A 57098-nucleotide genomic window follows, 5' to 3' on the forward strand; every position below is an offset into this window, starting at 1 on the left:
ACATGCGCCGCAGCGGATGCAGTGAAGGGCATCGCGCTGCTCAGGATCGGCGAGGAGGGCGGTGCGGTGGTTATCGAGCAGAACGATGTGCCATTCCTCGGGGCCGTCGATCTCGCCGGGCTGTCGCGGACCGGCGTAGGCGGTGTTGTAGCAGGTGATGGGCTGTCCGGTGCCCGCGGTGGCGAGCATGGGAAGGAAGAGCGCGAGGTCGCTCATCTTCGGCAGCACTTTTTCGATGCCGACGAGCGAGATCATCGTCTTTGGCAAAGCGCCGGTGAGGCGGGCATTGCCTTCGTTTTCGGTGATGGAGATCATGCCGGTCTCCGCGATGAGGAAATTCGCCCCGGTGATGCCGGCATCGGCCGTGAGGTAAGTTTGACGCAGGAAGCGCCGGGCGATCATGGTGAGCTCCTCGGGATCATCGGTGGGAGCCGTTTTAAGCTTCTCCTCAAAGAGATCACTGATCTCCTTCATGCTGAGGTGCATGCACGGGGCCACAAAGTGATACGGCGTCTCGTTGCGGAGCTGCTGGATGTATTCGCCGAGGTCGTTTTCGAGGACGTGGTAGCCGGCTTTCTCCAGATGATCGTTGAGGTGGATCTCCTCGGAGGTCATCACCTTGCTCTTGATGATGCGTTTCACCTCGCGGCGCTCTAGGATGCTGAAAATGATCTTCCGCGCCTCCTCGCTGTCTTTGGCCCAATGCACGACGGTGCCGCGTGCGGTGGCTTTTTGCTCAAACTCGACCAAATGCTCGTGCAGTCGGCTGATGGCCCCTTTTTTCGTCTGCGAGGCGAGGATGCGGGCCTGCTGCCAGTCCTGGAAAAAGCCCTGTGAGCGGGTGCGGGCATCGTAATACTTCCACATGCCAGTGTGGATGCGCTCGCGGTGCACGAGGTCGTTCGTGAGGCGGGTAGCGGCGTCGAGGAAGGTGGATTTGGCGCTCATGAACGGGAAGTCAGGATTTCCGCGAGGTGGATGGTTTTGAGGGGCAGCTTCTGCGCCGTGAGAAGGCCCTGGAGATGCATGAGGCAGCTCGAATCGGCGCTGACCATGTATTCGGCGGTGGTGTCGCGGGCGGAGGCGCATTTGACCTCGCCCATGGCGGTGGAGATCATCGGAAATTTCGTGGAGAAAGTGCCACCGAAGCCGCAGCAGGTCTCCGCTTCCTTCATCTCGACGAGTTCCAGGCCGCGCACCTTTTCGAGGAGCTGCCGGGCGGGCTTTTTGAGGTTCAACTCGCGGAGGCCGTGGCATCCGTCGTGGTAGGTGACCTTGTGCGGGAAGGACGCGCCGAGATCGGTGACGCCGAGTTTGTTCACAAGGAAGTCGGTGAACTCCCAGCACTTCGCGGAAAGCGCCGCGGCTTCGGCTTCCTCGGGCTGGCCATGGAAAAGCTCTTTGTAGAAGACCTTCAACATGGCCCCGCAGGAGCCTGAAGCGATGACGACGGCCTCGCTGTCGCGGAGGCGCTTCAGCACGGGGCGTGCTGCTTCGCGGGCCTCGTCCCAGTAGCCAGCGTTGAAGGGCGGCTGGCCGCAGCAGCCGAGTTCATTTGGGTAATCAATCTGATGGCCGAGCCCCTCCAGAATGGTCACGATGCTGATCCCGGCCTGCGGGCTGATGAGATCGACGAAGCACGGGATGAAGAGGGTGATGAGCATGGAACGGTAGGTACTGGAGTGGTGGAGTGATGCTATCAACAAGCCATTATTCCAGCACTCTAATACTCCACCAAGGCTTGTCCGAACCGCTCAGCAGCTTGTGGGCACACGCTGGGCGAGCTTCACGCTGTGCGGAATGGCTCCGAGCACGAAGCCAAGGCAATCGACGGCTCCTTGCGGCTTGCCGGGCAGGGCGATGACGAGGCTGCGATCGACGACGGCCGCGAGGCTCCGGCTGAGGATGGCGTTGGGCGTGAGTTCGAGCGATTTCATGCGCATGACTTCGCCAAACCCGGGAATTTCGACGCGCATGATGCCACGGATGGCCTCCGGCGTGACATCGCGCTCGGCGATACCGGTGCCGCCGGTGGTCAAAATGAGTCCGCAGCCCTGAGAGCTGAAGGAACGGATCGTTTCCTGAATGCGCGTGAGGTCGTCGGGAACAATGGCCTCGGCGATGATGCTCCAGCCGTAGTCCTCAGCGGCTTTCTTCAAAGCGGGGCCGCCCAGATCTTCGTAAACGCCCTCGGAAGCACGGTCAGAGACGGTAATGATGCCGACTTGCATTCCTTGGACCCGATTTAAGAGATCGAATTTGAAATCAACCTAAGCAGCCGGGTTTTTCTTTATTGAGCTTGGGGCTTGGGAGTGGCCTCGGCCTGAGCCTTGCCATCACCTTTGGATGCGGTGGTGGGCTTATTGTCGAGTTCGATGAGATCGCGGAGGATGTGGATCGTTTCCAGCTTCACGGGTTCGAGGCCGTAGGGGAACTTGGAGCCGTCACTGCCACCATCGTCGTCCTTGGCGGCGGCAGTGCGCATGCCGGAGTTCATTTCCTTCGTGAAGGCGGAGTGGGGGACGAGCTCGGGCTTGTCCACGTTGTCGAGAGTGAGGTGGTAGATTTTAAAGCCGTTGTCCTTGAGGCGGTCGGCGACTTCCTTGGCGCGTTTTTCACGCTCGTCGCTCTGCTTGTCTCGACGTGCTTCGGTTTCGATACGCTCTTTCTCGCGGTCCTGGAGGTTGAGGGTGACGGTGTTGCGGTCGATTTTTTCCTTCAAGCGTTTGGATTCATCAACGACGTATTGGAACTCGGGGTTGGCGGCGATGCGGCTTTTCACGCGAGCGTTGATCTCGTCGGCGGGGAAGGGGTCTTTGCGGAAGAGGGGGTATTTCTTCGCGGGAATGGTGTCGTAGGGCAGGGGATTCTCAGCGGAGGCTTCACCGATGTCGAGCACGTCGCGGATGGAGGGGAGCTTGACGTCGGGCTCGACGCCTTTGAGCTGGGTGGAGCCGCCGGCGATGCGGTAGAACTTCTGAATGGTGACCTTGAGGTCTCCGGCGGCCTTTTTGTCACTGAAGAAGGGCATGTAGCGCTCGACAGGAAGGATGGTCTGCACGGTGCCTTTGCCGAAGGTGGACTGGTCGCCGACAATGAGAGCGCGGCGGTAGTCCTGCAATGCGGCGGCAAGAATTTCGGAGGCGGAGGCGCTGGCCTTGTTGGTGAGGACGATCATGGGGCCGTCATAGACGGGTTTTTCGTTCTCACAGTCGCGCCATGAGATGCTGCCGCGCCAGTCCTTGGCCTGAACGACGGGGCCGGCCGGGACGAAGAGGCCGGTGAGCTTGATGGCTTCATCAAGGGAGCCACCGCCGTTGTCGCGGAGGTCGAGGACGAGGCCGTCGATTTTTTCCTTCATGAGGCGGCGCAGGAGGCGCTCGACGTCGGCGCTGGTGCTGACGGTGCCGTTCTCCATGTCGGCGTAGAAATTGGAGAGGTTGATCCAGCCGACTTTGAGCGGCTTGCCGAGATCGGGCGGGGTGACGAGCATCTCAGCGTTGGCGAGCTTTTCCTTCAGCGGCACCTCATCACGGACGATGGCGATGACCCGGTTGGCGGAGGGGTCGTCGGCGGGGACGATCTTGATGCGGACGGTAGTGCCTTTTTCGCCGCGGATCATTTCGACGATCTTTTGAAGCTTCATGTACTTCACATCGACGAATTCCTCATCCCCTTGGGCTACGGCGACGATGCGGTCGTTGAGCTTGAGCTCGCCCTGCTTGTCGGCGGGGCCGCCGACGACGATGCCCTGGATCTCGGCGCCGTCGTTTTCCTTCTGGCCGAGAAGCGCGCCGATGCCGACGAGTTTGTGCGACATGTGGATTTTGAAATTGTCGCTCTCATCCGTGCTCATGTACTCGGTGTGCGGGTCGTAGGCGGTGGCGAGGCTGGAGAGGAAGAAGTTCACGACGTCCTTGCTGTCGTTCTCCTCGATGCTTTCGAGCAGGCGGTCGTAGTCTTTGATGACGCGTTCCTGAGGCGTCATGTCCTTCTCGTCTTTTTCCTTCTTTACCGCGTCCTTGGCGGCGACTTTAGGCGCGTCAGCAGGGGCGGCTTCGGGTTTCGCGTCCACGCCGGGCTTGGCCTCGGCGGTGCCTTCTTTTTTGGCGGCGTCAGCCTTCTCAGCCTTTTTCTTCTCCTCACGGGCTCGGGCCTCATCGACGAGGCGTTCGGCAAGGAGGTTGTCCTCGATGATGTCGAGCCAAAGCTTGTCCTGCTCGGCCTTGTCCTTGGGCCAGGGGGCCTTGTCGCGCTTGATCTCAATGCTGCGCTTCGAGTCGAATGTGAATTTGTTGGTTTCGAGTGCCTTCTTGAGGAACTCGACGCGGTCCTTCACGCGCTCTTTGTAAATGTCGTAGATTTCGAGTGCTGGGCTGATGTTCCGCATCAGCACATGATCGTCGAGCGTGGTGTCGTACTTGTCCTTGAAGTCGTCCACATCCTTCTGGGTGAAGAAGATGTGCTTGAAGTCGAGCATGTTCAGGTAGTTCTGAAGCATGGTGCTGGACACCTTGTCGTCGAAGTCCTGCTTCGAGTAGTGGTGGTTTTGCAGCATGTAGGCCACATGCATGGCCACCTGGCCGAAGTTGGTTTCCGCGTGCACCGGAGGTGTGGAAAGCGCGAACGCTGCGGCGGCCGCCGCGACGTGGGAGAAGAAGGAACGATTCATGGGGGGTGTCCTGAACTATAACGAGCCTCACAGCCCGTTTTGCCGAAGGATTTTGCCTTTTACGGGTTGAAATGTCCAACGCTTTCCCGTCTTTCGGCATCCCATGTCCGAAATCTCCACCTACACCGGCGGCATTGCCGCCACGAACGCCCATCTCCTCCGCCTGCCTGGTGGCACGGTGCTGGTGGATGCGCCGGAGGGGGCCACCGCATGGTTGCGCAGGCAAAAGGTGCGCGTGGACGTGCTTTTCCTCACGCATCAGCACTTTGACCATGTCATGGATGCCGCGGCGGTGAAGGCGGACCACGGCTGCCATGTCTATGCCTTTGCCCCCTTCTCGCGGGAACTGACGCTGGAGCGGCTGTTCGGCATGGTGACGGGGACTTTTGTTGAAGTGCCCGCCTTCGAGGTGGACGAGCTGCTGGAGGGCAGGGACACGCTGGAAGCCGCTGGTGAAACATGGCGGCTCCACCATGTACCCGGTCACTCGCCGGACAGCGTGTGCTTTCTTCTCGCATGTGAGCATCTGCTGTTCGGCGGCGATGTGCTTTTCCTCGACGGCATCGGCCGCACGGACTTTCCCGGCGGTTCCACGGAATTGCTCCTCAGCGGCATCGAATCGAAACTCCTCCCCCTGCCAGATGCTACCCGCGTTTTTCCCGGACATGGCGATGAGACTACCATCGGGCGCGAGCGACTGGAGAATCCATTCCTGAACTGAATTCGTCCGCCCTCCTCATGCCTCGCTCGCTCCATGACCTGAGCTTCGACCAGCTTCGTGATGTGCTGGTGGCCGAAGGCCTGCGTCCGGCGCATGCAGGCACGCTTTGGAACACGCTGCACTTCCGGGCGATGGCCGATCCTCTCGCCCGTGAAGATCTTGCGCCACCGCTGCGCAAATGGCTCACGAAAGTGCTCGGCGACGGCTCCTGGATGCTCGACGTGCCGCCAGTCACATCCGACACGCCGAGCAGCGATGGTTTGACGCGGAAATTTCTCCTGCGCATGGCCGACGGTCAGGAGATCGAAACCGTCATCATGGGCTACACCGGTCGCCACACCGCCTGTGTCAGCACCCAGGCCGGTTGCGCGATGGGCTGTGTGTTTTGTGCCACTGGCCAGATGGGATTCGTGCGGCATCTCCGGCCCGGTGAGATCGTCGCCCAGGTGCTGCATGCCCAGCGCATCGTGCGTGCCGCCGGTGAGAAGGGACTGCGCAATCTCGTGTTCATGGGAATGGGCGAGCCGCTGCACAACTACGACGCGGTGATGACCGCGCTCGACATCATCTGCGACACGCGCGGTCTGAACATCGGCCCCAGCAAGATCAGCGTCTCCACCGTCGGCGTCGTGCCCGGCATCTTGCGCATGGCGGCGGAAAACCGGCCCTACAACCTCGCCGTCAGCCTCCACGCCGCCACGGAGGAGGAACGCGCAAAATTGATCCCTGCCAATCAGCGCTGGCCGCTGGCCGATCTCATCGCCGCCTGCCGTACCTACAACGCGCAAACCGGCCGCCGCATCTTCTTCGCGTGGACCTTGATTCACGGCGTCAACGACACGCCTGAGCATGCGAAACGCATCGCGGAGCTGCTTCACGGCCTCGACGCCCACGTCAATCTCATCCCGCTCAACCGCACCGAAGGCTACACCGGCACGGAAAGCAGCGAAGCCGCTGCAGACGCCTTTCACCGCATCCTGCAAGACGCCGGTTTCCCCTGCACCATTCGTCAACGTCGCGGTATCGATGTCGCCGCCGGCTGCGGGCAGCTCAAGGCCGCGAAATCCACCAAACGCCGCGCGGCGTAAATCGTTCCCATGAAACAGAAACTCGACCTTCTGCTCATCGCACTGACGCTCCTCACGGTCCCGATCACAGCCCAGGCCCAGCAACTGCCTTCGGGAATCACCCTGCATCGCGACCAAGCTTACATTGAAGATCGCGATCCGAAGCATCGCCTAGATCTTTACGAATTGGCAGGGCAGAAGAATCCGCTCGTCATTTGGATTCACGGCGGCGGCTGGGAGATGGGAAGCAAAGAAAACCCGGCGGTGATCGGGCTGCTTTGGTCCAAAAAGTACTCGCTTGCCAGCCTCAACTACCGGCTTTCGACGCAGGAGGCCTTCCCGGCTCAAATCCAGGATGTCAAAGCCGCCGTGCGCTGGCTGCGGGCCAATGCTGCCAAGTTCCACCTCGATGAAAAGCGCTTTGCCGTCGTTGGGGCCTCCGCTGGAGGGCACTTGGCTGCATTGCTGGGAACCAGCCATGGTGAAAAAACGTTCGAGAAAGGCCCGCACCTTAACCAGTCGAGCGCTGTGCAGGCGGTCGTTGATTTCTACGGCCCTACCGACCTCGGACTCTACGGCACATCACAACCCGGTGATACACTTTCACGCTTCATCGGCGGCCCCATTCAGTCTCGGCGCAAAGAGGTGCAACAGGCGTCCCCGATCACCTACATCGACAAGACCGATCCGCCCTTCTTCATCTGCCATGGAGATCGCGACACCGTTGTCCCGCCGGTACACAGTCAGAAGCTCCATGAAGCCCTGCAAAAAGCCGGTGTCAGCACCGAGCTGTTCATCGTTCCCGGTGCCGGACACAGCTTCATCGGCGGATTCAATCAAAACGACCGTGTCATGGCCTTCCTGGATCGTGTGTTCGGCACACACTGAGTATCTTCGATGAAACTGGCGTGAAGCGCGTGTGAATTCATCTCCACAAAGCCGCCGTTCGCTTGCCGTGGCGCTTCTCATCCCGCACTTTCGACGCATGTCCCGCCGCGTCCTGCTTCTCAATCTCCTCGCCATTCTCTGGTGCTGTCTCGTGCTCAATGTGCGCATGCACCTCGCGGAACGGCACAACTACGCATTCCTGCTTTGGAACCTCGTCCTCGCAGTCATTCCGCTTGGCCTCAGCCTTGGAGTGGCGAAAACGAACCGCACCGTCCTCGCGGCACCATTGCTCGCCGCGTGGCTGCTGTTCTTCCCGAACGCGCCCTACGTCCTCACGGACCTCATTCACCTCACACCCCACAATCACGCCCACGTTCCGCTGTGGCTCGATCTTCTCATGCTGCTCTCGTTTGCACTCGTCTCGCTCTGGTTGGGCTTCCAGTCACTGCAGATCATCCAGCATTGGTTCGCCGCGAGATTTTCACGTCTCACCGCCTGGAGCGTGGTGCTCGGCTCCTTGGGCTTGAGCGGCTTTGGCGTCTATCTCGGCCGTTTTGAGCGCTGGAACAGTTGGGATGTTCTCCGCAGGCCACATCTGCTTTTTAGTGACATCGCATCCCGCGTCCTCGATCCCTTGCAGCACGCAAACACCTGGGGTTTTAGCCTCGGTTTCGGCACACTGCTCATTCTCGCCTACCTATTTTGGATTTCGACCGCGACGGCGGACCATGCCCGGCGTAATGTTGATTAGCCATGTCCGCTTACGATCCCAGCAGCGACCACTTGATGCTCTTTGATGGTGTCTGCCATCTCTGCAATGCCAGCGTGCGCTTCGTCGTCCGGCATGATCAGGCACGGAAGATCAAGTTCGCTCCAATCCAGAGTCCGCTTGGCAGCGAACTCTACCGCCGCCAGGGACTCGATCCCGAAAAGCCTGATTCGATGCTCTTTCTTACCCCAGGCGGTGCGTTCAAGGCCAGCGATGCTGCCCTTGAGATCGCCCGCACGCTGGGAGGTGTTTGGAAACTCGCGGGCCTCGTCAAACCATGGCCGCGTGCGCTGCGGGACGCCGTTTACTTCTTTATCGCCCGCAACCGCTACCGCTGGTTCGGCAAACACGACGCCTGCATGATGCCGACGGCGGAATTGAAGCAGAGGATGCTTGGCTGAGCCGGTGGACGGCGGATAGCCGCTGGTGTGAAACGGTTGCTGTTCTTTCCGCGGCTGCTTTTATCCTGCCACCATGGCAACCATCGCAGTCCTCGGCACACTCGACACCAAAGGTCACGAACACGCCTACGTGGCGGATATCATCCGCTCACGCGGCCACCAGACGCTGCTCATCGACACCGGCAGCGGTGAAGTGCCGCAGGTGAAGCCGGATGTGACACGCGAACAAGTCGCGGCGGCTGGGAATGTCGATCTCGCAGGCATCATGGCGCGAAAAGACCGTGGCGAAGCCGTGACGGCCATGGCGGGCGCTGCGGCGACGTTTTTGTCGGCCTTGGTCGAAAGCGGCAGGGTGCAGGGCGTCATCTCCCTGGGCGGCGGTGGCGGCACGGCCATCGGTACGGCGGCGATGCGGGCGCTGCCGGTCGGATTCCCGAAGGTGATGGTCTCCACGCTCGCCTCAGGCAATGTGGCGCCGTATGTCGGCACGAAGGACATCGTCATGTTTCCGAGCATCGTCGATGTCAGCGGCATGAACCGCATCTCCCGAGTCCTGCTGGCCCGTGCGGCCGGTGCGATCTGCGGCATGGTGGAAACGGCGGTGCCTGTGGCCGATGACAAACCGCTGATTGCCGCGTCGATGTTCGGCAACACGACGGAGTGCGTGAACATGGCGAAGAAAATCCTCGAAGACGCCGGCTACGAAGTACTCGTCTTCCACGCCACCGGCACCGGCGGCAGGATCATGGAGTCGCTGATCGAAAGCGGCATGTTCGCGGGCGTTCTCGATGTCACGACGACCGAATGGGCCGATGAACTCGTCGGCGGCATCCTCGGTGCCGGCCCGACACGACTTGATGCGGCGGGCAAAGCAGGCATCCCCGCCATCGTGACGCCCGGATGCCTCGACATGGTCAATTTTGGCGAGAAGGCCACCGTTCCGGCGAAATTCGACGGTCGCACCTTCTACATTCACAATCCGCAGGTCACGCTCATGCGCACGAACGCCGCCGAATGCGCCGAACTCGGCCGCATACTCGCGGAGAAGGCGAACGCTTATCGTGGTCCGGTCACCGTGCTGCTGCCGCTCAAAGCCATCAGCATCATCAGCGCCGCTGGAAAGCCGTTTTACGATGCTGCGGCTGACGCAGCCTTGTTTGGCGCGATCAAGCAGCATCTGCGCCCCGGCATCCCGCTCATCGAGATGGATTGCGAGATCAACGCGCCGGAGTTTGCGGTGGCGTGTGCGAAAGCGCTGCTTGGCAGCTTGCCAGCGCGTTGATTGAGGCCACTTTGGCGGTCTCATGAACTACCCGGTCACTTTCCGCTTCAAGCTCATCGCCCTCGCTCCGCAGATCTATGTGACGGATGCCAGTGGTAAAACGATCTGTTATGTGAAGCAGAAGCTCTTCCGCTTCCGCGAAAAGGTCGAGGTCTTCACCGACGACACGATGCAGCAGCTTATGGCGACGATTGAAGCGGACCGCATCATCGACTGGTCGGCGCGCTACACCTTCAAGGCGCCGAACGGCCAGGTTATCGGTGCCATCGGCCGGCGCGGCATGAAATCGCTCTGGAAGGCGCACTACGATGTCTTTGCCCCCGGAGCCCAATCTCCCACGTTTTCGGTTCAGGAGGACAGCGCCTGGGTCAAGTTTCTTGATGGCCTGGTGAGTGGGATTCCCGTCGTGGGCATGTTCGCCGGATACATGCTGCATCCGAGCTACACGGCCGCCCGCGTCGCCGGGGATGCCCCGGTGATGCGTCTGACGAAGCAGCCCGCTTTTTGGGAAGGGCTGTTCAAGCTTGAGCCTGCGGGCGCGGCGGACGAGGGCGAGCAACTCGCTCTGCTGCTGGGATTCCTGATGATGAATTTGCTCGAGCGGGCACGCGGATAGGCCGTGGTTGAAAACCGGCGGGTACGTTGTTCACGCTTTAGCGTGTCCTGCGTTTTCCCACGCTAAAGCGTGAACAACAGACTCCAACCATCCCTCAGCGGGCCGCTCGCGTCGGTTTTCAAACACGGCCTGGCTCTGCGGTCACTTCGGCAGCTTTTCCAGCGCGAGCGCTGGCAGTTCGAGTGACTTCTGCCGACTCGACGTGCCGCGCAGCAGCGTGATCTGGCCTTTGGGGCAGCCGAGGGCTTTGGCGAGGAAGTTGATCAACTCCGTGTTCGCTTTGCCATCGACCGGCGGGGCGTTGAGCTTCACCAGCAGCACCGGGCGGCCCTTTTCATCGGCGGTCCAGCCTGCAAACTCGGATTTCTTCGCATTGGGTGTCACGCGGACGGCAAGCTGGGAGCGATCAGGCGAAGCGGACATGATCAGACAAGCTTGAGCCGCTTCCGCATGAGCCATTCGATAGTCAGCAGCAGGATCGCCGCGCCAAACCACCACCAACTGCTCCACAAGATGGTCTCCTTGGTGATGACCTGCTTGCGGTCCATGTTTTGCAGGAGGTTTGGCAGGTCGGTGGCGGCCTGTTCTTCGCGCAGGAAGCGTCCGCCGCTGTTTTGTGCCATCGTTTCGAGCAGCGGGCGGTTCATGGTGAGCGTGGCCCACTCGGGATTGCCAAGGTCGGAGACGTGGAGTGAGAGGCGCGCGTCGCTGCGCGGTGCGCTGGGCCCTTCGGCGACGGCGATTTCATACGTGCCGGCCTTCAGCGGCGGCGTGAGCGCACGGTAGATGCCGGGATGCGTCGGATCGGGCTCAAGCTGAAGCGTGGCGACGTCGTTGCCGTCGTGCAGCAGGTAGGCGCGCGGTTGCGCGTCAGTCACCATGTCGCCTTTGTCATTGCGGACGCGCACGCGGATCTCGGAGGTTTCGCCGGGCGAGTAACGCAGGCGGTCGGTGCCGACGGCGATCTTCTTTTGATCGATTTGGAAAGGCGGAGCGGCGATCCAAGCGCCGAGCTGCATCCACAGGCGCTGGTGATACAAATCGGCCACCTGGAAGCGCCAGCGCCAAAGTTCGTCGGTGCCGAGGTATAGCACGGCACCAGCGCCGACCTGACGGAAGACAATCGTGGGCTGCTGCGCTTTCGCGAGCGTGATGGCGGCGGGCAGCGGCTCGATGGCGGAGTGCCAGTTCACCTTGGGCAGCGTGGGCCACAGCGTGGCGTTCGCGCTGGGGCTGTCGCTGAGACGCAGCGCGTCGAAACGCTGGCCGTCGGTGGTGAGTTCGATGTTGGAGGCTTGATTCTTGATGCGGGTCGTTCCAAACCGCACGGGGATGAGCGAGGCGGTTTTGCCATTCGCCCACTCGTGTAGTTTGCCACGTTGACCGTCGATCATGATGAGGCCGCCGCCGCGTTTTTCGACGAATTCGACGAGCCAGTCGAGGTTCTCGGCCTTGAAGCGATTCACCGCGGCATCGCCCAGGATGACGAGATCGTAGCTGAGCAGGTCGTCGCGTGTTTTCGGGAAATCGCGCTGCAAGCTGCCCTTGCCGGCGTCATCGGCTAGGTCGTCGAAGATCAGCGTGGCCTGCCAGCGCTCATCACGGTCGAAGTGGTTGTGAATGTAGCGCGTTTCCCAGCGCGGGCGGCCATCGACGATGAGCACTTTGCGCTTTTTCTCCAGCAGGTGGATGGCAAGCTCACGGGCGTTGTTGGAGCGCGTTTTTTCGAGCGAGGCACGATCACCGCTCGCAGCGACTTGGATGTTCACGCTGCGCAAGGTCTTGTCACGCTGGCCGGGTGCGGGTGGCGGCAGCTCGGCCACGGGAAAGAGGAAATCGAAGGTTTTCTCGCCTTTGCCGTCGGTGTTGAAGTCTTTTTTCCACAGCACCTTGCCCTGGCTCTCGATGCGCACGGTGGCGGGGATGCCGGCGGGCATGCTGTCGTTGATCGAAAGGCGACCCTGGAAGTTCTCTTTGCTGAAGACGGACTCGGGCGCATTGACCTCCAGCAGTGACAAATCAGCGGGTGGCACCTCGGTGCCGAAGCCGATGGTGAAGATGGACGTGCCGCTGGCCTTCAAGGCCGTGCTGAACTCTTCCGGCGAGCCAGTCGTGTTGTGCTGACCATCGGTGAGCACGACGAGCGCCGTTCCCGCCGTCGCAGGCCCCAGCGCGGTGCGCAGCGTTTGGTCGAGATTAGTGATCGGTGTCTTCGCAGGCAGTTCAAACGCGGTGGGAAGCTCGCCCGAGGTGTCTTTGCCGTTTTGGCGATGCCACCAGAGCCGCTGCGTGTTGTTGCCACGCAACGCAACGAGTTCGACATCCTGCGTTGCGGCGAGTTTCTTGAGCAGCGGCGTGGTGCCTTTGAAAAGCAGGTCCTCGGCACGCTGGAAGCGTGTTTTGGCCGACTTTTCGTCGCTGTCGTCGCTGAGCTGCATGGACGCCGAACTGTCCACGGCGATGACGACACGGCCCAACTGCCGCAACGTCGTCACATGCCGCAGAACCGGCCCGGCGAGCGCCAAAACGAGGATGAACACGGCCAGCGAGCGCAGCAGCGCTGGCAGCTTCGCAAAACGCGAAGACACGAACTTCAACTCCCGGCGATATAGGAACCACATCGCAATCGCGAGAACCAACGCGATCACGATCACCGGCAGCGGCGGGTAGCCGCCGGTGAAGCGCAGGGTGGTTTCGGTGATGGGGTTCATGTGGGCTTAAGTGCGTCTTGCTGGTATCGCTGCGAACTCGATGCATGCATTCAAATCCTCGCGTTCCAAATCTGGAAGCTCAGCGAGTACATCATCGAAGCTGTCGCCCGCAGCAAGGTATTCGAGAATGAACTCGACAGGGTAGCGCAGTCCGCGAATGACAGGCTTGCCGTGACAAACTTCTGGATCAGCAGTGATCCGTGACAAGTTTGTATGAGATGGAGACTCAGAAGACATTTCGTTTCGACCATGCTATTTCGAGTTCACTGGACGGAGCTGGCCGCTATCAGCCAGCCGCGCAAGCGCGGCCAGATAATCGCCTTCACCCATGGGCAAAATGGCTGCTATGCGACCGTCGTCGGCGTTGTATGCTGCCGCAGGCTGTTTTTCTTTTTCAAACCGAAGTCCGAACCTGCTGAGCGATTGAATGACCTCCGATGAGGACATGCCCCGCCGTAAGCCAAGCAGCTTTGCTCCCTCGCGGCTGATGTCCGCAACTTTGACGGATACCATCAACGAGCGGTCATCGAAGCCTATGAACGGGGTCAATTCCAAACGAAGTGCCGCCCCGTCCCATCCCGAGATTTCCCAACTGCTGGCTGAGAGTTCTGATATGAAACGCAGAATCTCAAGCGCAGGCACATCCTTGAGATCAAGCCGGATTTTGGGCTCTGGCTGCGACTTTGATGGTGTCCATTTCGGGTTAAGGACTTGTGGCGGCTTGCCAGTGGCTTGAATCCAGATCTCTTCCAGAGCCTTTGAAGCGGGAACATTCTCCACTCGATAGGTTTTCAACACGCTCGTCAGAACCATCAAATCGGATTGCTGCGCCGTAATGAGTTTATCATCTTGCGCAGGCTGGGCATGCAATAATGTCTGCGCGAGCAGCAGGCATGCGATCCAGCAGTGACAAGCGGTGAACATCGTGGTTTTCATGGCATCAACCTCGTGCGATGCGTTGTTGCAGCAAGACTTCGAAGAACAGCAGCGCTAACAAGGCGATGAGAAGTGGCTGCCAGAGTTCGCTGCCGTGGCGGCGGGTGCGGTCGAGGGCTTGGTAGCCGGGGAGCGAATCGGCGAAGCTGGCCTCATGGCGGTCGGCGATTTTTTTGATTTGATCGGCGGGGAGGGGCTTCAGATCGGATTCGGTGTTGTCCGTGTTGAAGGCGTGAAAGGTGGTCTTGTCGCTTCCGACGCGTTGAAGCTGGAAGATGCCGGGCTGCGCGATGGGCGGGCTTTGGACGAAGACTTTGTCGCCTTCCTGCTGGGTCTTCAAAGTCTGCGCTTGGCCGGTGGGATCGCGAAGGGTGAATTCAGCACCGAGTTCGGCCTTTTCGAGGTTCACACGCAGCGTGGAGCCGACGATCTGCCACGCGGGTGCGCTGCCCTCGGTGGCGAGGTAGGTCGTGAGGCGCTGCATGAGCGGCACAAAGAAGGGCTGCAGCGGCAGATTGGTCCACTCGGCGTTCGCGGTGGTGGCGCAGGCGATGACGCGGCCCTGGCCGAGTTTCTTTTCGAGGAGCAGCGGTGCATTGCGGTCGAGGCTGAGGATGCGCTGCGTGTTTTCGTTCGGCGGCGGGGCGAACTCGATCCAACTGCGAAACTCCGCGTCCTGCAGTCGGCCACCACGGGCGTCGTTGAAATAGAGCACGCTGGGATGCGTCAGCCGCTGCATGAGCACGCGGGCGGGCGAGTCGGCGATCTCGGCGCGGGCCATGCCTTTGATCGCGGCGGGCAGCAGGCCCTCGCCTTTGCGGAAGAGCTCGCGGTTGTAGTAGTCGATGTCGATTTCGGTTCCGGCGAAGATGAGCAAGCCGCCACCGGCTTTGACGAACTTGTCGAGTTCCGCGAGGTCGTTGCCTTGGATGCGCTGGCAATCGGCCAGGATGATGACCTCCGCCGTTTTGTAGTCATCGCGGCGGAGCTTGCGCAGGTCCACTTTGCGCGTGCGGATGAGGTCTTTGAGCGAGTTCGCGGCGGCGGTGTGCGGCGTGAGGGCGAGTTCGAGGAAATCGGCCGCGCCCTCGAGCGGCGTGGAGCCGGGCTTGCCGTCGATGAGCAGCACATCGAGCTGATTGCGCACCTGCACGACGCTGTGGAAGGCGTTGTCATCGCTGAAGCTGTCGCCTTCGAGGCGCACGGACAGTGAGTGATCGCCCACCTTGTCAAAAGCATGCGTGAAGCTCAAAACGGCCTCACCTTCCGGCGCGAGGGAAACGCGTGCGGTGCGGAGTCGGGCACCATCGGCCTCCAGATGCAAGGGAATGTCCTGCCAGGGCCTTTTGCCGTGGTTCTTGATGCGCACGCGCACGCCGATGGGCTGTGTTTCGGCTGCGACGAGCGCGGAGAGGTCCGCGGAGGAGATGCTGAGGTTTTCGGCGAGATCGCTGCCGATGCGGTAAAAGGTGATTTGCGGCTTCGGCTCCTGTTTGGAGAGGTTTTCGAGCGCTGGGAGCGCCGCGCCGTCCGCGATGGCTTTCCAGTCGGCTTCTTGGAAATCGGACACGACGACGATTTCACGCGCGGCGTTCGGTGTATCCTTCAAAGCGCTCGTGGCGGCCTGAAACGCGTCATTGGCCGAAACCGGGCCGGACATTGACGGCACCTCGGCGAGCTTCTTTGGCACGAGATCGAGCGCGGTGGTCGGTTGATCGAGCAACTTGCGTGGCGTGCCGCCGCTGAGCACGATTTGCGCCGCGGAGCCGCCGGGAAGGCTTTCGGTGATTTGTTGAAGATCGTGGCGTGCCGTGTCAGCGACGCTGGCGCCCGGTGTGGCCGTTTTTTCAGCTGGGGCACGCATCGAGAACGAATCATCCAGCATCACGATCAGCGACGAACTGCCCATGCCGAGCGAACGCAGAGCGGTGAGCACCGGACGCGCGAGGCAGAGCGCGAGAATGATGGGAATGCTGATGCGCGTGATGAGCAGCAGGAGCTGCTCGATTTTCATTTTGCGTTTCCGCTGCCGGATGACCTCGTGCAGCAGATGCATCGCGCCCCAGCGCACAGTGACCACATTCCGCTTGTTCAGCAGATGAATAAGCAGCGGAATCAAGAATGCGGCCGCGCCCGCCAGGAGAGCAATGTTAAGAAAGGTCATTGGGGCGGGCGGGAATGACGAATGACGAATTCAGAATGACGAATGAATGACGAAGCACGAATGCCGAAGGTGTCGTCATTCGGCATTGGGATTTGATTCGTCATTCGGAATTCTGGTTTCGTCATTGTTGCGGTTCAGCGCATGCGAAGCGCGAGGTAGTTTCTCAAGGCCATCGAGTGCGATTCGTCGGTCGGGAGGTTCAAGTAGTCGATCTGGTGCTTGCGGAAGCCTTCCTTGAGGTCGGTGGCGAATTTCTGCTGCACTTCGAGGTAGCGCTGACGCACCGTGGCAGGGTCGAGGAGGAGGAAGTCCTCATCGTTCTCCAGATTCTCGAAGCGGGCCCAGTTGCCGAAGGGGAAGTCGATTTCGTCGCGATCCCAGAGTTGGAGGGCGATGACTTCGTGGCCTTTACGTCGGAGGATGCCGACAGCCTTCAAAATGGCTGCCGGATCGTCAAAGAAGTCGCTGATGAGGATCACAAGCCCACGGCGTTTCAGGCGCTGGGCGAGCGATTCGATGACCGGCGCGAGGCTGGTGTCCTTGCCGGGCGCAGTTTTGATCATCGTCTCCAACAGCACGTGCAGATGCGTGATCTTCGTGTGGCAGGGAATGATGTCGCGCACCTTGCTGTCGAAGGTGACGAGCCCGACGGCGTCCTGCTGGCTCATGAGCAGGTAGGCGAGGGATGCGGCGAGCTTGCGCGCGTAGTCGAACTTCAGGATGTCTTTGCCGCCGCGGTAATTCATGCTGCCACTGGCATCGAGCACGATGGTGGCGCGCAGATTGGTCTCCTCGTCGTATTCGCGGATGTAAAAGCGGTCGCTGCGGCCAAAGACCTTCCAGTCAAGGCGGCGGATCTCATCGCCCTGCACGTAAGGCCGGTGCTGGCGGAACTCGACGCTGAACCCCTTGTGCGGCGACGCGTGATGCCCCGTGGTGAATCCCTCCACGACGGTGCGCGCGAAGAGCTGCAAATGCTGCAGGCTCGTGATGTCTTCGGCGTGGAGGATGTCGCTCAGGGTAGCCACTGGGACGGTAATGCGGGGCGGAAAGTGTTGGTGGGGAGGAATGACGAATGACGAATTCCGAATGACGAAGGAATGACGAGGTTCGAATGACGAAAGCGCGGCGGAGCGATGCGAAGTTTTTCGGACTTGGGCATTCGGGCTTATTTCGTCATTCGGATTTACTCATTCGTCATTTGATGGCGGCTCAAAGCACTCGCGCTTCGCTCTTCTTAGTCGTCTTGATCAACTCACCGATGATTTGATCCACCGTGATGCCTTCGGCTTCGGCGTGGAAGGTGGGGACGAGGCGGTGGCGGAGGGCAGGGGCGGCGAGGGCCTCAATGTCGTCGATGGTGACGTGCGTGCGGCCTTGAAGAAGGGCGCGCACTTTGCCGGCGAGGACGAGCATCTGGCTGGCACGCGGGCCGGCACCCCAACTGAGCATGCTTTTCACATACTCCGAGGCGGTGGGTTCATTCGGGCGCGTGGCGCGGACGAGGTCGAGCACGAAATCGATGACGTGATCCGGCACGGGCACTTTACGCGCGAGCTGTTGCGCGGCCTGGAGGTCCTCGGCGGTGATGACGGCATCGATGTCCTGCGAATCGGTGCCGGTGGTGCGGGCAATGATGTTGCGTTCGTCGTCGCGCGTGGGGTAATCCACTTTGATAAGGAAAAGGAAGCGGTCTTTTTGCGCTTCGGGCAGGGGATAGGTGCCTTCCTGCTCGATGGGGTTCTGCGTGGCGAGCACGAAGAAGGGCTTCGGAAGCTCGAAGGTTTCCTGGCCGACCGTGACGTGCTTTTCCTGCATCGCCTCCAGCAGAGCGGCCTGAGTCTTCGGCGGCGTGCGGTTGATTTCGTCGGCGAGGATGATCTGGCTGAAAATAGGGCCGCGCTGGAAAACAAGCTTTCGGCGGCCGGTTTCGGCGTCTTCCTGGATGATTTCCGTGCCGGTGATGTCCGCGGGCATCAAATCGGGCGTGAACTGGATGCGGCGGAAGCTGAGGTGCATCGCGTCGGCAAGCGATTTGACCAGCAACGTCTTCGCGAGGCCGGGAACGCCTTCGAGGAGGCTATGACCGCCCGCAGCGATGGCGATGAAGACCTGCTCGATGACGGCCTCCTGTCCCACGATGCGCCGGGCGAGCGCGGCTTTGAGCTTTTGGAAATTTTCGACGAGGGCGGAGGCGGCGGCAGTGTCGGACATGGGAGAGAGAAATGCAAATGACGAAACCAGAATGGAGAATTCCAGTGTGGCTGGGAACACGAGGCCGCCAAGCAGGTTCTTTCCGCAGAGTTATTTCTTGCTGACGCAGGCGACGGCCATGGCGGCGATGCCTTCCTCACGACCGACGAAGCCGAGGCGTTCGTTGGTGGTCGCCTTGACACCGACTTGATCAGGCTGAATGCCGAGTGCGGTGGAGATGTGCTGCTTCATCGCTGTGGCGTGCGGTTTGACCCGCGGGGCCTCGGCGATGAGTGACGCGTCCACATTTTCGATGCACATACCCTTCTGGTCGGCAATTTGGGCGCATTTTTCGAGAATTTTGAGGCTGCTAATGCCTTCGATGCTCGGATCGGTGGGCGGGAACCAGTGACCGATATCGGGTTCGCCGAGAGCACCGAGCACGGCATCGGCGATGGCGTGGCTCAGCACGTCGGCATCTGAATGGCCCTTCAAGCCGCGGTCATGGGGGATCGTGACACCGCCGAGCACAAGCGGGCGGCCTTCTTGAAAGGGATGAACGTCGTAGCCGATGCCGACTCGCATGTTTTCAGTTCGAGGTTCTCTGTTGCTTACGCGTTGTGGTCGGCGGCTTTTTTCAAGCTGGCAAGCACATCGGAGATCTTGAGATCGATGCGCTGGCGATTGAGGAAGTAGCTGACCTTTTCGTAGCCTGATTCAGTCAGGTTGTTGAGGGCGGTGACAAAATGCTCGCCTACACGGGCAGCACGATGCGAGTCGGAACCGAGGACAACGGGAATTTTGCGCTCGGCCATCATGCGAAGCATCTCGTTGCCGGGATTCATCTCGGAATAGCTCTTGTTGAGACCTGAGGTGTTCAATTCCATGGCGACACCCGTGGCGGCGATGCGATCAAGTGCTGTCGCAACGGAGTTCTTGACGATGGCGAAGCACCAGGAGTCCGGGTGATAGTTTTTGACCAGGTCAGGATGTGCCAGGCAGTCGTAAAGGCCGGATTCTGCGGATTTGGCGAGATGATCAAAGTAGGTGCGGCGGAAATTCTCGATGGTGCCTGTTTCGAACTTGTTCAGGTATTCCTTGGCCTGCCAGTGAACGGCGCCAAGGACATAATGAAACTCGGCGCGTTGATGAAGCTTGGAGATGTAGTCCTCGTAGCCAGGGAAATACTCGCTCTCGATTCCGAGACGAATGTCGAGTTTACCCTTGAAAGCATCAGCGGCCCGCTGGACGAGGGATAGATAGGTGTCAAATTCGCCCTCTGACATACGGACGGTTGGCCAGAAACCATCGGGCATCGGGCAATGACATGTGAAGATGATGCCTTTGAGGCCAGCCTTCAGCGCCTGCTGGGCATATTCCTCGGGTTCGCCCCAGGCATGCTTGCACAGGGGGGTGTGCATGTGGGAGTCGTAGAACAGGGCGCCGGATTTCGTCGGGCCAGCCGCTGGAAGAGGTGTTGAAGTTTTTTTTGTCGAAGAAACTGCGGGCGCCAAAACTGCAACTGTGGAAGTTGCGATGGCAGATGTTGTGTCCTTGGCAGGCAATGCATCTGTTTTGGCAGATGCCTGTGGTTTGAAGGCAGTCTTACTGGCTGGTTTTTGCTTGGATGTCTGAGGTTTGGCCGTTGTAACAGGTTTCTTAGCCGGGGCCTTGCTCGCAGGTTTTTTGGGGGCGGCAGGCTTTGAGGCCACGTTTTCTTTAGCGGGCTTTTTCGACGTGGATCCTCTGGCCGAAGGCGATTTCTTTAGAAGCTGTGTTTTCTTCGTCGTCGCGGACTTTGTTTTTTTCTTCTCCACAGGCTTTGCCACCTTATTTTTGGCGGCTGGCTTGGATTTGACACGTGCCGCAGGCTTGGCCTTTCCCTGGGCCGCCTTTTTCTTTGTGCTCTTGGATTTACTCACAGTCTAGCTCCTGGTTCCTTGCAAGATTAGCCATCCCTTGCCTTCGACATCGGCTATTTTCACGCTTTTGCCACTGCCTGCACGGCCAGGATAGCATAGCCGCAGGGTTAAAGGAACATCCTTCCAATTGCCTGTTTGAAGCTGCTGGACGAGAGGCTGAAATCTGGGGTCTTGGCGATCAAACCAAGCATAAAGAGTGTCTTCACCATCAGGGTGTTTGATTTCAATAACCTCGGTGTTCTGCGGAGCTTCCTCAGCCGACGGCGTATGGCGTGGCTTGGATGCAATCACACGAAACAATTTGGGCGACTCGGGCTTGGTTCTGATGAATTCCGCCCAGTCTAATTCGCCATAACGAACGGAACTTTCCCAATCAACCCGGAAACCACCAGATTCTTGTTCCTCAATGATCAAGCTTACTGGCGCAGTATTTGAAAAGAGAGCCTGCGCATAAGCCAGGCGATAACCCGGTTCATCCACCGGCAGAATCCAACCAATCCCTCTCCATGAATAATTATCCTGAGGATGATGGCGATAGTAATTTTCCATCAGCGGACGGACGCGTTGAGGATCGCGGGCGAATGCAAGCTTTTGCTCAAGCCCGTCCGCCTCGAAAAAACCACGTACAGTGGATTCGATTTGCGACCTTTTGGATTCAATGTCGATGATCGATGAAGATGTTTGCGGAAGATTATCTTTGGTAGCAGTGCTGATAGCAGAAGGCACGGAGTTGGCATGAGGTTGCTGCGTAGAAGGTGTCGTATTCGCCTGCGAGGCAAGCAGGGATGGCTGTTCAACGGGTTTCCCCGACCATTTGCTGTCAAGATCACTGTCGTAAACAGACTGAACGTATTCAGGATTGACCTTGGCAGATTCCCACAATTTGATCATCACCACTCTTACGACTGTGGCGATCATGACCACCAAGGCCATGCATCCCAGAATTGTTGCCGCTGCGTTGATCATAGCCTCGCGTCGCCGGGCGCGGCTGCGGCGAGGCGGATAATTATCGGCGGTGCTCGGTTTGGTCATGGCAAACACATGTTGATGGAGCCGAAGGCGGGATTTGAACCCGCGACCCTCGCATTACGAATGCGATGCTCTACCACTGAGCTACTCCGGCATAAACGTGTGGTTGTGTGGTGGAAACAGTTAGTATATAAGGGGTGCCGAGTTTTTGTCATTTGCTTTCTTTGAGCTGCCTAAAAAAACCGCGGGTTTATCCTGTCCGGCCATTTGTGCTGGAGGTTTACGGCAAAAAAGCTGTTTATTGAAAGACAGAGAATGTTCAGAAAGATGAAAATATGAACAATTCCATGCTGCACGCCCCCTCGGGAACTCCTTATGGTGAATTCCTTGCCGAGCAGGAGGAAATTCAACGTTTAAAGTGGCTGGCTAGCGAGCGGGAGGGGCAAGATATCGGTTTTGAACAAGCCCTCAATGAATGGGCGCTTAATCACCGTGCTGCGTGGCGCCGCATGCGGAACCAACAAAAAAGCTGAACAAAGGGGTTGCCAAAAGCATTCTATTTTTGTTAATCCTTACCCTGCGCATGAAAAATCTTTTTTTAATTCTCGTCGTTGCCGCCTTCGCTGTCACCAACAGCAGCTATGGAGACATTCAGTCTCCGCCCGGACATCACAATACATGGAGCAGAAAGTTAAGCAGGGGGGTTGGTAACATCCTGTTTGGATGGCTGGAATATCCAACGACTTGGAGAAGGAGCAATCAGTCTGAAGGAGCTATTGCTGGCGCATCTGATTTTTTAGTTGAAGGAACTAAACGAACGTTGGTTCGGGCTGTTTATGGTGTCTATGAAACCATCACATTCCCTGTGCCCAGTTGGAAGATGTCTTATCGCGCACCTTATCATCACAAAGAAGTTCTCGACAACTGGTGGGGCTACACGCAGTTCGCCCCAGAGTTAGGTTATCGCTCTGAAGCCTCGTATTCAAGGTCTCAAGGGTGGTGATTTGATTGTGAAGTAGAATTCGTGGCGCAGTCTGTTTGCGGACTGCGCCTTTTTCTTTGCAAAGGATAGACTCTGCTGCCAATGAGGTCAGGTTCCTATGCCCGAATCTCACTCCATAGAAATCCAACACATAGCAAAACTGGCGCGTCTGCGGCTTACGGATGAGGAAATAGGCCGGTATCGCTCCCAAATTGAGGGCATCTTGTCTTATATAGATACCCTTTCGCGTTATGATCTGCAAGGAGTGGAGCCAACTGCGCACGCCATGCCAGTTCATGACATGCTGCGTGTAGATGAGGCGTATCCTTGGTTCGACCAGGAAAGGGCGTTGAGCAACGCGCCCAAGCGACATGCCGACCAGTTTCAAATCCCCAAGGTGATCGAGTAGCGCCACCTGCTGTCTTACCACATCTCATGCTCGCTTCATCTTCGATTGCCGAATTGCGCAAACAACTCTTGTCCCGTGAGATTAAGCCACGTGATATTTTGCTCGATATAACCAAAGCGGTAGAAGAGCGTAATCAAGAAATCGGCGCCTATCTTTCTTGGGATGTCGAGGCAGCGCTTGCCGAGGCGGAAACGGCTGACATCACAAGGCCGCTAGGCGGTATTCCTGTGGCGGTTAAAGACAATATCAGTGTTTGCGGTCAACCCTGCAGTTGTGGATCACGTATTCTGGCGGAGAACTACCGTGCGCCTTATGATGCTGGGGCCATCCAACTCATTCGCAATGGCGGCGGCATTCCGTTTGGTCGATTAAACATGGATGAATTTGCCATGGGATCGACGACCGAGAATTCTGCATTTTGTGTCACCCGTAATCCGCGTGACCTAGGGCGCGTGCCAGGTGGCTCCAGTGGAGGGAGTGCTGCTGCTGTGGCTGGGAATCTTGCAATAGCGGCTCTAGGTTCCGACACAGGCGGCTCCATCCGTCAGCCTGCTGCCTTGTGCGGGTGCGTCGGCATCAAGCCCACCTACGGTCGTGTTTCCCGCTTTGGTCTCGTGGCATTCGCCTCCTCGCTTGATCAAATAGGTCCGCTAACGAAGAATGTCGAAGATGCTGCTCTGCTTCTGAATCATCTTTGCGGCTATGACGCGCATGACTCGACCTCGTTGATTGTCGATGTTCCTGACTTCACCCAAGCAATCGGCAGGGATATCAAAGGACTGCGTGTGGGTCTGCCAAAGGAATACTTCATTGCCGGCACACATCCCGGAGTGGCGGCCAGTGTTCAGTCGGCCATACGCCGCCTGGAATCTTTGGGGGCTATTATTGAAGAAATCAGCCTGCCCCATACTGAGCTTGGCGTTGCTACGTATTATGTCCTCGCGCCTGCGGAAGCGTCTGCCAATCTGGCCCGCTTTGATGGAGTGCGCTACGGTCATTGTAGCGACCTCAGCAGAGACTTGATGGAACACTACATGTGTTCGCGTGCCGAAGGGTTCGGCTCCGAGGTCAAGCGGCGTATCTTGCTCGGCACCTATGTGCTGAGTTCCGGCTATTACGATGCCTATTATGTTCGTGCACAGAAAGCGCGAACATTGATTCGGAATGATTTCATCGAGGCGTTCAAAAAAGTCGATGTCATCGTCTCGCCCACCAGTCCAATGCCAGCTCATAAGCTAGGTGAGTTCAAAGACAATCCCCTTGCTGCTTATCTCGAAGATGTGTTCACGATCCCAGTGAACCTTGCCGGCTTGCCTGGCATCAGTGTTCCTTGCGGTGGTGTCGAAGTGGAGGGCAAATCTCTGCCGGTCGGTTTGCAAATCATTGGCAAAGCTCTTGATGAGGAGTCCATTTTGCGTGTGGCCCATGCAGTCGAACAATCCTGCTGAGAAATCGACCTGCTGACTGAATTAAATCCGTCACACTGATTGACAAAGTTCCTCACTAGCCTAATTTCGTGGCCCGCTGCTTCCGGGCAGTGGAAATGTGAAAGGTAACGCACCCGTAGCTCAACGGATTAGAGCATCTGACTACGGATCAGAAGGTTTCAGGTTCGAATCCTGACGGGTGCGCCACTTGAACGTCGAAAAACATTGAGCAAACAAATGTTTTTCACGAAGTGCGGCTACATCACCACATTATCACCTGATATATCTAATCAAGGTTCTTCGAAGCGCAGGACATATTCGCCTTCTTTTTGCAGGTTCAGGCGGTCGCGGGCAGCGGTTTCAAGATAAGAGTTGTCGTTTTTGAGCCACTCCATGCGACGCAGAAGCTTGTCGCGGTTTTCTTTGAGTGTGTCGCGTTGATCTTTGAGTTGCTCCAGTTTGCTACGCATGGCGGTTTGTGTGTCCATCGGGTTGTCACATAGGACATAGACCACGGGGACCACCAGGAGTAACAAGATGAACCTGGCAAGCTTGAGAAGGGCGCGCATCCAACCTTCCCAGCCGGACTCGGGAAGAGATGCGCGCACTTCTCGATAGTTCATAAGCGTCTCAGACTTTCATGCGACCGCCGTAGATGGCGTTTTCACCGAGCTGCTGCTCGATGCGCAGCAGCTGGTTGTATTTCGCGATACGGTCGCTGCGGCTCATGGATCCGGTTTTGATCTGGCCGCAGTTGGTTGCGACAGCGAGGTCAGCGATGGTGGAATCTTCGGTTTCACCGGAGCGATGGCTCATCACGGCTGTGTAGCTGTGACGATGGGCCAGATCGACGGCGTCGAGCGTTTCTGTGAGGGAGCCAATCTGATTGACCTTCACGAGGATGGAGTTCGCCACTTTCTGATCGATGCCTTTCTGTAGGAATTCGACGTTGGTGACGAAGAGGTCGTCGCCGACGAGCTGGGTGGTGGCACCAAGCTCTTTGGTTATGACGCTCCAGCCGGCCCAATCATTTTCGGCGCAGCCGTCTTCGATGGAGATGATCGGAAACTGCTTCTTCAGCTCGGCGTAGTAGGCGACGAGTTCGGCGGCGGTGCGTTCGGATTTGTCGCTCTTCTTGAAGACATACTTGTTCTTCGCCTTGTCGAAGAATTCGGAGGAGGCGACATCGAGCGCGATGGCGATGTCTTCGCCGATCTTGTAGCCGGCCTTTTCGATGGCCTGGGCGATGACTTCGAGGGCGTGGTCGGCGCTCTTGAGCGTCGGGGCGAAGCCGCCTTCATCACCGACCGCGGTGCTGAGGCCGAGGTCGTGAAGGATTTTCTTCAATGCGTGGAAGACCTCCGCGCCATAACGCAGTGCTTCGGAGAAGGTGGGAGCGCCTTTTGGCATGATCATGAACTCCTGAAAGTCGATCGGAGCATCCGAATGAGCACCGCCGTTGATGATGTTCATCATCGGGACCGGAAGCACCTTGGCGTTCGGGCCGCCGATGTATTTGTAAAGCGGCTGGCCGAGCTGGGTGGCTGCGGCTTTGGCTGCGGCGAGGGAAACACCGAGGATGGCGTTCGCACCACACTTCGACTTGGTCTTTGTGCCATCGACAGCCAGCATGGCCTTGTCGAGGCTGACCTGATCGGAGGCGTCGGTGCCGATAAGGGCGTCGGCAAGTTCGTTGTTCACGGAATCGACGGCTTTGAGGACGCCTTTGCCGAGGAAGCGCTTCTTGTCTCCATCGCGAAGTTCGAGGGCCTCGTGTTCGCCGGTGCTGGCACCGCTCGGCACTGCGGCGCGGCCGATGGCACCGCCTTCAAGTTGCACATCCACTTCCACTGTGGGGTTTCCGCGGGAGTCGATGATTTCGCGTCCGACGACGGCTACGATGGTGAGTTCGTCCATGAGAGGGTAATTATTTAAGTTTTGCTAATTATTTGGGATTTTTCAAGAAAGGTTTCCAGAAAACTCCGGGGAGCGCGCTTCATACACGGATGCGGCAGGCGCTCAAACGGTAGTTTCATGCCGGAGCAGGACCTGAGCCATGTGCTGAACACAACACGAACGGGAGGATGCGTTTCAACACACCTGTGCGCCAATCTTGATAGCGAGCCTGCCGCATTTCTCAGCCGAACAAAGCGGTGAGCGGCTTGCCTTTATCTGCCACGGTGAAGGGACGCTTGCTCGGGCTGTAGAGCACCTGGTCGAGCGGGATACCGAGCGCATAGGCGATGGTGGCGTTGAAATCCGGGATGGTGACTGGATTTTCGACGGCCTTGTTCCCGATTTCGTCGGTTGCGCCGTAAACCTGGCCTCCGCGAATGCCGCCGCCCGCCATCAGGCAGGTGAAGCCGGGCGCGTGATGGTCGCGGCCGTCGTTTTGATTGATCTCGGGCGTGCGGCCGAACTCGGTGGCGAGAACAACGAGCGTTTCTTGCAACATGCCGCGGGAATCGAGGTCCTGCAGCAGCGTGCTGAGCGCTGAGTCGAGCTCGTCGCAAAGTTCGGGCACGCGGGTGAAGTTGGCGTTATGCGTGTCCCAACTGCCGAAGGAAACTTCCACGAAACGCACACCGTGTTCGACGAGGCGGCGCGCAAGAAGGCAGCCCTGGCCGAAGCGGTCGGGTCCGTATTTTCCGCGCAGGGCCTCAGGCTCGGCGCCGAGGTCGAATGCCTTCAATTCCTCGCTCTTCATCATTTTGAGCGCGTCATCATACATGTCGGCGTAGGCGCGGACGTTTTTGACGTTGTAGGTTTCCGCAAACTGACGGTCGAGTTGTTTGGCGACATTGAGCCGGCTGTTGAAACGCTCCTCGGTGAACCACTGGTTGGTCTTGACGTTGTTGATGCCGCTCTCGGGGTCGTTGATCATGAGCGGCGCGAAGCGGCTCTCAAAGAAGCCTGCGCCAGGATGACGACTGTCGTTGCCGATCATGACGCTGCCAGGCAGCGTTGGATTGCCGCGGTCCTGGAACTTCTGCAGCCAGGCCCCCATGCTGGGGTGGCGGATGCTGCTACGCAGGGTGTAGCTGGTGTGCTGGTAATACTGACCCTGCTCATGCGCGCCCTGGGTGGAGATCATGCTGCGAACGACGGCCAGCTTGTCCATTTGTCGGGCAATGAGCGGGATGTTGTTTGAGACGCGGATGCCATCGATATTGGTATTGATGACCTTGGTTAACCCCATGATGTCCTGCTTGTCCGGCTTCGGATCAAAAGTGTCGAGGTGGCTCATGCCGCCGTTCATGTACAAATAGATCACATTGCGGGCGGTGGCGGCCTGTTTCAGAGGTGAGGTTCCCTGCCCGGGGGCGGCGAGAGCACGAGTAAGCAGCTGCGGAGCAGCCGTGACGCCCAGGAAGGTCTTGGCGGCATTAGAAACGAAGGAACGGCGTGTGAGGTCGTTGCGAAGAGCGTTCATGAGGAGGTTTGGGGTATTGCGCGCCTTTAACGCGTCCCACACCCTGACTTATCACAAGATTGACCCTCTGGGAGAAACGCGCTTTCAGCCCGGCGCACGACGGCCAAATTTTCGCTCCAGCTCGGCGGTGGAGATCTGCACCAAGGTGGGGCGGCCATGCGGGCAGCAATAGGGCATTTCACAAGCGAAAAGGTCTTTCAAAAGAGCCTGCAGTTCGGGAATGGAGAGCACGTCGTTGCTTTTGACCGACGCCCTGCAAGCAGTGGTGGCGATGGCGTCCTCGCTGAGGCGGAGAGAGGAGGTTTTGGCGCTCAGGCTGCCGAGCTCCTCGATGACTTGGTCAAGCCAAGCCGCGGGGTCGTCTGTTTTTAGAAAAGAGGGCAGCGTCTCGACTTTGAAGATGTTTGGGCCGAAGGGTTCGATCTCGATGCCGAGTCGTGTCAACGACGCCTGATTCTGCCTTAGAACATCCGCGTCCCGAGGTGTTGTTTGCAAGGTGATGGGCATCAGCAGCCGCTGGCAGGGCACGCCGCCACTTTCGAGCGCACGGCGGAACTTTTCAAAATTGACGCGTTCGTGCGCCGCATGCTGGTCCATGAGCACCAAGCCTTCCTTGCTCTCCATCAGCACATACAGCTTCCGCAGCACGCCTATGATGCGAAAATCCGAGGGAGATGTTGTTTCGGAGGATGCAGATGGAGCGTTTTCGACCGGTTTGGAGGTGGATTTGGCTTCGTTTGCTGCCGGGAGCGGTGCTCTGGCGGCAGGGAGCTTTGGCTCCTCCTCGGGAGGTGAAGTTACAAGTGCTGGCATCTGCCGCAAAGGCGCGCTTGAGGGGCCAGCGGAGATGCGGAGTTCCTCCTGATGATGTTCCGGGATCGAGAGTGCTGGACGTGCTGGGGCTTGCGACAAGGAAAGAACCGTCCGGGCTGCCGGGGCATGCCCCACAGGCAGTTTGGCGGCATTTTCGAGGGTTCGGCCCACACTGCGCGCGATGGCCTCTCGAACGCTGTTCCCATCATGAAAGCGCACTTCCTTTTTTGCAGGATGCACATTCACGTCGAAGGCGTGCGGATCCATCTGAATGAAAAGGAAGGTCACCGGATACTGCCCCTTCATGAGCGCGGTGTGATAGCCCTCGCGCAGGCCATAGGAGATGCTGGCGCTTTCAATTGGGCGGCCGTTCAAATAAGTGGTCTGCATCTGGCGGTTTGATCGGCTCATGCCCGGACCGCCGATGTAGCCGGAAATGGTGATGCCACGGATCGTCTGCTCTTCCACCTTGAGCAGACGCGAGGCCATCTCCTCACCCAAGAGCCCTCGGACACGCTCCAGCATGTCGCGAGTGGCGGGGAGGTGCAGGACGAGCTCATCGTTGTGCGTGAGCGTGAAGGCCACCTGGGGATTGGCGATGGCATGCAGTCGTAATTGCTGCTCCACATGTGAAAACTCAGTGTTTTCCGTGCGCAGGAACTTCCGACGTGCAGGAACATTGAAAAAAAGCGACCTGGCTTCGATGACCGTGCCTGGAGCACCCCCATGGTCACGCACGCAGGTGAGTTTGCCGCCGTTTACCTCGATCTCCGTCCCCACGAGCGCGTCTTTTTCCCTCGTCGCGAGACGGAAGCGCGACACGCTGGCGATGCTGGGCAGGGCCTCGCCGCGAAAGCCGAAGGTGCAGATCGCACCGAGATCTTCCTTGGTCCGTATCTTGCTTGTCGCGTGCCGTTCAAGGCACAGCATGGCATCCTCCCTGTCCATACCGCTCCCATCATCGACGATTCGTATCAACGCGGAGCCTCCGCGCTGCGCATGGACCTCGATGTGGCGCGCTCCGGCATCCAGGCTGTTTTCAACCAACTCGCGCACCACGGCCGCTGGGCGCTCCACCACCTCTCCCGCAGCCACCTGGCTGGCGAGAGCGTCTGGAAGAATGCGAATTTTGGACATGATTCTCGATAAACTGCACGCTATGCAGCGTAGCCCTCTGGCTGCGTGTAAACGCCATATTGGACATCGCGTAACGATTTGCAATCACAGCACATCTTTGCCCGCCCCCTTTCTCACGCATAGGTTCGCTTAGCATGATCTCAATCACCTCCAACGCCGTCGCACATCTCAAATCACTCATCGCATCAAAAAATGCCGGTGCCGGCACTGGATTGCGACTGAGTGTTGAAAAAGGTGGATGTGCCGGGATGCAGTATGTGATGGCTCTGGGCGGATCGCAGGAAGGAGATTTCACGCAGGCGCAGGACGGAGTTTCCCTTTATGTTGACAAGGCAAGCGTGGATTACCTGCGGGGATGCCAGATCGACTATGTTGACTCTCTAGCCGACTCCGGCTTCAAGCTTAGCAACCCAAACGCCGCGAGAAGCTGCGGTTGCGGCACGTCTTTCGAACCTCAATCAGCTGACATTTGAATGACAAATGAAGCAAACTTGTTGCCAACTTATTCACAAAATTTCCTTTTCAAATTCCGTCATTCTTGTAGAATTTGAACAATTCGACTTCATAAAAAACTAAAATTTTCGCAATTCTGCCATGCAAATTCGATTCCTGAGCGACGGCAATGAGTTCCGTTCTTACGGCGGCGGGAGCTTTTCAAAGAAAAAAGACTCTGGCGGCATCTTCTGGTGGACCATTCTCATCACGCTGCTGATGGGCTTCGCCACCTTCTGCTGGTTTTTCAGCATCATGGTCTTCGCTCATCCTGAGAAGCCTTTCAATTACCGTGTGCTCGCGCGTTTCGACAAACTGGACCCGCTGCGCAAGTTCACCAACTACACTGTCCCGCAGGGCAAGTTCCTCCCCGCACGTGACTTGCTCGCTGAGTTCTATGCTTTCTCCCGTGAGCAGCTTGCGGTGAAAAACGATCTCTTGAAGCGCTCTTACATCCGCAATTACAAGCAGGAACAGCCACTCTATGTCAAAGGCACCTTTCAGGTGGTGAATGCGCGTCCCCTGACCGCAGGAGATGTCATCACCGAAGGCTGGGTGGTTCGCGCCCGCTCGACCGACATTGAGGACGTCGATATCGAGATCGTGCTTCCCGGCAACAAGGGCGAATCTGATCCTTATCATGCAGGTGACACTCTGGTGCTCGATCAGAAGAACACATTTGCCGCGGCTCTTCATGTGCAGAAATTTGACCAGGAGCGCGTTTGCGTCACGCTCATGCCGCTCGCTTATCAAGGTTTTGCCGCAAAAGATGGCAAGCAATTTGAAATGAAGCCGCCTCTCAAACTGAATATGGACGCTTACTGGCCGCTCACGCGTGATCCTGGAGCCGCCGTGCTGGAAGACTCCACGGGCAAGGTGGTCAGCAAGGAAGGATGAGTTTTTTTGGTGTTTCTTGAAAAATCACGACGAAGCGGAGGGCTGTGCCTTCCGCTTTTTTTGCGACGCGGCCTGGTTGGAAATTCGGCCGCTCGTTTCTTGCATCCGTGCGGCTTCACGCCATTAGCAAAACATGCCCTTGGAAAACTACTCGCCCGCTTCGATCGCTGATGTGCGACGGCTGCGTGACGCCTTGGAACAGCAGGGCAAAAAATTGGTGTTCACCAACGGCTGTTTCGATCTTCTGCACGCCGGTCATGTACGCTATCTTGAGCAGGCCCGTGCGCTTGGGGATGCCATGGTCGTTGCGTTGAATTCAGATGCCTCTGTTCGCGCCCTCAAGGGGCCTGACCGCCCGTTGAACAATGAGAATGATCGCGCCGAGGTGCTCGCGGCATTGCGCGCCGTGGATGCGGTCGTCGTTTTTGCGGAAGATCGCGCCACCAGGCTCATTGAGACGATACGCCCGCATGTTTATGCCAAAGGTGGCGACTACACCGTTGATTCGTTGAACGCCGAGGAGAGGGCGGCCCTGGAGAATGTCGGCGCGGAGATTCGCATCCTGCCGCTCGTGCCGGGGCGTTCGACCACCGGCACCATCAACAAGATGCTAAGTGAAAAAAGCGGGCAGCGTCTTCGCATCGCCGTGCTGGGCTCCGGCGAAGGCTCCAACCTGCGCGCCATCATCTCCTCGGTGCAAAACGGCCGGCTCGATGCCGACATCGTCGCCGTGATCAGTGATCAGGCGGAATCTCGTTTCCTCGAGCTTTCGCGCGAAGCCGGTTTGCCCTCGCACTTTGTCGATCCCGGCTCCAATCCGCGCAAACTCGGTGATGCGGCCCAAAAAGAAATTTTTGAGCATCTTGAGCGTGCCCGTGTGGATGTTGTCGTGCTTGCCGGTTTCATGCGCATTCTCAAAGAGCCCCTCATCACCGCCTACTCGGGCCGGATTGTGAATGTGCATCCCTCGCTGCTGCCGAAACACAAAGGCGCGAACGCGCCACAGCTTGCGATCGAAGCGGGTGACACCGAATCCGGCTGTACCGTGCATCTCGTCACAGCGGAAATCGACGCAGGGCTCACGCTTGCGCAGGCTAGGGTGCCGGTGCTTCCAGGAGATACCCCGGAGAAACTTCATGCGCGCATCAAGGCCGAGGAGCACAAACTTCTTCCGCAGGTGCTTGCCAAATGGTGTCAACGCGGACTGCCCGTGCGAGGTGCGGTGGCGTCATGAGCGGCTTCACTGGCACCCTCAATCCTCAGCAGCGTGAGGCAGCCACTCACATCCACGGCCCGCTGCTCATTCTCGCTGGCGCGGGCACGGGCAAGACGCGGGTGCTCACAGCGCGCATCAGCCACATGGTCAATGAGGGCATTGATCCCCGGAACATCCTCTCCGTCACCTTCACCAACAAGGCCGCCACTGAAATGCGCGAGCGCGTGAAAGGCATGGTGCGCGATGGGAAAGGCACGAAGGTCGTGCTTGGCACCTTCCACGCCTTCTGCGCACGTCTGCTGCGTGAATTCGCCTCCCACGTCGGCTATAAGAACAACTTCGTCATCTACAGCCAGAGCGAGCAGGAAAGCCTCATCAAACGCGTTCTGCAGAGCCTGCTCGTCAAAGACGAGACCTGCGATCCTTCGGCCATGCTCTCCCGCATCAGCAAAGCCAAGAACGACGGCACAAGCCTGGGTGATCCACAAAAAAGCCTCGACGGCGCCGTCATGGAGAAATACGCGGACGAAATGCGCGGCCTCAACGTCATGGATTTCGATGATCTGCTCGTCCTCGGTGTCAAATTACTCGAACAAAACGCAGCCGTTCGCGCCACGGTGCAAAGCCGGCATCATTATGTGATGGTTGATGAGTTCCAGGACACGAACTCGCTGCAAATGCGTCTGCTGCGCGCGCTCGTGCCAGTGCCATACAATGTGTGTGTCGTGGGCGACGACGACCAGTCGATCTACGGCTGGCGTGGTGCGGAGATCACGAACATCACGCAGTTTGAGGACTTCTTCCCGAACCCGCATGTCGTGAAGCTGGAGGAAAACTATCGCAGCACCACGCCGATCCTCCACACCGCGAACAGCCTGATCAAAAACAACGCCGGCCGCCGCCCCAAGTCGTTGTGGAGCCGCAACCATGGCGCGGAGCCCGTCCGCCTCATAGCCACGCAGGATGAGAAGGAGGAGTCGGACATGATTGCGAAGGAGGTGGAAAGCGCCCGCTTCGCTAGCAACCAGCCATGGGAGGATTTTGCCGTCCTCTTCCGCACCAATGATCAGTCACGCGTGCTGGAGCAGGCGTTCCGGCAGCGCAAGATTCCCTACCGCGTCGTTGGTGCGCGCAGCTTTTTCGACCGCCGCGAGGTGAAGGACATCCTTTCCTACCTCACCGTCCTGCATAATCCGCACGACGACATCGCCCTGCTGCGTGTGTTGAACACACCCACGCGTGGGATTGGCAGCGCCACAGCCGAACTTGCTCGCGAGCGCAGCATGGAGAAGCACCACAGCGTTTGGGTCGCGCTCTGCGATGACGCTTTTCTGCGTCAGATCCCCGAAAAGGCGCGCAATGCCATCCGAAACTTCACCGCGCTCATCAGCAAATACTCCGGTCCGGCGAACACCATGGGCACGCAGCTCACGCAGATGGCCGAGGCATTGATCCTGGAGATCGGCTACATGGAGCACCTCAAAAAAGCCGCGAAAGAGCCGGAGGACTTCGCCGGGTGGGAAAACGGCATCAAGGAGCTCCTCAACAGCCTCGCCAACTTCGAACAGCGCAACCGCGCCGAAGGCCTTGGCGGCTTCCTCGACGAAGTCACCCTCAACGACGAGCGGGAGGACAAGGACGACATCGAAAAGAAGAAGGGGGTGTGCTTGATCACGCTCCATGCCTCCAAAGGTCTCGAATTCCCCGTCGTTTATCTGCCCGGCATCGAGCAGGGTATCCTCCCGCACAAGCGCAGCTTCGACGAGGGCCGCGTGGATGAAGAGCGCCGCTTGTTTTACGTCGGAATCACGCGTGCGAAGCAGAAGCTCACCATCAGTCATACACGAACGCGGATGAAGTGGGGGCAGAAGCAGACGAGCCTGCCATCCCCCTTCCTGAAGGAGCTTGATCGCAAATTCATCACCGAGCTCGACTACACCCGCCACATGAACGAGACCGTCAGCGTGGAGGAAAACACGAATTTCTTCTCCGGCTTGCGCGCGATGCTCTCGCAGGAATAAAGCGCCTCACTTGGTCACGTCGATGTCGTGAACCTTCGGGGCAGGTTTTGCCTCATCGTTTTTCCGACGGAACAGGTGGCCGACATTGACGCCGAAGTAGGCCAGGCAGTTGATCAGCAGCGCCGTCGCGGTGGCTTCGTCGAGTTTACCGAAGATCGGGATGTTATCCGGAATAAACTCGGCCACGCCGAAGCTGATGTTCAGCAGGTAGAGCGCGGAAAGGATGCCAGAGCCGAGCACGAGGAGGTCGCGGATGATTTTCATGAGGATATGAGGTGGAATGCGCGGCCAATCTGACCGGTTCACCACCCTCAAGTCAAAACATCGTTCGACTCAGATTGGAATGACTCACTTCTTCACCCAGCCGTCCTTCAGCGTGACCGTGCGGTTGAAAACGGGCGCGCCGGGCTTCGAATCGACCGGATCGGCGAAAAAGTAGCCCACACGCTCAAACTGCCAGTGCGAGCCGGGTTCCGCGTTTTGCAGCGAGGGCTCGAGTTTGGCCTTCTCGATGACTTCGAGCGATCCGGGGTTCAAAAACTTCGTAAAGTCGCCATCTTCGCCTGCATCGGCATCTGGCGTCTCGACGGTGAAAAGGCGGTCGTAGAGCCGCACCTGCGCATCGATGGCATGACGGGCGCTGACCCAGTGGATGATGCCTTTGGGCTTCGGACGGCCCTCCGGCTTCTGACCGTGGCGCGTGGCTTCATCATACGTGCAGCGCAGTTCGGTGATGTTTCCGGCCGCGTCTTTGATGACCTCTTTGCAGATGATGCAGAAGGCGAATTTCAGCCGCACTTCACCGCCGGGTTTGAGGCGGTGGAAGCCATCGGTGGGGAATTCCATGAAATCATCGGCCTCGATGTAGATCTCGCGGCAGAGCGGCACCTGGCGTGTGCCCGCGCTGGCGTCTTCGGGATGATTGGCGGACTCAAAGTGCTCCACCTGGTCTTCCGGATAGTTTTCGATGACCACTTTGATCGGCCGCAGCACGCCGTAGGCGCGGCGGGCGGTTTTGTTGAGATCTTCGCGGATGGCATGCTCCAGCAGCGCGACTTCGGTGAGCGAGTTAAACTTCGTGAGGCCGACTGTTTTGCAAAACGCGCGCAAAGCAGCCGGCGTGATGCCGCGGCGGCGCATGCCGCTGATCGTTGGCATGCGCGGGTCATCCCAGCCGCTGACGAGGCCGTCTTTGACGAGGCGGAGCAGCTTGCGCTTGCTCATCACGGTGTAGGTGACGTTCAGGCGCGCGAACTCGCGCTGATACGGCTGACCGGGCAGTCCATCGACGTTGTTGATGAGCCACTCGTAAAGGGGGCGGTGAATCTCAAACTCCAGCGTGCAGAGGCTGTGCGTGATGCTTTCCAGCGCGTCGCTCAGTGGATGCGCGTAGTCATACATCGGGTAGATGCACCACTTGTCGCCGGTGCGGTGGTGGTGCGCGTGAAGGATGCGGTAGATGGCCGGATCACGCAGGTGCATGTTCGGGGAAGCCATGTCGATCTTCGCGCGCAGCACGCGCTCGCCCTCTTTGAACTCACCCGCGCGCATGCGGCGGAAGAGATCGAGATTTTCCTGCACGCTGCGGTCCGCGCAGGCGCTCCGGGTGCCCGGCGTGGTGAGCGTGCCGCGATTCTGCCGCATCTCCTCCTGCGTCTGGTCATCGACGTAGGCCAGACCTTTGGTGATGAGCTGCTCGGCGAATCCGTAGAGCTTCTCAAAGTAGTCGCTGGCGTAGAAAAGGTGCGTGCCCCAGTCGAAACCGAGCCACTTCACGTCTTCCATGATGCTTTCGACGTATTCGGTTTCTTCTTTAGTGGGATTCGTGTCGTCAAAGCGCAGGTGGCAGCGCGCATTCGGCGCGTATTCCTGGGCGAGGCCGAAATTCAGGCAGATGCTCTTCGCGTGGCCGATGTGGAGGTAGCCGTTCGGCTCCGGCGGAAAGCGCGTGACCACCTGGCCGCCATTGCGCCCGGCCGCGACATCGGCGGCGATCATTTCGCGGATGAAATCGAGGGGAGGGGACGGATTGGCGGTGGCTTCGGACATGGAGGGGCGGAGTTTGAGCCGGAAGTTTAAAGTTCAAAGTTCAAAGTTTAAAGTTCGCCGTTGCCAGCACGCTGTTCGCGGTTGCGCGTTGGCAGAAACCGTTGTTTTTCCCGTGAACCATGTCCCATCCCGCCCCAGCGCCAACGCACCTCGACTTCTCCAAGCTCGGCGAGCCCGTCTATCGCGGATCCGTGCAGAATCTTTACGCCGTGCCTGATCACCCGGGCTTTGTGGTCTGCGAAACCACGCCCGCGGGCTCGGTCTTTGACGTGGGCTCGATTTTCAACATCGAGGGCAACGATCTGAGCCGTGCCATCTTCCGCCACGCGATGTATTCCCGCCTCGGAAAGCCGGAGACATGGCATCGTGTGAAAAAAGCCATCGAATCAGCGCCGATGGACGATTCCTGGCGCAAGGAGCTGCTTTCCGGCCCGCTGGAAACGATGCTGGAGCGTGGAGCGGCCACGCATCACATCGGCATGGTGGACGCGAAGACGGGCGAGATCGTCCGCGAGGGCATGCCGGCCAATCCGAGCTGCTACAACGTCGTCCGCCGCTTCCCCGTCATGCACCCGCCACAGCGCACGCTGCTGGGCGCGCATGTCTTTGACTACGCCCATTTTCACCAGAGCGCCACGTATGTGGTGCCGCTGGAGTACATCGTGCGCTTCGGCGTGACGAGCGGCTCGTCCATTTTGAAGAAGTATCAAAGCCTCAGCGACGCCGCGAAGCGCGCCTACGAGCAGGAACTCGGCCTCTCGAAGCCCATGGGCATCTGGGAGATGCTGGAGCGTCCGATCTACGACCTCACGAGCAAATACGAGCCGGAAGACCGTGCCGTGAGCAAGCAGGAGGCGCTCATCATGTCCGGCCTCAGCAGCGAAGATTTCCTGACCACGATCAAGATGGCCATCCTCGGCGGCTGGGCCGTGCGTGAACTGCTCGAAAGCGCCGGCCTCCTGCTATGGGACCTGAAGTGGGAATTCGCTGTCGATCGCGAGGAACTGCTCTTTGTGGACACGATCGATGCCGACTCCTTCCGCGGCACTGGCTTCCTCGGTGTCGAGGGCAGCAAGCTCGTCATTCATTACAACAAGCAGGCCATGCGCGACTACTACCGCCTTGTGCATCCTGACTGGTTCGCAGGAATCAATGACGCCAAGCAGCACGCGCAAAAAATCGGTGTGCCGTTCAAGCAGGTGCTGCGCGAAGGCCAGGCCGCGGGCAAATGGCCCGCGACGCCTGTCGTCGATGCCGAATTCCTCGCGCTTCAATCACGCAAAACCGCGCTCATTCGCGAGCATGTGCTATCCCAACGCAGCGCCGACGCCATTCGTGCCGACTTGCAAACCACTGCAGAAGCAGAGGTGACGTTCTACCGCCAGAAGGGCCTGCTGAAGGAACTTTTGAAGATGAATTCAGCCGGCTGAAACCCTCAATGTTTCTGTCTGACAAAGTGCTTGCGCAAAGAACGGAAACGTTTATCAATCCCGCCCCTTCTTCGGGAGGGGAACGTGATTCCTGAGTAGCTCAGCGGTAGAGCGGGTGGCTGTTAACCACTAGGTCGTAGGTTCGATCCCTACCTCAGGAGCCATCACGAAAACAATGACGGCAGAGTAGCTCAGGGGTAGAGCAGAGGACTCATAAGCCTTTGGTCGGGAGTTCAAATCTCCCCTCTGCCACCACTTTGAAAGATCAAAGTTTTCCCCTTGGAACCGCATCGAAAGATGCGTGCTATTGCATATTCGGCGAGGCCCGTCCAGAGTCTCTCTGGCGCTGACTCCCGAACGCAAAAAAACTGGCGCTTGTTCCGAACCTTCACTGAAAAACTCATGAGAATCTGCTGCATCGGCGCCGGTTATGTCGGCGGTCCCACTATGGCGATGATCGCCGCGAAATGTCCGCACATCCGCGTGGATGTCGTTGATTTGAATAGCGATCGTATCGCGGCGTGGAATTCGGACAATCTGCCGGTTTACGAGCCGGGGCTTGATGAGCTTGTTGTCGAGGCACGAGGGAGAAACTTGTTTTTCTCAACGGCGGTGAAGGAATGCATCCGTGACGCGGACATCATTTTCGTCAGCGTGAACACGCCGACGAAGTCCTTTGGCGTTGGTGCGCACAAGGCGGCCGATTTGCGTTTCGTCGAGTCCGTGGCCCGCACCATCGCGGAGGTGGCCGAGTCATCGAAAATCATCGTCGAAAAGAGCACCATCCCGGTGCGCACGGCGGAGGCCATCCAGACCATCCTCGCGTCCAGCGAGAAAGGGGGGCGGCATCAGGTTCTGTCGAACCCGGAATTCCTCGCCGAGGGAACTGCAGTGGCTGATTTGAGCAGGCCTGACCGCATTCTCATCGGTGGCGAGCAGACGGCGGCAGGCCTGGCGGCGGTGGAGACTTTGGTGAGTGTCTATGCGAACTGGGTGCCGCGTGAGCGCATTCTCACCACCAACTTGTGGTCCTCGGAGCTCTCGAAGCTTGTCGCGAACGCGTTCCTCGCCCAGCGCATCTCCTCCATCAACAGCATCTCCGCGCTCTGCGAAAAAACCGGCGCGGACGTGGACGAGGTTGCCCGTGCCATCGGCACCGACTCACGCATCGGGCCGAAGTTCCTCAAGGCCTCCGTCGGCTTTGGCGGCTCGTGCTTCCAGAAGGACGTGCTGAATCTCGTCTATCTCTGCGGCCACTTCGGCCTGCCGGAGGTCGCCGCTTACTGGGATCAGGTCATTCAGATGAACGACTGGCAGAAGCACCGCTTTGCCGAGCGTGTGCTGCGTACGCTCTTCAACACCGTGACGGGCAAGCGAATCGCTGTTCTCGGCTTTGCCTTCAAGAAGGACACCAACGACACTCGCGAGTCCGCCGCCATTTACGTCTGTAAAGACCTGCTGGAAGAGCGCGCCACGCTCTCCATCTACGATCCGAAGGTCACCATTCCGCAGATGTGGAAGGATCTCGGCATCCAGGCAGACGATCCGAATGTGGAGTTCGCCACCAGCGCCGTGCAGGCGGCGAAAGGTGCGCACGCGCTGCTCGTGCTCACGGAGTGGGATCAGTTCAGGAGGCTCGACTTTGAGGCCATCTACGCATCAATGGTGAAACCAGCGTGGATCTTCGACGGCCGCAGCCTGCTCGAACATGACAAGCTGCGCCAGATTGGCTTCAAGGTGTACAGCATCGGCAAGCCGCTGCCGCATGAGCAGACCGTGTGACGACAGGATTTGGATCCTTGAGTTTTCGGGTTTCGAATGAAGGAGGCACTTGACGTAGGGCGAGTCTGCCCCCGAAGGTACCCCTTCAACCTCCGACCGCCCAACCGCGATCATGACCGAGACTCCCGCTCCATCATCAGTGACAGACTCCAATCCCGCACTTCAGGCTGCCCGAGCGGCGGTTGAAGCGCAGCGTGAGGCGGTTCGGGAGTTTCCGGGGAAGGCGCCGGCGCTGGTGCGCGCGCTGCAGGTGTTGGGAGACGCGCTGCGGGACGCGGGTGATGCCGCGGGTGCGGAGACGATTTATCTGGAGGCGCTGGAGGCCGGGGAGAAACTGGAGCTGCCGGCGGACGCGATCGCGAACGTGCGCACGAGTCTTGCGACCTTGTTGGACTTCAACGGGCGGGAGGCGGAGTCACTGCCGTATTACGAAGAGGCCATCGGCAACCATGAGGCGCTGGGCGGGGACAATCTGGAGGTGGCGGCGCAGTTGCGGAACAATCTGGCGATGACCTACAAGAACATGGGCAAGTTCGCGCTGGCTGAGCAGCATTATCTGCGGTCGCTGGAGACGCTGGAGAACAAGCGCGGGCGCGAGTCGGAGTCCGTGGCGTGCGTGTTCAACAATCTCGGCAGCCTTTATTACGCGGCCGGTTTCCCGGACCAAGCGAAGGAGATGTTCGAGGACGGGCTGAAGATCCGCCTGGCGGTGCTTGGTGACAAGCACCGGGATGTGGCGCAGTCGCTGTGCAACCTGGGCACGGCCTGCCATGAGTTGAAGGACAACGAGGCGGCGCAGCAGCACTTTGAGCGGAGCCTGGCGATCCTGGAGGCACAGCTTCCTGTGGAGGCCGCGAGCTACGAGGCGGTGGGGCAGGATTATCTCGCGATGCTGGATGTCCTGGGCGAGAACGCGAAGGCGACGGCGTTTCAAAAGCGGATGGAAAAGGCGCTGGCGGCGGTTTAACCACCGTGGCGTTTGCCAAACGTCCGACTCGGCGTGAAAGGTGGACTGATGACTGATCACGCGCCCATGCTTGAAAAAATCTGGACCGGCACTGCCGTGTCGGAGGGCGTGGCGCATGCGGTGGTGCATGTGCTGAAGGACCAGTTCGACGAGCCGGACGAGGACAAGATCACGCCTGAGATGGCGGATGCGGAAATGACACGGCTGCACGCCGCGCTGGAGGTGACTCGGCGCGAGATCGAGGAACTGCAGCGGGTGATGGACGGCGAGCAGGGGAGCGCGGAGAGCGAGATCTTTGAGACGCACCTACTCATCCTGCAGGACTCCACGATCCTGAAGCAGACGGAGAAAATGGTGAGGGAGAAGCTCGTCTGCGTGGACTGGGCCTACTACAAGTTGATGTGCAAGCACATGGACGCATTGCGCGGCCTGTCCGACGCTTACCTGCGTGAGCGCTTTCTGGACATCAAAGATGTGACGCACCGTGTGATGCGCCATCTGCGTGGAGAATTGCTTCAGCACCCAATGTTTGACCAGCCGGTGATCGTGGTGGCGCATGATCTGACCCCATCGGACACGGTGCAGCTCGACCGCAGCAAGGTGCTCGGCTTTGCCGTGGAGACGGGCAGCGCGGTCTCCCACGCGGCGATCATCGCACGTTCGCTGGCAATCCCGGCGGTGGTGAAACTGCACGGCATCTGCGACGAACTGCACAGCGGTGACTCGGTGCTGCTGGACGGCGAGGGCGGGAGGCTGATCCTAAACCCCTCCGCAGACACGCTGGCTCGCTATCGCACGAGGGAAGAGCAGGCGGAACGCCGCGAAGATGTATTCCAGGAAGACCGCCACGAGCCGGCGGTGACGCTCTGCGGTGGAACGATCTGTGTCGGCGCGAACGCCGAGTTTGTCGATGAAGTGGACATCGTGCAGGACAGCGGTGCTGAGGAGGTTGGCCTCTTCCGCACGGAGTTTCTGCACCTGGAGAATCCGGACGCGACGGAGGACGAACTGGCGCAGGCTTACGGCCGCGTGGTGCGCTCTCTGGCCCCTAAGCGTGTGGTGTTTCGCACGCTGGACCTCGGTGGTGACAAGATCGACGAGCGTCTGGCGGTGGAGCCGGAGCCGAACCCGTTTCTCGGCTGGCGCGGCATCCGTCTCTCGCTGGGGAGGCTGGATTTGTTCAAGCGGCAGATCCGGGCGCTGCTGCGCGCGGCAGCGCATGGTCGCGCAGGCATCATGTTTCCGATGGTTTCAGGGGTGCAGGAGGTTCTCGACGCGAAGGCCGTCCTGAATGAATGCGCGGAAGAACTGGCCGCCGAGGGCTTCGATGTGCCTGAAGAGGTCGAGGTTGGGGCGATGATCGAGATTCCCAGCGCCGCGCTGTCGGCGGATATGATCGCCGCGGAGGTCGATTTCCTCAGCCTGGGCACCAATGACCTGATCCAGTATACCATCGCGGTGGACCGGCTGAACGACCGTGTGGCGGGTCTTTACCAGCCCACACATCCGGCTGTGCTGCGCTTGATCGGCATGTCAGTCTCGGCAGCCCGGGCGGCGGGCATCCGCATCGGCATGTGCGGGGAGATGGCTTCTGATTTGACCCTCACACCGCTCATGATCGGGCTGGGGCTGAATGAACTCAGCGTGGCGACGACGCAGATCGCGCGTGTGAAGCATGCAGTGCGCCGGCTGTCTGTGGCGGAGTGCGAAGAACTGGCCCTCGAGGCCCAGAAATGCACCAGCCCGGCCGAGATTTTGGCTCTCAGCCGGGCTGTGGCAGAACGGTGTTATCCGGAACTGTTCGAATAGTCCGCAGTTGCAGGGGATTAAGCGGCCAGTTTGCCTGCTCTCGGCTTGCGTGCCGGTTTGGCAGGCTTTGGAGCCATTGTGGGGCGGAAGGCGTCACCAAAGAGGTATTGGCGGGCGCTGTCCACCTGGCCCATGACGCGGCGGTGCCACTTTGCGTATTCCTTGCCCAGACGCTCTTCGGCGTCTCCTTGCTGGAGGGCGCTGTCGAGGCTCATGTGCTCGGTGCTCAATTCGAGGTGGAAGGTGATTTCCGGGATGTGCAGTTCCACGGCCTCAAACATGTCCATCACGCGGGCGGCATAGCTGGTATCCCAGACCTTGTCGTCCTCGTCGTAGCAACTGGTGACGAGGTGGGCGATGAGGTACTCGGCGTTGTCGGAGAAAACCTCCGCTGCTTCGATCACGGAGTCAAAGCTCTCGCGGTCAGCCGTAACGGGGAGCACCACTGAGACGGCCACGCCGGCTTCGTGGAGAATCTGCTCCATGTCGCTACCCTGATAGAACTTGTTGAAAAACTCTCCCAGGCCGGTGGCGATGTCGAGAACCGTCAACGGGGAGGCGTCGATGTTGGCGAGGAATTCCCTCGGTGTCAGCGAACTGGCATCGAGAGTTTTGGAACCCGTGTGGGAGGGAATGTCCTCTTCGGTGAGGGAGAGGACCTGATGAGGCACGCCATACTGCTGGAGATAGCGGTGAAAACAGAGCGCCAGAGTGCTCTTACCGGTGCCGGGATAATCGTTTTGGATGAGGATGAGCTTCTTCATAGTATTTTCTCAAATTGCATTTTCATTCTGCAAATTATGGAAAGTATTGCAAGCATAAATATTTAACTTTACCATAATTTCAATTAATGTGTCGCATGGCATGGCGCTGAATCCCTGAAAAATCAGGGGTTTGGTCGTTAGGGCACCGGGACAGCAAAAAAAATGACGGTAAACGGGAATAAGGGAGACTCCGGGCCTTGAACGGCTCACATGAAGTTGTTAGAAAGGTCGTTTTGAAGGCTCGCTTTGATGCTTTCATCAACCTGGCCAAGAAAGCCAATTTGCCCCTGCTTTGATGATTCATCCGTTCGGTTCGTCACCGAAGTTGAGCAGTCATCCCTTTGCTTGCGTGGGTGATCGAGAGCTGAGTTCAGGGGGATTTTTTCACCCTCACTGTTTCAGACTCCCGCCGGTTGCTCTCAACTCATATGCCGATTTTCCGGGTTCTGAGCGCTATCGTTTGGACGCAGGGTGAGAATCCATCCAACTCCGCCGGAAGCGGCTCTTGCGCAGTTCGAATGAAGCATTACTATCCGCCCTTCGCACCTCTTACCCCGTGGTGTAATGGTAACACAGGAGATTTTGATTCTCTCGTTCAAGGTTCGAGTCCTTGCGGGGTAGCCACTTGGAGCAGAGGTTTCAACCAAGGATCAAGGGGCTGGCAGCAACCACAAGACGGGCGAGGTAGCGCGTCGGTTGAGGAACGCTGCCCGGGACGCTTTGAACAGCGGCGAATCGTTCTTCGAACTCAAGCTGGCATCGCCGTTGGCGGTCCACACGGACAGGGTGTTTGGCCTCCGGAAGAACCAGTATCCAGTGTAGCCGGACGATCCTGCCTGATGGTCTCCTTTCCAGAACTGGATGGCGTCTGCTGTGGAAGGATTTGCGGTGACGGTGAAAACGGTCGCGCCGGTCATCTGCGATGAGGCCGGGCTGGCATCCAGCGGCCACGGGTTGGCAAACAGGCTGTAACCAGGGGCGAGCGTCTTCGCGAAAGGAGTCGTGGGCTGCCGGGCAATGCAGGGGGGCTGACTGCGGGGGCTCCCTTAACCAATTTCGTGGTCGATAAATTCAACCGCCTCCCGCCCGGGAACTGGCTGAACATGCCGGCGAGCTTTCACCGCAACGCGCTGCGGCTGTATGAGGCAGTATTGCCTTGTTGCGGTGCAATAAGGGAAGGCCCTGTTGCGCAGGAACAGGATAGCCTTGGGTGCAGAAGGCAGTCGCGCGAAGGGAGAGGATCGGAACGAAGTGGAAATAGCCTAAGGCAGCCTGAATGGTGCAGGCGGAACGCCAAGTCAACCTCCGGCCTTGCCGTGTTCGGAACCTCGGGAGTGTTTCTCTCCAGAAGGTGGAATCAGGGGATGTTGCCGGGGGTGGAGACGGCTTCGTCGAGCTTGAGGGCCCATTTGATGCCGGCGAGGATCATTTCCTGGTAGGTCTGGGCGATCTCAGGGCTGTTTCTGCGCTCCTTGGTGTCGGCTTTCCAGGTGGGGTCCCAGACGTCTTCGCGGTGGCCGAGGGAGTTGTAATAGACACGACCGGCGCCGTATTCCTTGCACCAGGAGACGGGGTAGTAGCGTTTCTCGGCGGTGACCTTGGCTTTCTCCTCGTCGTTCATCTGGGAGAGGTTGGGGTGGGAGTCGAGGCCGAGGAGGCCGTGGACCTTGGCCTTGTCGAAGGATTTGATGATGTAGATCTCGTCGAAGACCTTCCAGCCCTGGGGGACGGATTTGGTGATGATATGGCCGGGGGAGTGGAGGATGGGCTGGATCTCGACCTGGGCCTTGTGGGTCTCAAACTCGCCGCCGAGCATGTCGATGTAGCCGCGGAAGGGATGGTAGGTGTCGGAGCCGGAGTGCATGGCGATGAAGGCCTTGCCGCCTTCGATGAGCTTGATGAAGCCTTCGCGGTCGGGGAACTGGAGGTCGCCGGTGGTGTTGGCGAAGACGAAGCCGTCGTAGTGCTTGATTTTGTCGAGGGCCATCTTGTCGGCCATGTAGGCCTTGATCTTGTCGCCCCAAGCCTTGTTGTCCTCGTTGAACTTGGCGAGGGCGGCGCTGTAGGCTTCCTGCTTGCCCTTGAAGGACTCGTCGGTGTCCTTCGGGCCTTTGACGGGGGGCTTGCCGGGGTTCTTGGGCTGGCCTTCGGGATGGTGGACGTAATCGACGGTGAAGGCGCCGGATTTCTGGCCGAGCTCGGCGATGACTTTCTCCGCAGTCTCGATCGAGGAGTGGCGGAAGCCGGTGGTGACGGTGACGACGAGGAGCTTCTTCGGCTCCGCGAAGGCGGAGGAGAGGGAAAGGGTCGCGGCGAGCAGGAGCGTGAGGCGTGTGATCATGGTGGTGAGGTGGAACGTGGCAGGAAGAAAGGTTTTTGCAGGTCGAAAGTGCGAGGGATGGGGTGTGGGCGCACGTTTGTTGCCCGATGAAAATCCAACTTCTCTCCCTGTTTTGTCTGTCTGCAATACTTAACGCGCAAACCGTCGCGCCGGTGACGGTGGATGCCTCGAAGCATCCGAACCTGCAGGCGGCGCTGGACGCGGTGCCGGAAAGCGGCGGCCTGGTGATGATCCCGCCGGGGAACTACGAGATCACGGAACCGCTGCGGGTGAAGACGGCGGAGACGCGCATCACGGGCGGCGGCGCGGCCACGCACATCATCAACAAGAGCGAGAACGGCACGCCGGCTTTCATCCTGCGGCCTGCGAACCTGGACCAGGACGCGAAGGCTCGGCTGTGGCGCGTGCAGATGGCTGACCTGCGCATCAGCGGCAATGAGAAAAGCGGCGACGGCATCTTCGCGGAGGGGATTCAGGAAATTTATCTCGAAGGCATGTCTGTGGACCACCACGGCGGCCACGGCATCCACATGAAGGACTGCTTTGAGGATCCGCGCATCGCGGACTGCATCATCACCTACAACAAGAAGCGCGGGATCGAGATCATTAACTGCCACGACATCGTGGTGAACGCGAACCACTTCGAGGAGAACCAGGACGCGCTGTTCTGCGGGGATTCCTTCAACCTGTGCATGAACGGGAACAACATCGACGATCATCTGGGCCACGGGATCATCATCGAGAACACCTACGGCTCGGTGGTGAGCGGGAACATGATCGAGGAGTGCAACGAGACGGCGATCATCCTGGACCGTGACTGCTACGGCATCACGCTGAGCGCGAATGTGATCGCTCATCATCTGGAGGGCGGCATCGACCTGCGGGACGCCTGCGGCTGCACGCTAAGCGCGAACACCTTCACCATCGCGCACAAGTTCTCCGTGCGTGTGGCGAAAGACTCCGAGCGCAACACGATCAGCGCGAACACCTTCTGCAACACCTACATCGGCGCGGGCAAGGACAAGCGTCCGAAGGAGGACAAGACGCCAATGGGCATCGACGAGGGGACTGGGGTGCTGCTGGAGGACGGGGTTAATGGATTGATGATCAATGGTAATACTTTCACTGGGCTGTCCACGGCTGCGGTTTGGAGCACGGGTGAGGTGAGAAATGCGGTGGTGACTTCCAATTTATGCATGGACTGTGGACGGAAACTTGCTAAGAAGAGTGCTTGGTTGGCTGTGAATCGGAAAAACAGTGTGATTCTCAGAGACAACCTTGACGAAAATCCTGTCACAGACCCCTGAGAACTCATGCTCGATGTGCAACGCCAACGCGGAGCGGTTTACCGTAAAGAGGTGGAGTTCACCCAAAAGGTGATGTGGGCGCACATGTGTTTCGGAGCCCTGGTGACGGCAATGTTTCTCTTTCACGAGCTCTTTGCCTGGTTTGCCGGATCCATGAGCTGGTATGCGATCAGCCTTGTGGTGATGTATGGATTTATGAGCGAGCGGCGATACTGCAGGGTGCTGCTGGTCGTGCTTTTTCTAAGCGGAGCGATGGCCGGGCTGTATTTCATCAACCAAGTGTTTCCCGGCACCGAGCCTCCACGCGGACCGCTGGTGCCGCATGGTTTCATTCCTATCTGGGTGGGGCTGGCCAATCTGGTGTATGGCTCAGGGACGCTGCTGCTTTTGTTCAGTGAGAAAATCCGCCGCGCCGGCAGGGTGGGATTCACACTGTGGTGAGGGCATCAATAGAGCGTGATTTTTCCGCTGGTGGGATGGATGGACAATGTGCGGCTGAGGGATGGCAGGCTTCCGTCCCGGACTGGCAAAAAACGGGAAGGTATGAGCGTGAGGCAGTTAGGGTTGGAGTCCTTGGCAAAGATTCTCGGCAAGCTGGTGCTGCCGCGGGGGTGGAATGAAAAGCCGCCGATGTGGCCGGACGATGTTTTGAGCCCGAGGATGCCTGAATGCTCCGGACTGTCGAGAAAGGTGATGTGCTCTCCCAGACGGAAGAGATGGCCGAGGGGCTGGTTCGTGCCTGAGGCGGGATCCCGTGCCCATGCTTGCATGGAGCACCACTGTCCAGGTCTTGCGGGATCGTTTTGAAGGAAGCGGATTTCGACGGCACGGTTCAGGCGCACCGCCTGTAGGGCGCAGTTGGACAACTGATGTGTGAGCGCGGTGGCGGTGGTGTTGAGTTGCTGGCTCTCAATCGAATCTCGCATCATAGATGTGGACATGCCGACCAGCACACTGATGAGCAGCAAGACCAGGAGCAGTTCGGCAAGCGTCATTCCGGATGAGAACCGAAGGCAGGAAGGGGGCACGTTCATGGCGGGGAGGCTCCTTCCCGGGAGGTAAACCATTGTGCCGAGCGGATGGGGATGACGGTGTTGAAGACCCGGTGGACGAGACGTCGCTTTCGCATTTCCTCGGCGAGCATTTGCAGATCTTTTTCGAGGTTGGCGGGTGATTTGAACAGATTCTGCCCAACCAGGGTGAGCAGTTCCCTGGCATACTGATCCGCAAGACCGTCAGAAAGCTTTCCCCAGGTCTGTTCGTCAAGCGCGACCAAGGTTACGCGAATTGTTGGAGGAAGTTGATGGCGGGTTTGTGCGAGGCGCGGGTTCAGCGGCTTGTTTTTCGGCAGCAGCTGGTGCCCGCGAGTGTCGTAGGTGTAGTCCTCAGCAGGAGGTGTCGGCGGCATGGACGGAGGCGGCTGGGCCTGGATGATGAGAGCGAGGACATGATCTGCCAGCGCATGGGAGTGGGTGTCCAGGCGTGAGCGGAACCACGCGTAAAGGTCCGCCGCCTGGGTCTGTTCTCCAAGACGTGGCTTCATCAGGGTGACCGGAGGCGTGACGCTCTTGTCGATGACCGGGACGAGCTGGTACAGGTCCATCTGCTCGGCGGGCAGGCACACTTCCATGAGGCGGAAGCATTTTCGCGGGGTATGAGCCGCATGCTGCCCGCCTAGGAATGTCGGGCGTGCCGATGTGTCACTGTCATAGGTGATGTAATAGCCGAAAGCGTTGAGCCTGTCGTCCAAACTGGCACCCGGGCTACCGGGCATGTCATGAGTGATTCCCAGTGGTGCCTGGAAGAAGACGGCATGACCGCAAACGGGACGTTCCGTTCCGAGCAGATCATGTGCGGGGCCGCAGACGAAGTGCAGCTCCGACTGGCGCTGGTAAAGCTCGGGATCGGCGGCGTTGTCGTAGTCCCAGTAGCTATTGAGCGAGGCCATGGCGAGCTGGCGCGTCATGCTCTCGAACGCAGTTCGCGTCTCGCGAAAAGCGGCGGTGGATGAGCGTGCGTTTGACCACACCCGCTGAGTGGAGCGTAACATCTGCGCGAGCAGCACCATCAACAGCGCGGTGATTGTCATGCTGACCAGTAGTTCCAGCAGCGTGAAAGCCGCCGACTCTGTGGGATGTCGTTCAGACGGGCGCATGCGGAGTAGGCTGGGTCAAGGAGATGCGTCAGTCTGTGCCAGGAGCACGCGATGGACGCGATGCATCCGCGGATCGTCCAGACAGGCAGGGGAAGTGCCTTTGGCGATGCGGATGATCAGCATGCCGAGCCTAGTGCTTGGGGCTTGAGCGCCAGGCAGCTGCGGTGGCGAGGTGACCTCGACACTCGCCACGAAGCTGGCTTCCGGTGCTGATTTCGCGTGCAGCTCATCACCCTGAATGTCGAAGTAGAACAGGGGGGCTCCGCCTGTGTGGCGCAGTTTTTGAACCTGTGCCCACTCCAGCATTTGATAGCTTGCGGTGACGGATTGCACGATGCGGCTGTCCGTGGAGAGAATCACCGAATCACGCAGGCTTCCCAAGCTGCCCGGCAGCAGCGCGAAGAGCACCGCCACGGTCATGACGGCGATACCGGAGGCCAAAACGGTCTCCGTCATGGAAAAGCCGTGATGTCTGCGACGCCGTTTGTTCCAAAGCTGGAGGGCGTGTCTCATGGACTGAATTGCTTTTTGAGAATGACGCGGAACCGGTAGTGATCGTCGAGCGCTCCTTCCTGAAACGGTTTTCCCACAAAGTCGGGCAGCGTCGGGTCGTTCGGGTCTATATAGCGCTCCAAGATCATGGAACCGCGGCTTTCGGCGGTGATGATGTCCCGCCCTTCGACCCAGACATGCGCGGCGGTGGAGCGCTTTTTCTTGAGCGCCTGTGCGCGGTAATGCACCTGATAAACATTCGACCGAGTGGTTAGGCGGGGATAAAGTTGGTTGTAGGGAGATTCGCGGAGATTGTCACCGGTGAGTTCAAAGCCATCTTTCTGGTCTGTAAGCTTTCCATTCCACCAATCGGTCATGGCTTCGTATTTCGGGGATGTCGATGGCTTTCCGGCGGGGTAGGTGCGGCCTTCGAAAGGCTTGGGGACGAGGAAAATGTCACATATTTCGGAGGCCGACCGGAAAACATCCCCACGATCAAAGCGGACCTGGAGGCCGCGCAGGGTCTCGTCAGCATTGATCTCGTATCCGGTGTCGAAGCGCAGCCAGTTTGACCAGCTTTTGTAGCATTCATTGAGGTCTGCTGCCGCGGCGCCCGTCGTGCTGGCTTTCCGCGCCCAAGCGAGCGCGGGAGCAAGCGCGGTAAGACGGGTGCCGCGTAAAGCAGCGTGCAGGCCGGTGGCGCGCCGGATGTGTGTGAAAGGCATCAACTGATGGTTCAGGTTGATTTTTCCCGCCGTGGAGAGCGGCTCGCTGATGGCATAGGGCTCGACGACCGGCATCCAGAACAAATCCAGCAGCAGGTGATCTCGCGGCGCGATGAATCCGAAGTGATCCTGTGGCCTAGGTTCCTCTGTGGCGGGTGTGGAGCGTGAGGGCGGGTTTGGACAAAATAGCAGGGTTTGCCAGGGGCGTGGTTCGGTCTTTCCATGCACGCCGGTGGGCAGGGAACCGAAGGCCACGGCGGATGTGATCTGGCGGTTTGGGGAGTAGCTTTTGCCCTTCTCCTCTGCAAAACCGGCCCGGCCGAAGTAACCGCCGCTTCCGGTGTCCAGCCCGCCCTGGTCAGGAACACGGATGTAGGGGCCGTCCTCAATGCGGCCGATGCCATTGTCCCAGTCACCAGGACGGTTGTCCGCGTTGTAGGCGCCATCGAGCCGCATGGGAACGGCTGGCTGGCAGTCCTGCCAGCTCGGCACATCCCGCAGGAGCCCGTAGGATTTTTCGACCTGGGCGCTGTTGCCCCGGAATTTGTAGCCGGCGATCTGCCAGACGTGCTGGCGTCCGCTGTTGCTGGCGATGTTTGGAATGGTGTGGGTGTGGCCGAAATGGCCAGCAAAAGCCGTGCCTGGATGCCGGAGGGACTGGGCCTCTGTAATGTTTGTTTTGTGATAGTTCGGATGCGGCATGAACCAGTCCGCAGGGACTTCCGGCTGCACGGCATGCAGCCGTAGATCGCCTTTGGAGGGATTTTGGACATCCACGATGACAGAGCGGCAGACGTCTCCCTTGTTGATGATGATCTGGCGACCGTTGCCGTTATCACCGACATTTTCGATGACTCGCTTGCCGTTTGCATCCCACATCAACTCGCCGGTCATGGGATTCGTCTTCTGCCTTGGCCGTCTTGCTGGAAAGGGGCCACCATTGCCTTTGATGTAGCTGATGCGGGTGTTGAGATCGAGCAAAGGAGTGAGCCAGTAGTCCATCTGTCCTCCAGTGACCACCTCACCGGTTTCCTCGATCATTCGTGCGGTGCCGGGCCATGGTCTGCCTGCATCTACATTACGCACCAAGACGGGGACACGCAAGGTGGTGGCCGGGAAGCTCATTTTTAGGGTCTGTACGAGTTCGCCACGTTTCTCTGCAGGACCGAAGCCGGTACGCACATCGATGGTGATGTCTCCGCCGGAGAAAAGGAACTCTTTCTTGCCGTTCACATCGATTTCTGCGCTGAAAAAAGGGAAGTGGTCGTCTTCAGAGGTCTTGGAAGAGACCGGTACGGTCTTGGTGGCGTTGTTTGGCCGGACAAACTGGCCTTGCAACCCGGTGTAGGCTGTGGTGTGGCCGCCATCTCCCGTCTGTCCCGCAGGGGCGGCCGCACGGTTGACTGCTTCAGCGGGAAAGCCCAGCGCGACGCCGTCCGCCCGCCATAAATCAAGACCTCGAATGACATAACGGATGTTCGCGCTCATCGGCGGCATACCTGCGGCCGGAGTGTAAGGTTGGAGGATGACGTAGGCACGCATTTTGCGGGTATTGTCAGCCAAATTGTCACGTCCGGGGGCTCCGGTGCTGTTGTTTACGCGGTCTCGTGGGAGTACTGGCATGCGGGAGTGGTGCCGCACAGGAACAGGAGCGACCTGAGGGTCGATAACCTGCTTATTCCCGTCCACGACTTCGCCATCTACCTCGGTGGCCATGAAAACGACACAGGCCTCGATCACGGTGTGGAAACGCCCGAAGGTCTTGATTGGCTTGTCCAAGGCTTTTCCCTGAGGCATCTTACTGGCGATCACAGGGACGGCGGAGGCCTCGGCGAGGTAATTGCCATTCAAGCCGCTGTTGGCCCGAGGGGGCAGGTAGTAGTATGACTTTTTGGGGTCAATATTGTTGCTTCCACCGGTGGTGCGGGCATGCCATGGATTCACTCCCCAGCGCAGAAGGTCGAACATGTCCAGGAGGGTCTGATCCCGGTCCGCCTGGCCGTATTTCTCCAGAAACGTCTCTTTGCCGAAACCTGGGATGCCTGTGCTGGTCAGCTCTTGCAGATAACCGAGCAGCCGCTGGTTTTGCTCAAGCAGCAGATCCTCGGTCGTGCTCTGGGAGGAGCCTGGCTTTGTGGTGCTCTGCCACACCGAGGCGCGGTGAAATACGTTTTCCATGCCCGCCACGCGGGAGCAGAAGGCCAGCAGCCTGTCCTTGGCCCCACGTTCCATGCCGGTCTGTGCCTGGAGCGGCCAGAGGCTGATGCGTGGACGGTTCAAGAGGTTGGTCTCGGGTGCGCGGCTGTGGGCTGTCAGGAAAAAGCGCGCCATGTGCATCTCACGGTCGTCGATGGCTCCAGGGAATCCGTTGATCTTGCGATCGGAGGAGTGGAAGAATTCATCCACGCTGGCGAAGAGCCTTTCACGTTTCACCGGCAGTCCCTGCGTACTGGTGACGAGCGTGGTGCCCCCGCGGGAACTTTCTCCGGGTTTTTCGCCGTGGCTGGTCCTCGGCAGCATGGCGTAGTATGTTTCAAGGAACTTCGGGTCTTTGTAGATTGCCAGGCCCGTGTTTTGAATGAGGGGCAGCTGCCATTGATACCTGGTGTCGAAGGCTCCGAGGACGGGGCTCAGACAGGTTGTGGATGGATGACCTGGGAAACGCTGGAACTCGTTTTGAGCCGGGATGTAGGTGCCGTGGTTGCGATCTGTCCAGCTTGTGGTGTGGGGCGTGCTCCACGGGACGGCCTCGCTGGCAGTGTTGATGTTTACTTTGCATGATTCATCATCCGTCCAGAACGCGATGCGCCCCACGATCGGGTTTTCACTGCTGATGATGGATGCGTCGAAGTTTGCAGCTCCTTCCTGCTCGTCGGCTGGGATGACGAATCGTCCGTCCCTTGCCACATAGATCCATCGCACAGGCATGGGCAGCGGATGTTCAACGCTTTCACCCGGCGGCGGGCCGCCGACGATTTGCGCGCCATTGATGCGTCCCCGGCCTTCTTTGTCCACACGGCCGTCGTTGTCTATGTCGAACACTGAGGCGTCTAGGATAGGGAAGACACGACGTGGTTTGCTGGAGCCGTCCTTCTGCGGCTCGTGAATGATTTCCGGCGCGTTCAAATCGGTAAAAGTGGCGGGCTTCTTCTGCCAGTCCGCCAGGGTTTCGAGTTCTGCCGCCGCATCAAAATTCCCATCCTCGATCATTTTGGCGGCGGAGTAGAGCTTGTAAACGCGTTCAAGTTTTGCCGGCCTGTCTTTTTCCTTTTCCAGCCCGAACACGCGGAGCATGCCTGGCTGGGAAGTCCATGTGCGTTTAAACCCAAGCCCAGACGTGCCATCGCGAAGCTGTGCCATGACGATGCCTGGCGGCATTTCCGCCAGTTGCCGCGCCTGCAAGATCTGCTGGCTAATTGCCGCCGTATGCGTCTCGGTGCCGCTTAGGGAAATGACAGCCACAATCAGCAGAGCCAGAAGTGCCAGGGTGACGAGCACCAACAAAAGCGCCATGCCGCTCTGACGGCGCAAGGACTTTGTGATTTTAGAAATGGCCTTCACAAAAGACTGATTTTGAGATGGTTTTCTCAAATTAGCCTCTTGCCAGTCAAGCCTCTTTTCATTCCATGCAGCTTGCCGAACTGCTACTTCTTCTTGTCGCGCATCGCACCGGTGCGGAGGCGCAGGCCGTTGAGGCGGATGAAGCCGGTGGCGTCATCCTGGTTGTAGGCCTTCGTGGGGTCGGCCTCCATGGTGGCGATCTGCGGGTTGTAGAGGCTGTAGATGCTCTTGCGGCCGGCGGCGATGATGTTGCCCTTGTAGAGCTTCACGCGAACGGTGCCGCTGACCTTCTTCTGGCTCTCGGTGACGAGGGCCTGGAGGGCGAGGCGCTCCGGCGCATACCAGAAGCCGTTGTAAACGAGCTGCGCATACTTCGGGATCAGGCTGTCACGCAGGTGCATGACCTCGCGGTCCATTGTGATCGACTCGATCTGGCGGTGGGCGAAGTGCAGGATGCTGCCGCCTGGGGTTTCATACACGCCGCGACTCTTCATGCCGACAAAGCGGTTCTCCACCATGTCCACGCGGCCGACGCCGTGCTTGCCGCCGAGCTTGTTGAGGAGCTTCATGACGCCGAGGGGATCGAGCACCTTGCCATTCACGGCGATGCAGTTTCCTTTGTCGAATTCGAGGATGACGGTCTCCGCCTTGTCGGGCGCGGCTTCTGGGAAGACGGAGAGAACGTTGAAGTAGTCCTTGTACTTCGGATCGCTGGCGTCGAACCACGGGTCTTCGAGGATGCCGGCCTCGTAGCTGATGTGGAGGAGGTTGCGGTCCATCGAGAAGGGCTTCTTCGCGCTGGCCTGCACGGGGATTTTCTTCTCCTCGCAGTAGGCGATCATTTCAGCACGGCCGGGGAAGTCATTGCGGAAGCGCTCATCACGCCACGGGGCGATGATTTCGAGATCCGGGGCCAGAGCAGCAGCGGTGAGTTCGAAGCGGACCTGGTCGTTGCCCTTGCCGGTGGCGCCATGGGCGATGGCGGTGGCGCCTTCGGCTTTGGCGATCTCCACCATGCGCTTCGCGATAAGGGGGCGGGCAATCGAGGTGCCGAGGAAGTACTGGCCCTCGTAGATGGCCCCGGCCTGGATCATCGGGTAGATGAAATCGCGGGCAAATTCGAGCTGGAGGTCGTCGATGTAGATTTTCGCCGCGCCGGTCTTTTTGGCCTTGGCGTTGAGTCCCTTCAATTCGTCGTCCTGTCCGACGTTGGCGCAGAAGGCGATGACTTCGGCCTGGTAGGTGTCTTTGATCCAGGAAAGGAGAACGGAGGTGTCGAGACCACCGGAGTAGGCGAGGACGATTTTCTTGCTCATGGGCATTTTGGAAGGAGGGCGGCGAGAATAGGGCCGAATCGCCGGGTGTCGAGGCTGTATAGGGAATTTTAGCGGGGAAACGACGCGGGGACGGGGAGTCAGGCAGCGGTGAGTATGGTGGATGTAAGTTCTTTGTATCTGATAAATCCATAATTGCCAAACTGAAACTCATTATGGATATTATTATCACTGATGATTTTCACCGCGATGAGTCAAAACATGAAAAACCACACCCCCACATCCAAAGCCTTGACCTGTCTCCTCGTTGGAGTCGGGTTGAACTTTGCCACGTTGACTCTCCAAGCACAGGAAAAGGCTGAGCCTGTGCCTAAGCCGGAGTCCCTGCGCAAACGCAAGGTGCCGGAGCCATCCAACCTGAGCGGCTTTGTTCGAGACAAAAAGGCGGCCATTCTGCTGGGCAAGGCGCTGTTCTGGGACATGCAGGTTGGCAGTGACAACCGGACGGCTTGCGCGAGCTGCCATTTCCACGCCGGCGCTGACAATCGTGCCAAGAATCAGATCAGCCCGGGCTTGTTGCGGGTGGATAACTACGGAAATGCCGACCCGGACAAGACATTTCAGATCGGCGGCCCCAATTACACGCTGAAAAAGGGGGATTTCCCGTTTCACAAGCTGTCCGATGTCAACAATCGCAATTCGACGGTCATTTCGGAAGCCAACGACGTGGCCAGCTCACAGGGGGTCTTCCTGGAGCAGTTTGGAGGGCTGGATCCGCTGAGTAAAAATGAAATCCGCACGGTCACTCCGGATGACATTTTCAACGTGCAGGGCGTCAACACACGCCGGGTGGAGCCGCGCAACACTCCCACGGTGATCAACGCCGTCTTCAACTTGCGCAATTTTTGGGACGGCCGCGCCCAGGACCGCTTCAACGGCGTGAATCCCTTCGGACAGCGTGACGTGGGTGCCTATTTGTGGAAGGCGGACAAGCCCAAGGATCTCAAGCCCGTCAGAATCAGTCTGAACAACGCAAGCCTGGCCTCCCAGGCGGTGGGGCCGCCCTTGAGCAATTTTGAAATGTCCGCCACGGGCCGGCTTTTCCCCGAACTTGGCCGAAAGCTGCTGAATCGCCGTCCTTTGGAACTGCAGCAGGTCCATCGGCAGGACAGCGTGCTGGGAGAAGTCAGCCGCCAGCCCCTCCCCGGCATCAATACCAGCAGCTATGCGGACCTCATCAAAAAGGCCTTCCGTCCAGAGTGGTGGCAGGGCGAGGTGAACCTGGCGGCTGATGGCACCGAGCCTGTGGGCGGGGCGGAGGACACGATGGGCCTGATAGAGCTGTCCAAGGCGCTTAAGAAGGCAAAGAAACCGCGGCCGACATTGACCGCTTACACACACATGGAGGCCAATTTCAGTCTCTTCTTTGGTCTGGCCATCCAGCTTTATGAAGCCACGCTGGTTTCTGATCAAACGCCGTTTGACGATTACGCCGAAGGAAACATGAGCGCGCTCAGCGAGCAGCAGAAGCGAGGATTGGATCTCTTTTTTGGCAAGGCCAAATGCGCGAACTGCCATGGCGGAGCCGAGTTCACGAAGGCGAGCGTGCATCACATCAAGAATGACCGCCTCGAACGCATGATCATGGGCGACGGCGGCGAGGCGGTGTATGACAACGGCTTCTACAACATCGGCGTGCGTCCGACGCTGCAGGATCTGGGCGTCGGGGGCATGGATCCCTTTGGCTTCCCGCTCTCCGAGTCACGTTTGTCGAAGGAGTTTGGCGAAAAGGTGTTCAAGCAGGTCATCGGTGTGGATCCCAACATCAAGGTGAAGACGGATGAACGTGTGGCCGCCTTTGGTGCCTTCAAAACGCCAACGCTGCGGAACATCGAACTGACAGCTCCCTATTTTCACAATGGCGGTCAAAGGACGCTGCGCGAGGTGGTGGACTTCTACAATCGCGGCGGTGACTTCCATGAGGCGAACATCAATGACCTCGACCCTGATGTGGAGCGTCTTGGACTCAACAATGACGAGAAGGAGGCTCTTGTGGCCTTCATGAGGTCTCTCACGGACGAGCGTGTGCGGAGGCGTTGCGCGCCCTTCGATCACCCGCAGTTGCTTCTGCCGAACGGTCATTTGGGCAACGCGTCCTCGGTCACCAATGACGGCACTGGCAAAGCGGTGGATTTGATGATGCAGATTCCCGCCACAGGCCGGAATGGAGGCACGCCGCTCCGCAACTTCCTCGAATAGGGGTTCAGTTCCAGATGCCTGTATGTAAAAGAGAGATACTTCGCC

At 58.9% G+C, this 57098-nt stretch carries 49 protein-coding genes and 5 tRNA genes (1 of these 54 running past the window's edge); 26 read left to right on the forward strand and 28 right to left on the reverse strand.

The window, feature by feature from the left end:
• The 4 genes from ACILSE_RS01385 to ACILSE_RS01400 all read right to left on the reverse strand — a co-directional run.
• Positions 1 to 948, reverse strand: partial view of a LutB/LldF family L-lactate oxidation iron-sulfur protein gene (locus tag ACILSE_RS01385; RefSeq protein ID WP_395715547.1) — the start only. 1167 nt of this gene lie to the left of the window's left edge; 948 of the gene's 2115 nt are visible here — the first part of the coding sequence; it begins with the start codon at positions 946 to 948; the stop codon falls past the left edge of the window.
• Positions 945 to 1664, reverse strand: coding sequence for a (Fe-S)-binding protein (locus tag ACILSE_RS01390; protein ID WP_395715548.1), 720 nt, complete (start codon positions 1662 to 1664; stop codon positions 945 to 947). Before ACILSE_RS01390 ends, ACILSE_RS01385 begins: the two co-directional genes overlap by 4 nt.
• A gap of 90 nt (positions 1665 to 1754) precedes the next feature.
• A complete protein-coding gene (locus ACILSE_RS01395) occupies positions 1755 to 2231 on the reverse strand; it encodes a molybdenum cofactor biosynthesis protein B (RefSeq protein WP_395715549.1) in 477 nt (158 codons plus the stop codon).
• 59 nt (positions 2232 to 2290) lie between these two features.
• A complete protein-coding gene (locus tag ACILSE_RS01400; protein ID WP_395715550.1) occupies positions 2291 to 4672 on the reverse strand; it encodes a carboxy terminal-processing peptidase in 2382 nt (793 codons plus the stop codon).
• A 103-nt stretch (positions 4673 to 4775) separates the two neighbouring features.
• Between ACILSE_RS01400 and ACILSE_RS01405 the strand changes: the two genes are divergently transcribed.
• From ACILSE_RS01405 to ACILSE_RS01435, 7 genes are all read left to right on the forward strand, one after another.
• Positions 4776 to 5393, forward strand: coding sequence for an MBL fold metallo-hydrolase (locus tag ACILSE_RS01405; protein WP_395715551.1), 618 nt, complete (start codon positions 4776 to 4778; stop codon positions 5391 to 5393).
• A 17-nt stretch (positions 5394 to 5410) separates the two neighbouring features.
• On the forward strand, positions 5411 to 6481 hold the full coding sequence (rlmN, locus tag ACILSE_RS01410; protein ID WP_395715552.1) for a 23S rRNA (adenine(2503)-C(2))-methyltransferase RlmN: 1071 nt from the start codon (positions 5411 to 5413) through the stop codon (positions 6479 to 6481).
• Positions 6482 to 6490: 9 nt separating this feature from the next.
• Positions 6491 to 7348: an alpha/beta hydrolase fold domain-containing protein gene (locus tag ACILSE_RS01415; RefSeq protein WP_395715553.1), complete on the forward strand. Its 858-nt coding sequence runs from the start codon at positions 6491 to 6493 to the stop codon at positions 7346 to 7348.
• 97 nt (positions 7349 to 7445) lie between these two features.
• Positions 7446 to 8099 (forward strand): DUF1361 domain-containing protein, encoded by a 654-nt coding sequence (locus ACILSE_RS01420; protein WP_395715554.1) that lies wholly within the window; start codon positions 7446 to 7448, stop codon positions 8097 to 8099.
• 2 nt (positions 8100 to 8101) lie between these two features.
• Complete coding sequence (locus tag ACILSE_RS01425) at positions 8102 to 8518, forward strand: thiol-disulfide oxidoreductase DCC family protein (protein ID WP_395715555.1); 417 nt, start codon at positions 8102 to 8104, stop codon at positions 8516 to 8518.
• Positions 8519 to 8591: 73 nt separating this feature from the next.
• On the forward strand, positions 8592 to 9800 hold the full coding sequence (locus ACILSE_RS01430; RefSeq protein WP_395715556.1) for a Tm-1-like ATP-binding domain-containing protein: 1209 nt from the start codon (positions 8592 to 8594) through the stop codon (positions 9798 to 9800).
• Positions 9801 to 9822: 22 nt separating this feature from the next.
• Positions 9823 to 10416, forward strand: a complete 594-nt coding sequence (locus ACILSE_RS01435; protein WP_395715557.1) for a hypothetical protein — start codon at positions 9823 to 9825, stop codon at positions 10414 to 10416.
• Positions 10417 to 10557: 141 nt separating this feature from the next.
• On the opposite strand, the gene ACILSE_RS01440 is transcribed toward ACILSE_RS01435, so the two are convergent.
• From ACILSE_RS01440 to ACILSE_RS01490, 11 genes are all read right to left on the reverse strand, one after another.
• Positions 10558 to 10839, reverse strand: a complete 282-nt coding sequence (locus ACILSE_RS01440) for a DUF167 domain-containing protein (protein WP_395715558.1) — start codon at positions 10837 to 10839, stop codon at positions 10558 to 10560.
• Between the two features lie 2 nt (positions 10840 to 10841).
• Positions 10842 to 13127 (reverse strand): VWA domain-containing protein, encoded by a 2286-nt coding sequence (locus ACILSE_RS01445; RefSeq protein ID WP_395715559.1) that lies wholly within the window; start codon positions 13125 to 13127, stop codon positions 10842 to 10844.
• A 6-nt stretch (positions 13128 to 13133) separates the two neighbouring features.
• Positions 13134 to 13334 carry a DUF433 domain-containing protein gene (locus tag ACILSE_RS01450; protein WP_395715560.1) on the reverse strand — a complete coding sequence of 67 codons (201 nt, stop codon included), beginning with the start codon at positions 13332 to 13334 and terminating at the stop codon, positions 13134 to 13136.
• Positions 13335 to 13379: 45 nt separating this feature from the next.
• Positions 13380 to 14063 carry a hypothetical protein gene (locus ACILSE_RS01455; protein ID WP_395715561.1) on the reverse strand — a complete coding sequence of 228 codons (684 nt, stop codon included), beginning with the start codon at positions 14061 to 14063 and terminating at the stop codon, positions 13380 to 13382.
• A 4-nt stretch (positions 14064 to 14067) separates the two neighbouring features.
• Positions 14068 to 16227 (reverse strand): BatA domain-containing protein, encoded by a 2160-nt coding sequence (locus ACILSE_RS01460; RefSeq protein WP_395715562.1) that lies wholly within the window; start codon positions 16225 to 16227, stop codon positions 14068 to 14070.
• A gap of 134 nt (positions 16228 to 16361) precedes the next feature.
• The gene (locus tag ACILSE_RS01465; protein ID WP_395715563.1) at positions 16362 to 17255 is read right to left on the reverse strand and encodes a DUF58 domain-containing protein; all 894 of its coding nucleotides are present in this window, start codon (positions 17253 to 17255) and stop codon (positions 16362 to 16364) included.
• Between the two features lie 184 nt (positions 17256 to 17439).
• Entirely contained in the window at positions 17440 to 18441 is a 1002-nt protein-coding gene (locus tag ACILSE_RS01470) for an AAA family ATPase (protein ID WP_395715564.1), read from the reverse strand.
• Positions 18442 to 18531: 90 nt separating this feature from the next.
• Positions 18532 to 19005, reverse strand: coding sequence for a 2-C-methyl-D-erythritol 2,4-cyclodiphosphate synthase (gene ispF, locus ACILSE_RS01475; RefSeq protein WP_395715565.1), 474 nt, complete (start codon positions 19003 to 19005; stop codon positions 18532 to 18534).
• 26 nt (positions 19006 to 19031) lie between these two features.
• On the reverse strand, positions 19032 to 20342 hold the full coding sequence (locus tag ACILSE_RS01480; RefSeq protein WP_395715566.1) for a histidinol-phosphatase HisJ family protein: 1311 nt from the start codon (positions 20340 to 20342) through the stop codon (positions 19032 to 19034).
• A 3-nt stretch (positions 20343 to 20345) separates the two neighbouring features.
• Positions 20346 to 21374 carry a hypothetical protein gene (locus ACILSE_RS01485; RefSeq protein WP_395715567.1) on the reverse strand — a complete coding sequence of 343 codons (1029 nt, stop codon included), beginning with the start codon at positions 21372 to 21374 and terminating at the stop codon, positions 20346 to 20348.
• A 16-nt stretch (positions 21375 to 21390) separates the two neighbouring features.
• Positions 21391 to 21465 (reverse strand) — tRNA-Thr (locus ACILSE_RS01490).
• Between the two features lie 193 nt (positions 21466 to 21658).
• Here ACILSE_RS01490 and ACILSE_RS01495 point away from each other — a divergent pair.
• The 5 genes from ACILSE_RS01495 to ACILSE_RS01515 all read left to right on the forward strand — a co-directional run bounded on the left by ACILSE_RS01495 (position 21659) and on the right by ACILSE_RS01515 (position 24336).
• Positions 21659 to 21844, forward strand: a complete 186-nt coding sequence (locus ACILSE_RS01495) for a hypothetical protein (protein WP_395715568.1) — start codon at positions 21659 to 21661, stop codon at positions 21842 to 21844.
• 50 nt (positions 21845 to 21894) lie between these two features.
• On the forward strand, positions 21895 to 22314 hold the full coding sequence (locus tag ACILSE_RS01500; RefSeq protein WP_395715569.1) for an exosortase system-associated protein, TIGR04073 family: 420 nt from the start codon (positions 21895 to 21897) through the stop codon (positions 22312 to 22314).
• A 97-nt stretch (positions 22315 to 22411) separates the two neighbouring features.
• A complete protein-coding gene (gene gatC, locus ACILSE_RS01505; RefSeq protein ID WP_395715570.1) occupies positions 22412 to 22702 on the forward strand; it encodes an Asp-tRNA(Asn)/Glu-tRNA(Gln) amidotransferase subunit GatC in 291 nt (96 codons plus the stop codon).
• Positions 22703 to 22728: 26 nt separating this feature from the next.
• The gene (gene gatA, locus ACILSE_RS01510) at positions 22729 to 24150 is read left to right on the forward strand and encodes an Asp-tRNA(Asn)/Glu-tRNA(Gln) amidotransferase subunit GatA (protein WP_395715571.1); all 1422 of its coding nucleotides are present in this window, start codon (positions 22729 to 22731) and stop codon (positions 24148 to 24150) included.
• A 109-nt stretch (positions 24151 to 24259) separates the two neighbouring features.
• A tRNA-Arg gene (locus ACILSE_RS01515) sits at positions 24260 to 24336 on the forward strand.
• Positions 24337 to 24419: 83 nt separating this feature from the next.
• On the opposite strand, the gene ACILSE_RS01520 is transcribed toward ACILSE_RS01515, so the two are convergent.
• The 4 genes from ACILSE_RS01520 to mutL form a co-directional block, all read right to left on the reverse strand.
• Positions 24420 to 24665, reverse strand: a complete 246-nt coding sequence (locus ACILSE_RS01520) for a septum formation initiator family protein (protein WP_395715572.1) — start codon at positions 24663 to 24665, stop codon at positions 24420 to 24422.
• Between the two features lie 94 nt (positions 24666 to 24759).
• Entirely contained in the window at positions 24760 to 26046 is a 1287-nt protein-coding gene (gene eno / locus ACILSE_RS01525; RefSeq protein ID WP_395715573.1) for a phosphopyruvate hydratase, read from the reverse strand.
• A gap of 220 nt (positions 26047 to 26266) precedes the next feature.
• Positions 26267 to 27562: a DUF1501 domain-containing protein gene (locus ACILSE_RS01530; protein WP_395715574.1), complete on the reverse strand. Its 1296-nt coding sequence runs from the start codon at positions 27560 to 27562 to the stop codon at positions 26267 to 26269.
• Positions 27563 to 27646: 84 nt separating this feature from the next.
• Complete coding sequence (mutL, locus tag ACILSE_RS01535) at positions 27647 to 29512, reverse strand: DNA mismatch repair endonuclease MutL (RefSeq protein WP_395715575.1); 1866 nt, start codon at positions 29510 to 29512, stop codon at positions 27647 to 27649.
• 134 nt (positions 29513 to 29646) lie between these two features.
• Here mutL and ACILSE_RS01540 point away from each other — a divergent pair, with 134 nt between their 5' ends.
• The 4 genes from ACILSE_RS01540 (at position 29647) to ACILSE_RS01555 (ending at position 34138) form a co-directional block, all read left to right on the forward strand.
• Positions 29647 to 29985 (forward strand): HesB/IscA family protein, encoded by a 339-nt coding sequence (locus ACILSE_RS01540; RefSeq protein ID WP_395715576.1) that lies wholly within the window; start codon positions 29647 to 29649, stop codon positions 29983 to 29985.
• Between the two features lie 121 nt (positions 29986 to 30106).
• Positions 30107 to 30901, forward strand: coding sequence for a hypothetical protein (locus ACILSE_RS01545; protein ID WP_395715577.1), 795 nt, complete (start codon positions 30107 to 30109; stop codon positions 30899 to 30901).
• A gap of 133 nt (positions 30902 to 31034) precedes the next feature.
• A complete protein-coding gene (gene purN / locus ACILSE_RS01550; protein WP_395715578.1) occupies positions 31035 to 32135 on the forward strand; it encodes a phosphoribosylglycinamide formyltransferase in 1101 nt (366 codons plus the stop codon).
• Positions 32132 to 34138, forward strand: coding sequence for an ATP-dependent helicase (locus tag ACILSE_RS01555; protein WP_395715579.1), 2007 nt, complete (start codon positions 32132 to 32134; stop codon positions 34136 to 34138). Before purN ends, ACILSE_RS01555 begins: the two co-directional genes overlap by 4 nt.
• 6 nt (positions 34139 to 34144) lie before the next feature.
• Here the strand turns inward: ACILSE_RS01555 and ACILSE_RS01560 are convergent, their stop codons facing one another.
• Positions 34145 to 34402, reverse strand: a complete 258-nt coding sequence (locus ACILSE_RS01560) for a hypothetical protein (protein WP_395715580.1) — start codon at positions 34400 to 34402, stop codon at positions 34145 to 34147.
• A gap of 84 nt (positions 34403 to 34486) precedes the next feature.
• Positions 34487 to 36187, reverse strand: a complete 1701-nt coding sequence (locus ACILSE_RS01565; RefSeq protein ID WP_395715581.1) for a glutamine--tRNA ligase/YqeY domain fusion protein — start codon at positions 36185 to 36187, stop codon at positions 34487 to 34489.
• A 119-nt stretch (positions 36188 to 36306) separates the two neighbouring features.
• On the opposite strand from ACILSE_RS01565, the gene ACILSE_RS01570 reads away from it, so the two are divergent.
• The 6 genes from ACILSE_RS01570 to ptsP all read left to right on the forward strand — a co-directional run bounded on the left by ACILSE_RS01570 (position 36307) and on the right by ptsP (position 42175).
• Positions 36307 to 37617 (forward strand): phosphoribosylaminoimidazolesuccinocarboxamide synthase, encoded by a 1311-nt coding sequence (locus ACILSE_RS01570; protein WP_395715582.1) that lies wholly within the window; start codon positions 36307 to 36309, stop codon positions 37615 to 37617.
• 89 nt (positions 37618 to 37706) lie between these two features.
• Positions 37707 to 37781, forward strand: a tRNA-Asn gene (locus tag ACILSE_RS01575).
• Between the two features lie 16 nt (positions 37782 to 37797).
• Positions 37798 to 37872, forward strand: a tRNA-Met gene (locus ACILSE_RS01580).
• Positions 37873 to 38019: 147 nt separating this feature from the next.
• Positions 38020 to 39399 (forward strand): UDP-glucose 6-dehydrogenase, encoded by a 1380-nt coding sequence (locus ACILSE_RS01585; protein ID WP_395715583.1) that lies wholly within the window; start codon positions 38020 to 38022, stop codon positions 39397 to 39399.
• 112 nt (positions 39400 to 39511) lie between these two features.
• Entirely contained in the window at positions 39512 to 40366 is an 855-nt protein-coding gene (locus ACILSE_RS01590; protein WP_395715584.1) for a tetratricopeptide repeat protein, read from the forward strand.
• Between the two features lie 66 nt (positions 40367 to 40432).
• Positions 40433 to 42175, forward strand: coding sequence for a phosphoenolpyruvate--protein phosphotransferase (ptsP, locus tag ACILSE_RS01595; protein WP_395715585.1), 1743 nt, complete (start codon positions 40433 to 40435; stop codon positions 42173 to 42175).
• Positions 42176 to 42192: 17 nt separating this feature from the next.
• Here the strand turns inward: ptsP and ACILSE_RS01600 are convergent, their stop codons facing one another.
• Positions 42193 to 42939 carry a hypothetical protein gene (locus ACILSE_RS01600; RefSeq protein WP_395715586.1) on the reverse strand — a complete coding sequence of 249 codons (747 nt, stop codon included), beginning with the start codon at positions 42937 to 42939 and terminating at the stop codon, positions 42193 to 42195.
• A gap of 550 nt (positions 42940 to 43489) precedes the next feature.
• Here ACILSE_RS01600 and ACILSE_RS01605 point away from each other — a divergent pair.
• Positions 43490 to 43563: transfer RNA gene (locus ACILSE_RS01605), tRNA-Gln, on the forward strand.
• A 733-nt stretch (positions 43564 to 44296) separates the two neighbouring features.
• Here the strand turns inward: ACILSE_RS01605 and ACILSE_RS01610 are convergent.
• The gene (locus tag ACILSE_RS01610) at positions 44297 to 45280 is read right to left on the reverse strand and encodes a ThuA domain-containing protein (RefSeq protein ID WP_395715587.1); all 984 of its coding nucleotides are present in this window, start codon (positions 45278 to 45280) and stop codon (positions 44297 to 44299) included.
• 86 nt (positions 45281 to 45366) lie between these two features.
• On the opposite strand from ACILSE_RS01610, the gene ACILSE_RS01615 reads away from it, so the two are divergent.
• Both ACILSE_RS01615 and ACILSE_RS01620 read left to right on the forward strand, forming a co-directional pair.
• Complete coding sequence (locus ACILSE_RS01615; RefSeq protein ID WP_395715588.1) at positions 45367 to 46587, forward strand: right-handed parallel beta-helix repeat-containing protein; 1221 nt, start codon at positions 45367 to 45369, stop codon at positions 46585 to 46587.
• Positions 46588 to 46593: 6 nt separating this feature from the next.
• Positions 46594 to 47028, forward strand: coding sequence for a hypothetical protein (locus ACILSE_RS01620; protein WP_395715589.1), 435 nt, complete (start codon positions 46594 to 46596; stop codon positions 47026 to 47028).
• A 5-nt stretch (positions 47029 to 47033) separates the two neighbouring features.
• Here the strand turns inward: ACILSE_RS01620 and vccD are convergent, their stop codons facing one another.
• The 5 genes from vccD to ACILSE_RS01645 form a co-directional block, all read right to left on the reverse strand.
• A complete protein-coding gene (gene vccD / locus ACILSE_RS01625; protein WP_395715590.1) occupies positions 47034 to 47582 on the reverse strand; it encodes a Verru_Chthon cassette protein D in 549 nt (182 codons plus the stop codon).
• A 35-nt stretch (positions 47583 to 47617) separates the two neighbouring features.
• On the reverse strand, positions 47618 to 48742 hold the full coding sequence (gene vccC / locus ACILSE_RS01630) for a Verru_Chthon cassette protein C (RefSeq protein ID WP_395715591.1): 1125 nt from the start codon (positions 48740 to 48742) through the stop codon (positions 47618 to 47620).
• A gap of 15 nt (positions 48743 to 48757) precedes the next feature.
• Complete coding sequence (gene vccB / locus ACILSE_RS01635) at positions 48758 to 49255, reverse strand: Verru_Chthon cassette protein B (RefSeq protein WP_395715592.1); 498 nt, start codon at positions 49253 to 49255, stop codon at positions 48758 to 48760.
• Entirely contained in the window at positions 49252 to 53520 is a 4269-nt protein-coding gene (gene vccA, locus ACILSE_RS01640) for a Verru_Chthon cassette protein A (protein ID WP_395715593.1), read from the reverse strand. The genes vccB and vccA overlap by 4 nt, the downstream gene beginning before the upstream one ends.
• Before the next feature lie 83 nt (positions 53521 to 53603).
• Positions 53604 to 54842 (reverse strand): argininosuccinate synthase, encoded by a 1239-nt coding sequence (locus tag ACILSE_RS01645; protein WP_395715594.1) that lies wholly within the window; start codon positions 54840 to 54842, stop codon positions 53604 to 53606.
• 213 nt (positions 54843 to 55055) lie between these two features.
• Here ACILSE_RS01645 and ACILSE_RS01650 point away from each other — a divergent pair, with 213 nt between their 5' ends.
• On the forward strand, positions 55056 to 57053 hold the full coding sequence (locus ACILSE_RS01650; protein ID WP_395715595.1) for a cytochrome-c peroxidase: 1998 nt from the start codon (positions 55056 to 55058) through the stop codon (positions 57051 to 57053).
• Positions 57054 to 57098 lie beyond the last annotated feature (45 nt).

Origin of the sequence: Prosthecobacter sp. (assembly GCF_044236155.1) — a bacterium.
Lineage (GTDB): Bacteria > Verrucomicrobiota > Verrucomicrobiia > Verrucomicrobiales > Verrucomicrobiaceae > Prosthecobacter.

Coding starts and splice junctions, on each gene's coding strand:
- ACILSE_RS01440 (WP_395715558.1), bottom strand. CDS start 10,839: ATGTCCGCTTCGCCTGATCGCTCCCAGCTTGCCGTCCGCGTGACACCC.
- ACILSE_RS01435 (WP_395715557.1), top strand. CDS start 9,823: ATGAACTACCCGGTCACTTTCCGCTTCAAGCTCATCGCCCTCGCTCCG.
- ACILSE_RS01555 (WP_395715579.1), top strand. CDS start 32,132: ATGAGCGGCTTCACTGGCACCCTCAATCCTCAGCAGCGTGAGGCAGCC.
- ACILSE_RS01570 (WP_395715582.1), top strand. CDS start 36,307: ATGTCCCATCCCGCCCCAGCGCCAACGCACCTCGACTTCTCCAAGCTC.
- ACILSE_RS01560 (WP_395715580.1), bottom strand. CDS start 34,402: ATGAAAATCATCCGCGACCTCCTCGTGCTCGGCTCTGGCATCCTTTCC.
- ACILSE_RS01545 (WP_395715577.1), top strand. CDS start 30,107: ATGCAAATTCGATTCCTGAGCGACGGCAATGAGTTCCGTTCTTACGGC.
- ACILSE_RS01470 (WP_395715564.1), bottom strand. CDS start 18,441: ATGTCCGACACTGCCGCCGCCTCCGCCCTCGTCGAAAATTTCCAAAAG.
- gatC (WP_395715570.1), top strand. CDS start 22,412: ATGCCCGAATCTCACTCCATAGAAATCCAACACATAGCAAAACTGGCG.
- ACILSE_RS01645 (WP_395715594.1), bottom strand. CDS start 54,842: ATGCCCATGAGCAAGAAAATCGTCCTCGCCTACTCCGGTGGTCTCGAC.
- ACILSE_RS01620 (WP_395715589.1), top strand. CDS start 46,594: ATGCTCGATGTGCAACGCCAACGCGGAGCGGTTTACCGTAAAGAGGTG.
- ACILSE_RS01400 (WP_395715550.1), bottom strand. CDS start 4,672: ATGAATCGTTCCTTCTTCTCCCACGTCGCGGCGGCCGCCGCAGCGTTC.
- ACILSE_RS01590 (WP_395715584.1), top strand. CDS start 39,512: ATGACCGAGACTCCCGCTCCATCATCAGTGACAGACTCCAATCCCGCA.
- ACILSE_RS01530 (WP_395715574.1), bottom strand. CDS start 27,562: ATGAACGCTCTTCGCAACGACCTCACACGCCGTTCCTTCGTTTCTAAT.
- ACILSE_RS01425 (WP_395715555.1), top strand. CDS start 8,102: ATGTCCGCTTACGATCCCAGCAGCGACCACTTGATGCTCTTTGATGGT.
- ACILSE_RS01430 (WP_395715556.1), top strand. CDS start 8,592: ATGGCAACCATCGCAGTCCTCGGCACACTCGACACCAAAGGTCACGAA.
- purN (WP_395715578.1), top strand. CDS start 31,035: ATGCCCTTGGAAAACTACTCGCCCGCTTCGATCGCTGATGTGCGACGG.
- eno (WP_395715573.1), bottom strand. CDS start 26,046: ATGGACGAACTCACCATCGTAGCCGTCGTCGGACGCGAAATCATCGAC.
- ACILSE_RS01485 (WP_395715567.1), bottom strand. CDS start 21,374: ATGACCAAACCGAGCACCGCCGATAATTATCCGCCTCGCCGCAGCCGC.
- vccB (WP_395715592.1), bottom strand. CDS start 49,255: ATGAGACACGCCCTCCAGCTTTGGAACAAACGGCGTCGCAGACATCAC.
- rlmN (WP_395715552.1), top strand. CDS start 5,411: ATGCCTCGCTCGCTCCATGACCTGAGCTTCGACCAGCTTCGTGATGTG.
- ACILSE_RS01415 (WP_395715553.1), top strand. CDS start 6,491: ATGAAACAGAAACTCGACCTTCTGCTCATCGCACTGACGCTCCTCACG.
- ACILSE_RS01565 (WP_395715581.1), bottom strand. CDS start 36,187: ATGTCCGAAGCCACCGCCAATCCGTCCCCTCCCCTCGATTTCATCCGC.
- ACILSE_RS01600 (WP_395715586.1), bottom strand. CDS start 42,939: ATGAAGAAGCTCATCCTCATCCAAAACGATTATCCCGGCACCGGTAAG.
- ACILSE_RS01455 (WP_395715561.1), bottom strand. CDS start 14,063: ATGAAAACCACGATGTTCACCGCTTGTCACTGCTGGATCGCATGCCTG.
- ACILSE_RS01540 (WP_395715576.1), top strand. CDS start 29,647: ATGATCTCAATCACCTCCAACGCCGTCGCACATCTCAAATCACTCATC.
- mutL (WP_395715575.1), bottom strand. CDS start 29,512: ATGTCCAAAATTCGCATTCTTCCAGACGCTCTCGCCAGCCAGGTGGCT.
- ACILSE_RS01395 (WP_395715549.1), bottom strand. CDS start 2,231: ATGCAAGTCGGCATCATTACCGTCTCTGACCGTGCTTCCGAGGGCGTT.
- ACILSE_RS01390 (WP_395715548.1), bottom strand. CDS start 1,664: ATGCTCATCACCCTCTTCATCCCGTGCTTCGTCGATCTCATCAGCCCG.
- ACILSE_RS01650 (WP_395715595.1), top strand. CDS start 55,056: ATGAAAAACCACACCCCCACATCCAAAGCCTTGACCTGTCTCCTCGTT.
- ACILSE_RS01495 (WP_395715568.1), top strand. CDS start 21,659: ATGCTGCACGCCCCCTCGGGAACTCCTTATGGTGAATTCCTTGCCGAG.
- ACILSE_RS01405 (WP_395715551.1), top strand. CDS start 4,776: ATGTCCGAAATCTCCACCTACACCGGCGGCATTGCCGCCACGAACGCC.
- vccD (WP_395715590.1), bottom strand. CDS start 47,582: ATGACGCTTGCCGAACTGCTCCTGGTCTTGCTGCTCATCAGTGTGCTG.
- ispF (WP_395715565.1), bottom strand. CDS start 19,005: ATGCGAGTCGGCATCGGCTACGACGTTCATCCCTTTCAAGAAGGCCGC.
- gatA (WP_395715571.1), top strand. CDS start 22,729: ATGCTCGCTTCATCTTCGATTGCCGAATTGCGCAAACAACTCTTGTCC.
- ptsP (WP_395715585.1), top strand. CDS start 40,433: ATGCTTGAAAAAATCTGGACCGGCACTGCCGTGTCGGAGGGCGTGGCG.
- ACILSE_RS01585 (WP_395715583.1), top strand. CDS start 38,020: ATGAGAATCTGCTGCATCGGCGCCGGTTATGTCGGCGGTCCCACTATG.
- ACILSE_RS01460 (WP_395715562.1), bottom strand. CDS start 16,227: ATGACCTTTCTTAACATTGCTCTCCTGGCGGGCGCGGCCGCATTCTTG.
- ACILSE_RS01610 (WP_395715587.1), bottom strand. CDS start 45,280: ATGATCACACGCCTCACGCTCCTGCTCGCCGCGACCCTTTCCCTCTCC.
- vccC (WP_395715591.1), bottom strand. CDS start 48,742: ATGCGCCCGTCTGAACGACATCCCACAGAGTCGGCGGCTTTCACGCTG.
- ACILSE_RS01615 (WP_395715588.1), top strand. CDS start 45,367: ATGAAAATCCAACTTCTCTCCCTGTTTTGTCTGTCTGCAATACTTAAC.
- ACILSE_RS01420 (WP_395715554.1), top strand. CDS start 7,446: ATGTCCCGCCGCGTCCTGCTTCTCAATCTCCTCGCCATTCTCTGGTGC.
- ACILSE_RS01500 (WP_395715569.1), top strand. CDS start 21,895: ATGAAAAATCTTTTTTTAATTCTCGTCGTTGCCGCCTTCGCTGTCACC.
- ACILSE_RS01445 (WP_395715559.1), bottom strand. CDS start 13,127: ATGAACCCCATCACCGAAACCACCCTGCGCTTCACCGGCGGCTACCCG.